At 36.3% G+C, this 57,671-nt stretch carries 50 protein-coding genes, 1 rRNA gene and 1 riboswitch (1 of these 52 running past the window's edge); of the genes, 2 read left to right on the top strand and 49 right to left on the bottom strand.

The window, feature by feature from the left end:
* Positions 1–695, top strand: partial view of an outer membrane protein assembly factor BamD gene (locus PGC35_RS14180; RefSeq protein WP_375219618.1) — the 3' portion only. The gene continues 160 nt to the left of window position 1, outside the view; only the last 695 of its 855 coding nucleotides appear in the window; the start codon falls outside the window, past its left edge; the stop codon is at positions 693–695.
* A gap of 141 nt (positions 696–836) precedes the next feature.
* Here the strand turns inward: PGC35_RS14180 and terL are convergent, their stop codons facing one another.
* A complete protein-coding gene (terL, locus tag PGC35_RS14175) occupies positions 837–2,447 on the bottom strand; it encodes a phage terminase large subunit (RefSeq protein WP_375219617.1) in 1,611 nt (536 codons plus the stop codon).
* A gap of 81 nt (positions 2,448–2,528) precedes the next feature.
* Here terL and PGC35_RS14170 point away from each other — a divergent pair, with 81 nt between their 5' ends.
* On the top strand, positions 2,529–3,161 hold the full coding sequence (locus tag PGC35_RS14170; RefSeq protein ID WP_375219616.1) for a hypothetical protein: 633 nt from the start codon (positions 2,529–2,531) through the stop codon (positions 3,159–3,161).
* Positions 3,162–3,262: 101 nt separating this feature from the next.
* On the opposite strand, the gene PGC35_RS14165 is transcribed toward PGC35_RS14170, so the two are convergent.
* From PGC35_RS14165 to rrf, 48 genes are all read right to left on the bottom strand, one after another.
* A complete protein-coding gene (locus PGC35_RS14165; protein WP_375219615.1) occupies positions 3,263–4,111 on the bottom strand; it encodes a tyrosine-type recombinase/integrase in 849 nt (282 codons plus the stop codon).
* Between the two features lie 191 nt (positions 4,112–4,302).
* A complete protein-coding gene (locus PGC35_RS14160) occupies positions 4,303–5,004 on the bottom strand; it encodes a transposase (protein ID WP_375219614.1) in 702 nt (233 codons plus the stop codon).
* A gap of 57 nt (positions 5,005–5,061) precedes the next feature.
* On the bottom strand, positions 5,062–5,565 hold the full coding sequence (locus tag PGC35_RS14155) for a hypothetical protein (RefSeq protein WP_375219613.1): 504 nt from the start codon (positions 5,563–5,565) through the stop codon (positions 5,062–5,064).
* Positions 5,566–5,584: 19 nt separating this feature from the next.
* Positions 5,585–6,010 carry a hypothetical protein gene (locus tag PGC35_RS14150; protein WP_375219612.1) on the bottom strand — a complete coding sequence of 142 codons (426 nt, stop codon included), beginning with the start codon at positions 6,008–6,010 and terminating at the stop codon, positions 5,585–5,587.
* Positions 6,011–6,124: 114 nt separating this feature from the next.
* Positions 6,125–6,286 (bottom strand): hypothetical protein, encoded by a 162-nt coding sequence (locus PGC35_RS14145; RefSeq protein WP_375219611.1) that lies wholly within the window; start codon positions 6,284–6,286, stop codon positions 6,125–6,127.
* Between the two features lie 179 nt (positions 6,287–6,465).
* Entirely contained in the window at positions 6,466–7,215 is a 750-nt protein-coding gene (locus PGC35_RS14140; RefSeq protein ID WP_375219610.1) for a hypothetical protein, read from the bottom strand.
* Positions 7,216–7,283: 68 nt separating this feature from the next.
* Complete coding sequence (locus PGC35_RS14135) at positions 7,284–8,540, bottom strand: DNA modification methylase (protein WP_375219609.1); 1,257 nt, start codon at positions 8,538–8,540, stop codon at positions 7,284–7,286.
* Between the two features lie 37 nt (positions 8,541–8,577).
* On the bottom strand, positions 8,578–8,772 hold the full coding sequence (locus PGC35_RS14130; protein WP_375219608.1) for a hypothetical protein: 195 nt from the start codon (positions 8,770–8,772) through the stop codon (positions 8,578–8,580).
* A gap of 252 nt (positions 8,773–9,024) precedes the next feature.
* Positions 9,025–10,767 carry a DUF3987 domain-containing protein gene (locus tag PGC35_RS14125; RefSeq protein WP_375219607.1) on the bottom strand — a complete coding sequence of 581 codons (1,743 nt, stop codon included), beginning with the start codon at positions 10,765–10,767 and terminating at the stop codon, positions 9,025–9,027.
* A 33-nt stretch (positions 10,768–10,800) separates the two neighbouring features.
* The gene (locus tag PGC35_RS14120) at positions 10,801–10,995 is read right to left on the bottom strand and encodes a hypothetical protein (protein ID WP_375219606.1); all 195 of its coding nucleotides are present in this window, start codon (positions 10,993–10,995) and stop codon (positions 10,801–10,803) included.
* 76 nt (positions 10,996–11,071) lie between these two features.
* Positions 11,072–14,302 carry a hypothetical protein gene (locus tag PGC35_RS14115; RefSeq protein ID WP_375219605.1) on the bottom strand — a complete coding sequence of 1,077 codons (3,231 nt, stop codon included), beginning with the start codon at positions 14,300–14,302 and terminating at the stop codon, positions 11,072–11,074.
* A gap of 114 nt (positions 14,303–14,416) precedes the next feature.
* Positions 14,417–14,635 (bottom strand): YdbC family protein, encoded by a 219-nt coding sequence (locus PGC35_RS14110; protein ID WP_036177518.1) that lies wholly within the window; start codon positions 14,633–14,635, stop codon positions 14,417–14,419.
* A gap of 32 nt (positions 14,636–14,667) precedes the next feature.
* On the bottom strand, positions 14,668–17,766 hold the full coding sequence (locus PGC35_RS14105; RefSeq protein WP_375219604.1) for an HsdR family type I site-specific deoxyribonuclease: 3,099 nt from the start codon (positions 17,764–17,766) through the stop codon (positions 14,668–14,670).
* A 2-nt stretch (positions 17,767–17,768) separates the two neighbouring features.
* The gene (locus PGC35_RS14100; protein WP_375219603.1) at positions 17,769–18,875 is read right to left on the bottom strand and encodes an anticodon nuclease; all 1,107 of its coding nucleotides are present in this window, start codon (positions 18,873–18,875) and stop codon (positions 17,769–17,771) included.
* Between the two features lies 1 nt (position 18,876).
* Complete coding sequence (locus tag PGC35_RS14095; RefSeq protein ID WP_375219602.1) at positions 18,877–20,010, bottom strand: restriction endonuclease subunit S; 1,134 nt, start codon at positions 20,008–20,010, stop codon at positions 18,877–18,879.
* Positions 20,007–21,554: a type I restriction-modification system subunit M gene (locus PGC35_RS14090; RefSeq protein WP_375219601.1), complete on the bottom strand. Its 1,548-nt coding sequence runs from the start codon at positions 21,552–21,554 to the stop codon at positions 20,007–20,009. The genes PGC35_RS14095 and PGC35_RS14090 overlap by 4 nt, the downstream gene beginning before the upstream one ends.
* A gap of 375 nt (positions 21,555–21,929) precedes the next feature.
* Positions 21,930–23,297: a 23S rRNA (uracil(1939)-C(5))-methyltransferase RlmD gene (rlmD, locus tag PGC35_RS14085; protein ID WP_375219600.1), complete on the bottom strand. Its 1,368-nt coding sequence runs from the start codon at positions 23,295–23,297 to the stop codon at positions 21,930–21,932.
* 215 nt (positions 23,298–23,512) lie between these two features.
* The gene (locus PGC35_RS14080; RefSeq protein ID WP_375219599.1) at positions 23,513–24,217 is read right to left on the bottom strand and encodes a YjjG family noncanonical pyrimidine nucleotidase; all 705 of its coding nucleotides are present in this window, start codon (positions 24,215–24,217) and stop codon (positions 23,513–23,515) included.
* Positions 24,218–24,367: 150 nt separating this feature from the next.
* Positions 24,368–24,475, bottom strand: coding sequence for a cytochrome bd oxidase small subunit CydS family protein (gene cydS, locus PGC35_RS14075; protein WP_371256596.1), 108 nt, complete (start codon positions 24,473–24,475; stop codon positions 24,368–24,370).
* A 12-nt stretch (positions 24,476–24,487) separates the two neighbouring features.
* Positions 24,488–25,513 (bottom strand): cytochrome d ubiquinol oxidase subunit II, encoded by a 1,026-nt coding sequence (locus PGC35_RS14070; RefSeq protein ID WP_375219598.1) that lies wholly within the window; start codon positions 25,511–25,513, stop codon positions 24,488–24,490.
* Positions 25,510–26,856 carry a cytochrome ubiquinol oxidase subunit I gene (locus tag PGC35_RS14065; protein WP_375219597.1) on the bottom strand — a complete coding sequence of 449 codons (1,347 nt, stop codon included), beginning with the start codon at positions 26,854–26,856 and terminating at the stop codon, positions 25,510–25,512. The genes PGC35_RS14070 and PGC35_RS14065 overlap by 4 nt, the downstream gene beginning before the upstream one ends.
* Positions 26,857–27,091: 235 nt before the next feature.
* Positions 27,092–28,003: a diacylglycerol kinase gene (locus tag PGC35_RS14060; protein ID WP_053591912.1), complete on the bottom strand. Its 912-nt coding sequence runs from the start codon at positions 28,001–28,003 to the stop codon at positions 27,092–27,094.
* 124 nt (positions 28,004–28,127) lie between these two features.
* Positions 28,128–28,691 (bottom strand): thioredoxin family protein, encoded by a 564-nt coding sequence (locus PGC35_RS14055; protein ID WP_375219596.1) that lies wholly within the window; start codon positions 28,689–28,691, stop codon positions 28,128–28,130.
* Between the two features lie 492 nt (positions 28,692–29,183).
* Positions 29,184–30,611, bottom strand: a complete 1,428-nt coding sequence (gene gatB / locus PGC35_RS14050) for an Asp-tRNA(Asn)/Glu-tRNA(Gln) amidotransferase subunit GatB (protein WP_275790041.1) — start codon at positions 30,609–30,611, stop codon at positions 29,184–29,186.
* A 1-nt stretch (position 30,612) separates the two neighbouring features.
* The gene (gene gatA / locus PGC35_RS14045) at positions 30,613–32,076 is read right to left on the bottom strand and encodes an Asp-tRNA(Asn)/Glu-tRNA(Gln) amidotransferase subunit GatA (RefSeq protein ID WP_375219595.1); all 1,464 of its coding nucleotides are present in this window, start codon (positions 32,074–32,076) and stop codon (positions 30,613–30,615) included.
* 21 nt (positions 32,077–32,097) lie between these two features.
* Positions 32,098–32,388 (bottom strand): Asp-tRNA(Asn)/Glu-tRNA(Gln) amidotransferase subunit GatC, encoded by a 291-nt coding sequence (gene gatC / locus PGC35_RS14040; protein ID WP_053591908.1) that lies wholly within the window; start codon positions 32,386–32,388, stop codon positions 32,098–32,100.
* 76 nt (positions 32,389–32,464) lie between these two features.
* Positions 32,465–33,601 (bottom strand): CamS family sex pheromone protein, encoded by a 1,137-nt coding sequence (locus PGC35_RS14035; protein WP_375219594.1) that lies wholly within the window; start codon positions 33,599–33,601, stop codon positions 32,465–32,467.
* 12 nt (positions 33,602–33,613) lie between these two features.
* Positions 33,614–35,617 (bottom strand): NAD-dependent DNA ligase LigA, encoded by a 2,004-nt coding sequence (gene ligA, locus PGC35_RS14030; protein WP_375219593.1) that lies wholly within the window; start codon positions 35,615–35,617, stop codon positions 33,614–33,616.
* A gap of 22 nt (positions 35,618–35,639) precedes the next feature.
* Positions 35,640–37,871, bottom strand: a complete 2,232-nt coding sequence (gene pcrA, locus PGC35_RS14025; protein WP_375219592.1) for a DNA helicase PcrA — start codon at positions 37,869–37,871, stop codon at positions 35,640–35,642.
* Between the two features lie 68 nt (positions 37,872–37,939).
* Entirely contained in the window at positions 37,940–38,620 is a 681-nt protein-coding gene (gene pcrB, locus PGC35_RS14020; RefSeq protein ID WP_275790056.1) for a heptaprenylglyceryl phosphate synthase, read from the bottom strand.
* Positions 38,621–38,864: 244 nt separating this feature from the next.
* Positions 38,865–39,197 (bottom strand): YerC/YecD family TrpR-related protein, encoded by a 333-nt coding sequence (locus PGC35_RS14015; RefSeq protein WP_053591903.1) that lies wholly within the window; start codon positions 39,195–39,197, stop codon positions 38,865–38,867.
* Between the two features lie 31 nt (positions 39,198–39,228).
* A complete protein-coding gene (locus PGC35_RS14010) occupies positions 39,229–40,278 on the bottom strand; it encodes a DUF3048 domain-containing protein (RefSeq protein ID WP_375219591.1) in 1,050 nt (349 codons plus the stop codon).
* Positions 40,279–40,288: 10 nt separating this feature from the next.
* Positions 40,289–42,019, bottom strand: coding sequence for an adenine deaminase C-terminal domain-containing protein (locus PGC35_RS14005; protein ID WP_375219773.1), 1,731 nt, complete (start codon positions 42,017–42,019; stop codon positions 40,289–40,291).
* A gap of 876 nt (positions 42,020–42,895) precedes the next feature.
* Positions 42,896–44,155 (bottom strand): phosphoribosylamine--glycine ligase, encoded by a 1,260-nt coding sequence (purD, locus tag PGC35_RS14000; protein ID WP_375219590.1) that lies wholly within the window; start codon positions 44,153–44,155, stop codon positions 42,896–42,898.
* A 16-nt stretch (positions 44,156–44,171) separates the two neighbouring features.
* Entirely contained in the window at positions 44,172–45,707 is a 1,536-nt protein-coding gene (purH, locus tag PGC35_RS13995) for a bifunctional phosphoribosylaminoimidazolecarboxamide formyltransferase/IMP cyclohydrolase (protein ID WP_375219589.1), read from the bottom strand.
* A 38-nt stretch (positions 45,708–45,745) separates the two neighbouring features.
* Entirely contained in the window at positions 45,746–46,318 is a 573-nt protein-coding gene (gene purN, locus PGC35_RS13990) for a phosphoribosylglycinamide formyltransferase (protein ID WP_375219588.1), read from the bottom strand.
* Positions 46,318–47,373, bottom strand: coding sequence for a phosphoribosylformylglycinamidine cyclo-ligase (purM, locus tag PGC35_RS13985; RefSeq protein WP_375219587.1), 1,056 nt, complete (start codon positions 47,371–47,373; stop codon positions 46,318–46,320). Before purM ends, purN begins: the two co-directional genes overlap by 1 nt.
* Positions 47,374–47,384: 11 nt before the next feature.
* Positions 47,385–48,806 carry an amidophosphoribosyltransferase gene (gene purF / locus PGC35_RS13980; protein WP_375219586.1) on the bottom strand — a complete coding sequence of 474 codons (1,422 nt, stop codon included), beginning with the start codon at positions 48,804–48,806 and terminating at the stop codon, positions 47,385–47,387.
* A complete protein-coding gene (gene purL / locus PGC35_RS13975; RefSeq protein ID WP_375219585.1) occupies positions 48,782–51,013 on the bottom strand; it encodes a phosphoribosylformylglycinamidine synthase subunit PurL in 2,232 nt (743 codons plus the stop codon). The genes purF and purL overlap by 25 nt, the downstream gene beginning before the upstream one ends.
* On the bottom strand, positions 50,997–51,683 hold the full coding sequence (gene purQ, locus PGC35_RS13970) for a phosphoribosylformylglycinamidine synthase subunit PurQ (protein ID WP_375219584.1): 687 nt from the start codon (positions 51,681–51,683) through the stop codon (positions 50,997–50,999). Before purQ ends, purL begins: the two co-directional genes overlap by 17 nt.
* On the bottom strand, positions 51,680–51,934 hold the full coding sequence (purS, locus tag PGC35_RS13965) for a phosphoribosylformylglycinamidine synthase subunit PurS (protein ID WP_053591894.1): 255 nt from the start codon (positions 51,932–51,934) through the stop codon (positions 51,680–51,682). Before purS ends, purQ begins: the two co-directional genes overlap by 4 nt.
* Positions 51,931–52,647, bottom strand: a complete 717-nt coding sequence (gene purC / locus PGC35_RS13960; RefSeq protein WP_375219583.1) for a phosphoribosylaminoimidazolesuccinocarboxamide synthase — start codon at positions 52,645–52,647, stop codon at positions 51,931–51,933. Before purC ends, purS begins: the two co-directional genes overlap by 4 nt.
* 88 nt (positions 52,648–52,735) lie before the next feature.
* On the bottom strand, positions 52,736–54,031 hold the full coding sequence (gene purB / locus PGC35_RS13955) for an adenylosuccinate lyase (RefSeq protein ID WP_056833383.1): 1,296 nt from the start codon (positions 54,029–54,031) through the stop codon (positions 52,736–52,738).
* A 16-nt stretch (positions 54,032–54,047) separates the two neighbouring features.
* Complete coding sequence (gene purK, locus PGC35_RS13950) at positions 54,048–55,169, bottom strand: 5-(carboxyamino)imidazole ribonucleotide synthase (RefSeq protein ID WP_053591891.1); 1,122 nt, start codon at positions 55,167–55,169, stop codon at positions 54,048–54,050.
* Entirely contained in the window at positions 55,166–55,654 is a 489-nt protein-coding gene (gene purE, locus PGC35_RS13945) for a 5-(carboxyamino)imidazole ribonucleotide mutase (protein WP_375219582.1), read from the bottom strand. The genes purK and purE overlap by 4 nt, the downstream gene beginning before the upstream one ends.
* Positions 55,655–55,860: 206 nt before the next feature.
* Positions 55,861–55,961, bottom strand: a riboswitch (purine riboswitch).
* Positions 55,962–56,048: 87 nt separating this feature from the next.
* Positions 56,049–56,240, bottom strand: a complete 192-nt coding sequence (locus PGC35_RS13940; protein ID WP_275790081.1) for an NETI motif-containing protein — start codon at positions 56,238–56,240, stop codon at positions 56,049–56,051.
* Positions 56,237–56,785 carry a DUF2179 domain-containing protein gene (locus PGC35_RS13935; protein WP_053591888.1) on the bottom strand — a complete coding sequence of 183 codons (549 nt, stop codon included), beginning with the start codon at positions 56,783–56,785 and terminating at the stop codon, positions 56,237–56,239. Before PGC35_RS13935 ends, PGC35_RS13940 begins: the two co-directional genes overlap by 4 nt.
* A gap of 543 nt (positions 56,786–57,328) precedes the next feature.
* Positions 57,329–57,444, bottom strand: a 5S ribosomal RNA gene (rrf, locus tag PGC35_RS13930).
* Between the last annotated feature and the right edge of the window lie 227 nt (positions 57,445–57,671).

The raw sequence follows: 57,671 nt of genomic DNA, 5'->3' as shown, positions 1-57,671 counted from the left end.
CTGAACCTTATGAAAAAGCAATTACAGCCATCAATAATAAAAATTGGGAATTAGTAAATACATATTTAGACTTGGTGTTAACAGATTTCCCCGATAGTGAATATATATTCCCTACTCAAGTATTAAAAGGTCTAATGCAACTTAGCGAATACCTTTCTGCTGTTGATTTATTGACTATTCTCAGTGAAGGAGCAGATCCAAGTAATTCATTATACGATGAACAAGATGCTGCTACAATAAAACAACATTTAGATTTGATTCAAGAAATTTTTGATAAATCATTAGTTGAGCAAGAAGTTGCATTTACCTATTTATCACAAAATTTTAAATCGGATAAAGACTATAATGATTATTTTAAAGATATTAAGTCATTATCACCTTATAATGAACATTATGATGATTTATCATTTTTTCAGAATGTAGGTTATCCTATTCCAACCGACAATGAGGTTAATTCTTTTTTAGATGCAAAATTTGAGATTAATATGCTAGAAGGAATAAATTTAATTACAAACAAAGACGACCAGCTCAACTATAATTATTTATTTCTATTCTATAACGCTGGTATAACACTAGCTGAGTCTAATCCTCAATTATCAAAAGAAATGTTTAATATTGTTTTGAATATTACATCGGAAGACACTTATAATGAATTCAGAATTTCAGTGGAAGAATACATGAGTTCCCAAAAGTAATAGAAATCTTATTATTAATTCTTTCAATTAAGCATCCTTTATTAATTATATAATGGATGCTTTCTCTTCATTTAAGCCAATTATGTCATCTATGTACATATAACTTGTACGTTTCATCTAATAATAACCCCATCTAAACTTCTAAAATAACAACTTCCTATCATAAAACTTCAAACTTTTCACTGATTGCACTAACTGAACTGCCCCATATAAACTATCTGGAGCATCATCGTGTTTACAGTGCTTGTTATAATCCTTTATTTGGTTATTATACCTAATATTTAACTGATTGAATAGGACATGTCCCTTCTTCACATCGGGCTCTAAACTTACAATTCGTTCATGTTTTTGACCTTTTGTATGTATGCTTTCTATTGGTAAATATATTTTCGCTTTCCATAACGCTTCCTCAAACTTCTGCTTCATGTAACTTTGTGCTTGGTTGGTTTCAAAGCCAATTTTCTCTACAGGGAATGTGGACAACTTGTTGATAACTTCTTGAAATAAATCATCTGGTAATAATTTATGTACAGTTCCATCTATCACATATCGTTGCTTTGTCTTCCGATGTTGTCCTAATATTGTGATGGCAGAATAATCATTGTTCTTTCCAGCTTTAATTGCAGGGTCAATATACATCACCACTTCCATTTCATCAAACTCAGGCAACACGCTCCAATACTCAATGTTTTGGAAAATGTAATCATCCGTTGAACGTGGATCATTTTGCATTTCCTTATAAAATGATTTGTCGCCCATTGCTTGTTTCTTACACATTAGATAATAATAATCCAAATATTCATCCCATAAAATTTCTGTTCCCTCAAGCATTTCCTCCCTATATACATTAAAAAAAGACAGGGCTGTATTAATCCTGTCTTGGTCTAATAAATTATTATATTGTTTCTCCCACTCTGACCATAAATCATCTCGTTCTGACCATTGATTAATCGATGCCTTCTTCATACTTCTAACTCCAGGTATTCGACCCTTTAATAAATCAGACATCAAGTCTTCTTCATGTAGAATAGTACCGACTACCAATATATTTGTATCCCTCGTACCAATTGGAATGACTACATCTCGAAAAGTTGATTTCACTTGTTCACGTTTTGATTCTGATTTTGCAGTATCATCCTTCAGCAAATCATCCAATAAAACTAAGGTTGGACGATGTTGTTTATAATGGACACCGCGCAAAGAACCGTCAATTCCCCTAATCATAATACAGCTATCTATACCACTTCTCGATTTAATCCATATTTCATTATTGTTCCAGCGATTGCCTTTCTGAATGCCAAAATCCTCAATGAGCAATTGATTATTCTCAAGCTCATCCTTAATCATATCTAGGAATGGCAAAGCAATTTGTTCAGTTGCTGAAATGATTAATGTGAATTGTGACTTGTCATAAAGAGTGGCATACAGAGGAAATAAAAAAGAATTAATCGTTGACTTTCCGTGTTCCCGTGGAAGTCCGAAAGCGTTGATTAATCCTTGATTAGAAAGCATATATCGTAATTCTGTGAAAAGTTCCTGATGAAATTGACCAAACTTGCGGTCAAAGTATTTTGGAAAATAACATAATGCGAAAAATTCAATGTCTAATTCACCGAGTAATTTACGAAGTTCAGAGAATGAAAATTCTCCGATGAGTCGTTTGATTTTGTCGTTGGTGAAATGTTTTTGAAGATAAATATATAGCAACTGATTATGAAAATCATTTTTGTTACTTTCATTTTTAACATCCAAATTTATTACCCCCTTTCTAGAATATTTTTACATTTAATAGTATGATTAAATCACACATAACTGTAAAAGGATTGATGTAACGTGATAGATATACATAAAATTATTACTTCCCTACAATTAAAAAGACCTATCTTCCATTCTGAGGCAGATTTCCAACTTGCTATCGCTTGGGAAATTCAAAAGCTATATCCTCATGTTGAGATAAGATTAGAGTATAATTATCCAAAAGTGTTTGAAAGTCTTTACCTTGACGTTTGGATAAAATTTGAAGGTAACTATATTCCAATCGAATTAAAATACAAAACAAAAAAATCCACATTTCTGGTAGATGGTGAGCAATTCAGTCTTAAAAACCATGGTGCACAGGATTGTGGAAGATACGATTTTTTAAAAGATATTTCAAGAATCGAAAAAGTAATTTATACAGAGGAATCAATAAGTACTGGATACGCTATAATGCTCACAAATGACAGTTTATATTGGAGAGAATCCAATAAAATTGATTCTGTCGATGCAGCTTTTAAAATCCATGAAGGTAGAAAATTATCAAGTCAGTTATCATGGGGAGAATTAGCGTCAGCAGGAACAAAAAGAGGTAGAGAGAATGATATTATTTTAGAGGGCTCCTATTCCCTAAATTGGACTACATTTGCAAATATTAATAACTATCCAGACTCCGAGTTTAAAATTCTAATTGTTAAAGTGGCGAAATAGTTCACTAAAAATTTCATCACAAAAATTTCCGCACCTGTTGGTAGCAGCCCTATTTCCCTAAATAGAAGTACCCCCTAGAACGACAAAAAGAGTGGCTAGTATCACCACTCAACACTCTCTAGGGCTTTTTCCATTTCTTTATCGGTTGTTACTGTATAGATATTTGTCGTCTGGATATTCGAATGTCCAAATATTTGTTGGATTGTTGTGATTTCTACCTGTTGCTTCACAAGTGTGTGACCTAGTGTATGGCGAATCATGTGCGGAGTTACCTTTATATTCAATCTATCACCGTAATGGCTAAGTATTAAATTGATGGCGTTACGTTTTAATGATCCACGTTGACCAATTAATAGGTGGTCTGTATCGGCTTCTGGTCGTTCAGGTAGATACCTTTCAATTGCTTTTCTGACATCCTTATTTAATGGCAGGGTGCGTTTTACATTTCCTTTTCCGATTATCGCCAACGTTCCTTTACGTTCGCTCAATTCTATATCTGAAAGCCTGATATTGACCAGTTCGCTTACCCTTATCCCTGTTTGAAGCAATAACTCTATCATACAAACGTGTATCAGATTCCCTTGTCGGTGAATCTCCTTCCTTAACTTCCACACATCTTGTTGCTCAAGTCCCTTATAAGTAATGACTTCCCTATTTTTTATCGGTTTAACGATGATTTCTTCCTTTATATGCCCTGCTTCTTTCATCCATTGTAAAAATACATTCAAACTGGCGAGCTTTCGATTAATTGTTATGATTGCTTGTTTACCTTTCTGTAGGTGCTTTTTGTACTCAACCGCATCCAATTCAATTATTTTATGGAGTCCATGCTCTGTTTTTGTTAAGTACCAACCAATGAATTGTTTCATGTCCCTCAAATAGCAGGAGATTGTGTTATCACTTTTGTCCTTGCTCCGTAAATAATGCTCAAAACCGTTCAGATATTGCATAATCTGCACCATCCTTCCCTTTGTTGTTACACATCATATAATTGATTCAAAGGGAAAGCAACTCAATACATAACTATCATTATGTTGTGTTTATGGCGTTTATTTTGCAATATTTCGGTTCAATTTGGGCATTTATCTATCAAATAACTCACGACATAACATTATGGTTCCGCAATATCATTAGTTACCCTCTATGTTTCATCAGCTTGGCTATCGGCACTTTCTTCTATTAATATGTATTCCGCATCAATCGTATCGTTATCTTCCTCAATCATCTCAAGGAACAAGCGTTTACGTTCCTCTTCACTTTGCTTTGTATCCAAAATGACTTCCCTGCGATCGTTCCATTCATCCTTCTTCCGATTCTTTAACCAGAAGATCATAGCTGTTGGGTTCGGGGGCTGATACCTTTTTACTTTCTCCACCCTCGTTTTCTTCTTGCCATTTTTATCTTCCTCGATGATCGTTTTTACTTCTTCAAATTCATAACCGAGTGCTGCCCTTAATAATGAATTTTCCACGCGGGAATCCATAACAGACTTGCCCCAGTTTACAACCTCTTTAAGGGTTGGATGTTCATTCTGATACTTATACCAAGTTGAAGGTACAATGCCTAATTTCTCACAAATCACATCATCCGTAAGTCCTTCACAACACCACTGTTGAATCTCCTTTAACCTAGGTTGCACATGGGTTTCCCATTTGCTTAAACGTTGCGTTGCTTTTGCAAAGTCTGGATGTTTCTTTTGGTAATCATAGAAAGTTGATGGATTGATATCCAACTCATTTGAAATTTGTTCATCCGTCCAACCATCCTCAATCCATTGTTTAACTTCATTTAATCGATGTACAACATTGGTGTCGTATTTAGTTGGCTTTATATTTTTACTCATTTTGACCTCACCTCCAAAAGAAAAAAGCCAATGTAATACATGGCTTCAAATTTACTTTTATTTAATTAAATTTTTATTGTCATTTAATACTTGTAAACCCTTTTTTAGCACTTCTGTATTACGAGTAGCAATTGCAATTCCAATACCGCCTAGTATTACAGCACCACCAAGTCCATATTTGCCTAATGTCTTTATCCATTCTCGTTGTTCATGTGCTTCTGCTTTAATTCTATCAAGTAATCTTTCAATCTGATCATATATTTTATCTTTTTCTTCTTCAGTTTTCGCTTTTTCATATTCCTTATTTAATTGGTCTATTACTTTGTTTATTGAATTTATATATTCTTTACTAACATGTTCTTTTGCAAAACTTTTCATACCATCAATTACTGATTGCACTGATGGATTAACCGTTTTAGAGTATTCTTTAAAAATATCTTTATTAAATTCGTCTTTACCTTCAGATAAAATTTCAAAGATCTTTATCATATCATCTACCTTAGGATTTTCAGGATTTTTTACACCTTTATCTTTTAAAAAATCTATTATATTACTCTCCATAATCGAAATCTCCTCATGATTATTTACTATATCTTAATGTACTCTCCACATTATTTAAGTCCTTCACCCAAAATATATAAATACATAACTTTTCAATAGCAAACGAGATTTCCGAAATAAGCTCTCTATGACCTTCATTATCAGGCAATGCGATACCGATTTTAACATTTTCTACTTCACTGTATTCAGTTGCAATCTTCATCACTGCTAATAATGCTTGTCCTACATGACTTTTAATTTGGCTTTTATTAAATAGTTTACCGTATCGACTTGATGTTTTTAAAGCACTAGTCGCTCCTTTCGCTTCAATAAACAAACTAAATTCATCTTTTTTTGCAATTATATCTATACCCTTTTCGGAAGTATGTAAAGCTTGTCTTATTTCAAAATTCATATTCTGAAGATATCTACATACAGCTGATATTACATCATTTTCTGTAAGCATATTTATCTAATCCCCCATATTTATCCTATTAATATAAATTTCTACATAAACAAACATTTCCCCTTTTTTCCCTTAACAAAAAAAAAGTTGATTTCTCAACTCCTTCTCTTCTTACTAATCTTCTAACTCACCTTCATAAAACATCTCAATATCGTCAATCACCTTTTGTAGCAACTCAACATGTTCCTTTGCATCCTCTTCCCCAAATACGCACACCTTTTCAATCTGCATATCCTTAAGGAAGCGAATGACCATTTCAATCTTTGCTTTACCCATGTATACCAACTCCTTATTAAGTTTGTCACATGTTCGCTCTGAATTTGGAATAAGTCAACCGCTTGAATAATACCCCCATAGTTGCCCTCGTTTCGGCAATACAACGTTCTATAAGCACACCTATACTTTCATTCCAACTTCCCAACGTTAGCCCACACAGACAAGGAAAAAGGGGGATGTTACTCCCCAGCAGTAGTTTCCTTTTCAGGTTTGCCATATCGAAAGGCTGAGTTGCCTGTTAGGTTTTGCAATAGTAGTTTTCTCGTTTCCTTGTACTCATCCCCGATCATTCCTAATCTGTTGAGCCATACTCGGAAAGTGAATTTTTCGTTGTCCGTATCCTTTACCTTAGCCGAAGCATATTTTAGCGTTTTCACATATTGATTTAGCAATCCTACAAGTTGTGTATAGGCTTTCACATTTTCTGTTGTTCCCTCTGTTCCAAAGCATCTGAAGGTAATCGTACTATGTTGAAAATTGATTTCTATCCCTTCACATTCTAACTTCGCAATTGTTGATTCAAACTCTTTTATTGATCCAGCTTTGATTTCATTTATTACCTTTACTATTTCCTCGCTCACAATATCCCGATCAAATTCTAACGCTTTCTTTAGAAGGTTCTGTTTGCTATATAGCGTATTGATTAGATTTCTTAGAGATATCGCTGTATGCCCATCCATTGGAACCGTTACTTCAATCCCTGTTATTCCTCCTGTTACTGGCTCCTGTATCTCCGTTTCCAACTCACCGTTTAACAATGCTTCAAATTCTACATTTCTACCTTCTGAAGTTGTAATCTTTCCTTCTCGATCAATGATGTAAGTTTCATGCGCTGTTTCAATTTGATAGTTAAAATTTGGAGCGCCTAAATATTTAGGCTTTACACCGAAATGTTCTCCTATCGCTTTTACTAATTCTTTTCTATCCATTTAACCTGCCTCCTGTGTTTGTTTTGTGTTAACATTAGTCACTCAAAACACAGATGAAAGCAAGTTAATTATTGCAAAGTAGTTAAATCCGAATATGCTATTTTTTCACCTTCACGAATTAAATAAACATCCCCGTTGTCACCCATATAATCTATGTATCTATTCACAATCACATCTGCATATTTTTCGTCTAATTCCATCGTTCTACAAACACGATCGGTTTCTTGGCAAGCTATGAGTGTGCTTCCACTACCACCGAATAGATCGAGTACAATATCGTTCATATTGCTGCTATTTTTAATGGCTTGTACGATAAGTTGAATTGGTTTCATTGTTGGATGAAGTTCAGATACTTTTGGTCTTGGAATATCCCATACATCCCCTTGCTTTCTATCCTTAAGTGGATGTAGTCGTGCTCGCCCTTCTTTCCATCCATACCAAATCGGCTCATACTTTGTGTGATAATCTTTTCTCGAAAGTACGATACTGTCTTTATTCCAAATGATTGTTGATGACCAATGATAGCCATTCTCTGTTAATGTAAGCATGAGATTTCCCCATTCTTGAGCAGACATCACAACATAGGTCATACAACCTTCTTTTGAAAACTGATTCATAACTTGAAAAGCCTGATTCATAAACTCTTTAAAATCTTCTGTTGGCATAAAGTCATTTTTTATTGTTCGTGGTTTATACCCTTGAGGATTTCCTTCTTTAATAGCACCGTAATTAACATTCCACGGCGGATCGGTAAATACCATGCTTGCTTTTTCTCCGTCCATCAATACTGTTACATCTTCTACTTTCGTACTGTCACCGCACACTAATCGATGTTTACCAAGTAACCATATATCACCTTTTTGTGAAATTGGATTTTCTGGAAGTTCAACCTCAAAGTCATCTGCTTCTGCATGATCATTTTCATCCTTCAAGCTATCCAACAATTCCTCTGCTTCAGAAAAATCAAAGCCTGTTAGTTCCAGATTATAATCAGCTAATTTTAACTCTTCTAATTCCTGTGCTAATAGTTCATAGTCCCACTCAGCAATTTCAGCTGTCTTATTGTCAGCGATTCGAAATGCTTTTATTTGTTCAGGTGTTAAATCATCTACTTTTATTGTAGGTACTTCCGTAATTCCTAGTTTCTTTGCCGCTAACAACCTTGTATGTCCTGCGATAATTTCATTGTGTTCGTCCACAATAATCGGATTCTTGAAACCAAATTCTTGAATACTTGAAGCAACCTTATCCACTGCCTTGTCATTATGTCGAGCGTTTTTGGCATAAGGAATTAATTCATCAACATGTTGCATTTCTATTTGCATCATTCTACCTCCTCAATAATACAAAAAGAGCCTCTCATTAAAGAGAAGCCCATTCCTCATTTGTCATATTTAATTGCTCTAAGTACCTTTGAATAAGTGGTTCCGAAAATTTAATTACTGCATCTGTATCAACTTGTTCAAAGAATGCTGCAATTTCATCCTTTCCACGCTCTCTATATCCCTGTGCTAATATTTCCTTTACTTCTTCCAACATTACTTTAAAATCTTCCATAATTCCTATTCTCCTTTATAGTTCAATAATTTTAGGCATAAAAAAGAACCACTGATGTAGTGGCTCTTAAACATTGAATAATTTTAATGTCACAATGACACAATGTCTTACTAGAATTAATTAAGAGTGGGAGATATGTAGGTAAATAATTATATTAATATATATATAAAATACCGATATATATACATTCCTCCATTCTGACATACTTTCATTTTCATCCAACCCTGTGACATTGTGACAACGTGACATTAATTATTTCACTATTTCATAGGTAACAGATTCTCCTCTTGGAGTATTTTTCTTGTCTATTACTTTTATTATTTTTTTCTGTAATAACTCGGGAATAATAGATTCATCAGCTTCTTCTGTTTTAATATGAATTCCACGACAAAGTTCACGTTTCGTAATTTTAGTTTCCTGTTGTTTTTTCAAGAAGTTTATTGCCTTTTCTAATTTACTTTCAGTTTTATTTGGTGAAGTATTACCTGATAATTGATTATACAAAATTTTCACTTGTGAACGAAAATATTCTGAAATTCGAATTGCATCTGCCATTGTCTCCTTAGATACTTCACAATCAATATTACGATGATCCGAATATAATCCAGAAATATGTAAGATAAGGGCAAATCGAAGCGAATATTCTTTGATTTTTGAATAAGAAGAACGTAACCTTTCATCATTTCCAGCTTTCTTAGAAACAAAATTCTCATATTGAAGATAGACATTTTTAGCCCCTGGACTCATAGTAATCGTTTTTTCATCAACCATTCTATGTAGACCAACTATAAATTGATTATATTTTTCTGAAACTGTTTGATCTATACCTTTCTCAGATGTTCTGACCATTTCAGTACCAAGTGGACAACTAAACAATAATCTATGTATAAAACCATTATCAAGATTGTCGTTTTCACCCAATTTATTAAGTGAAGATGGTGTTAAATTTCCAATGATATTTACGTATGGACTATCGACCCCTGAAGTTTTCCTAGATAATCGATTTGCTTTAATATAAGCATTTGACCAAATTGAAAGATATGTTTCAGTATCTCCTCCTCCATTTTTATAGCTATTTAAATTCTTATAGAAGTTCATAAACTCATCACAAGCGATAATTATACCCTTACTATTTTTCTGCAACATCTCCACCATTTTTTCAACTGTCACATTGGTAGTTATAAAATCTTCTGGTTCAACTGGCTCCTCTAAATCTTCTGCCGATTCTTTTTTCTTTTGATTAGCTAAAAATTCTGCTATCAATTTCTTGTATTCCTTTTCTCGTTTAGATTGTTCTTGTACTAATGGAGCAAGAACTAACTTTTGTGCAGGAGATTTTCCAGAAGATGATTGTGAAACTAAGCAACAATAGAGAATAGCTTTTTGATTTAAAGATTCATTAAACTTTAATGTCACATTATTTCCAATAGCTGTTGAGATGGCTACAAGGGTCGGAACTGCTGAAAATTCATAAGGAATGCTAAACATTCGACTGATTTCTTTTATATGATCACTAATTACAGGAGGAAATGTTTGAATTGGAAATGCACTTACTTTCGCTGCATCAAAATCATTATCTATTTCTACCATTTCATCTAGAATCGGAACAAATTCATCATTATCCTCTTCAGCATTATTTTCATACTCATCTAATTCGTCATGTTGAATTTCTGATTCGGAATATTCCATATAAATCTTCTTTTCATTTTCATACCAATATTCATACTGTTCCGCTAACCATTGTTGATAGTCTGGGTCACTTTGAAGTTGAATTTCTTCTTCAATCCATCTTTCTTCTGCCTCTTCCAATGCAGCTAAATCTGCTTTCCAATACTCATATAATTCATCATCAAGGATTGAGTTATGAATCATCCTATACCTTCCTTGATGCTCGAATTCTAATAAATATTCTTTATTCTGCCAGTCAACAGTATATTTTTTCCCATCCTTGCGTGAATATATAATTTGGGAACGATCATCCTTTGTTTCACTCATAGTGTACTGATCTCCTTTCATTATGAACTTCAATTAATTCAATACTATTAAATCTTTAAACTCGTTATATTTTGCCATTACTTCTCTCAAATCTGCAGAATCTTTGAAGATGTAAATTTTACGATTACCATCCTTCAAATCAACCTTTTCATCAATTTTATGGAACCGATTAAACATTAACCATCCTGCCATTCTTGATTGGGTAATAACGATTGTTTGATTGTTCACTTATACTGACCTCCTATAATAGTAATTTTGAAAAAGTATATACTCTTTCGCAAAAGTGGCTCTGGAAGAGCCACGACTATATAGTGATTTCAGTAATGGTTAAAGTTATACTTCTCCGAGTTGATGCTATCCTAGGCATTAATTCAACTTTTAACCTACTACAATTAAGCAAGTTGTACTCCTTTATTTGTAGTTTATCTGGAAATACTTCTAATAAATCCTGTTCATTTCTCATTAGCAGCACTTTGTCATCTTTTACTTTAATATCAAATACTAGTTCGTTATTTTCTATTAATTCCGTTTCGATCATTTCAATGACGCTTTCATCTAGCACTCTTGCACGAATATCTGCTTTCACAGAAATTAGGTTGTAATTTTTCTTATCTTCAAGATATTGTTTTTTAATCCGAATCGTATTGTCCGCAAAATCATGAGATACTTTCATATAGCGTTCACTTAAAAATTCGATGTCTCCATTTGGATCTTTTTTATAGACATAACGCTTACTTTGCAATTTTTCATTCAAGTAACCGAACACTGGATAAAAGAGGTTAATGATAAAATCTTCTGTACAATTTTTCAAATTCCCAATAGCATTCGCAAGTGTCGGCATTTCATATTTTTCTATCAGTTCATGCGATTGAACAAAATAATTTGCATCAATTTCTTTAAACTGCTTAAACTGTTCAGTTCTAATTTCTCTCAACCTAGCTTGATAATCCATTTCTAAATACTGATCCCATCCGAATTTCTCTTGTTCTTCCTTACTATTTTTATCTAATATTCTCCTTTTACTTTGAGCCTCATTTCTGACATCTTGTCTTTCTTTGGAGTACCCCAAATATAAACTTTCAACTTCTGCTAAACATTCGTTGTAATGTTCAAGATTGTAATCTCCATTTACCAACTTTTCTTGAATAAGACTAGATCGGTTATCGAATTTAGTTTGAATCGCATTAATTTCATCTAATAATTTAATCTTTACCCATTTGGATACTGAGTCCAACAACCCAAAAGTATATTCATATTGATGACTAACAACATTTTCTTTATTCTCTCGATACTGCAAAAACCAAGCCTTCCGATTATACTTTTCATTGATTATTTGCATATCGTCATCACTTGGAAAATAAAGCGTCTTAGGTGCATCAATACTAACCATTGCATTATAGAGGACTGTGTATATATCTTTTTCATTTTCATAGAATCGTTGCTTGATATACGCTCTATGCTGTTCACTTGCTTTATATGTTGTAAGCCATTCGCCACTATCTATCTTTTCTTGGATAAACGCTTTTCTTTCTTCCTTGTCTTCGATATCGATTTCATTAAAAAGGGTAAATTCCCCTTTTGCTACATCATAGTAATCTAGCGTTCTCTGACTATCTGAATTAATACTTGCAGCCTTCAAACTAATCTTTCCAATTAAGTTACCACTCGCACGATAGGTTGCTAAAAATCGATTTTCAGCATTATATTGCATCATCTCTTTATGCCCATCATCTTGATTGATAAAATACTTACCATCTTGCGGAACAACGACTGCATTCCGAATAATCTCATTATCAATCACTGTACACGCATCGCCATCCGTATCCGCTGATGACATAAGAGCCAGTATATCTGATTGTTGATTAAAATAAATGAGTTCACGGCAAGGACTCAGCCATTTATCCAGCTTCTCACTTCTAACAAATGTAACATTATGTACTTCCGAATATGCACACAATGGATTTCTACTAATTGTCCGAATGTCACCATTATTGCAATCCGCACTGTAGAATTGACCAGCTTGCAATCCTTCCTCACCTTGGTCACGTGTCATGGCAAAGTTCAAATAAGAGATTGGACATACTGCAATATATTGATATTTCGCTTTTACTGTAAATTTACCGCTTGCCAGTTCCCTTGATTTCTTTTCAATTAAACGTGCAAGATTGTTTTTCACATACTTTAGCTTCACAAAATCCTCTGAAATATGAAGTAACTCTTCACATTTCGTTACAACATTTTGACTCATATGTACTATTTCATCATGTAACGCTTCCGAATCTTCTAAATCACTTTTCACGAGATTTCTGAAGAATAATCGAATTGCATCAATATTAATCAACCATTTATCTTGTTCGTTCGATTTTTCAAATGGCTTTAAAATTTTCTGATAGGATTTCACATCATTTCTTAACAATTCCATATAATCCGCTTTACTGAGTGCCAGTGCATTAATTAATTGATAATTGGTTCTGCGATAATCCCCAATGTCTTCATCTCGTTTATTGACCTTTGTAACATATAACTTATTGATAATATCCTTATATTTGTCGTTCACCGTATTGAGTCTATTTTGATATGTACTCATATTCTCGTCTTGATCGGCATCATAGTACTTTGCCAATTTGACCATACTCTCGTTCAACAGCACCGTCTTATTAGTAACCGTCTGCCATTCGTTCCACATATCTTTAAATTGATATTGACCATTTAATTTTCTAAAATATTCTGTATCTTCCTTGTAAATGGAATCCAAGTACCCGATAATATCAAACTTTGTAATCATACCCTTGATGCCGATGCCATACCCACGAATGATCGCAAATTCCACTGGATAATCTAGTTTTAATGATTCCTGAATTTGCAAAAACACATCTGGAGTTGCAATAGCACCGCCATCAAACATATCAACATCCTCATCAAAATGAACATCGACCAATTTGTAATCAACTACTGTCTTTTCTTCTATCTGTTTTGTATACTTTTCAACCGTCTTATAATCTTTAACGATCCGAAATGTTGGCTGCGGCAATATAATAAAATCAGGCATATCCCCAGCCATGTATGCACTACTTGTAGCTAATGAAAGTCGACTTAATATATCTTTATTGATACACACTTCTTCATTGCTTACTTCTATTTCTTTAAACTTGCCAAGTGAAATGATTTCTTCTAATTCATCCGCAAATGATCGGCAATCCTCTCGAATAAAGAACGTTTCACATTTTCCATTACCCTCTTTTTTCATGCCTCCTGTCGTTGCAAACCATGCGTAATATTTGTCACCATTAAACGTCAATCCATTTTGCCATTCATTCCTTGCATCTTCTTCAGACAGTGGCAACATCACTTTGATTATTTCTGTGATTAAGTCACCATTCGTAAATTCTCTATTTAAATACTTCTCTAATGCGAAAAGTAAAAAATTATCTGATAACGTAATGATGGATGAATCCAAATTTTCAGAACTAATTTGACCATCTAAAATAGTGTCTCGTTTAAAGCTATACATTTTTATTTGTCGCAGTTGTTTCATCTATTTTGACCTCCATAAAGAGAGTAAGTTTAAGAGTAAAAAAATAACTGAAAGGTAAAAACCCTCCAGTTTAATAGTAGCATATTATATTTGTATAATTGCAAATATTTGTATTTAGTCAAGAGATTGTAATGCTTCAATCAACTTGTCTACCTCTTCATTACTCAACGTAACACCCTTGCCCATCTTTTCATGATTCGGAGCCCAGTCACGAATGTCGTATTTTGGTTCACGTCCGTTCCAGCTAATTAGATTGAGTTCTTTTGTCCATCCCTTTGGTGATTCTGATAGAACTGCGATTTGTTTTGTGATTTCGAATTTGATTTCTGCCATTTCTCCACATTGTCCTTTCCATTTTAGATTTATTAAATCCTTCCACCTACTCCCTTAAACTTATCTACAAATGCAGAGATTTTCTGAAAAACGCTCTGCTTTTTTGTTAAATACTGAGGATTAAGAGGGCTCATTTTAGGAAGGATTTCATTAAGCTCCGTTCCATTTTCACTGGCATATTCTCTTTTTAATGAATTTAAAATATATCTTTTTGCAGCCTCTTCATTAAGTTTTTCAGTATTAATCAATTCTTCTGCTTCACGTCTTTGCTCAGTTTGAGCAAATGAGAAGAAGGCATCAATAATACTTGCTTTATCTTGAATACTATCTAAATCAGCTTGGTTGATAAAATCGACGACTAAGCTTTCTTTCGCACGGTTTCCTACGCTAGAACGAATGATGCGACGAACTTCTTCAACCAAGGATGCTTTATCTTTTACTTTTTTGTTATGGTCAAAAATAAGTTCAAGAATGTAATCTAAATTAATCTCTTGGGATTTTAAAAGATCTACTTCAAATACAACATCATCCCAATCAATAGAGGAATTATCTTTTTCTTTTCCAGATTTTTCACGACGAAGCCAATCACGAATATCGTTATATGAAGATCGATAATCTTGAATAGCTCTTTCTTCTAACACTTGAATCTCTTGCATAACAGCTATATCTTCATCCGTTACATAGTGAGTAGACTTAAATTCTTCTAAAGCTTTGGGGTCAGTCATATCTACTGTTTGTAAAGCTTTTAAACCTGAAAATTCATCATAGTTCTGTAGGATGTTTTCAATACGCAAATATTCACCAAATAGTTTAGCAAATTCTTTCTTATCCTTTTCAGTAACAATCTCATCAACATTAGGGAAACGTTCCTTTAATTCTTTTACTACGTCTACATAACCACGACGTGCTTCACCCGTTGCAACATCAGTGAATCCTTCCATATACTCTTTGTAACTTTTTTCCAAAACCACATTTTTAGTGTTTTTATCACCAAAAAGAGTAATGGCGTCTATGGTTGCTTGTTCTAGGTCTCTAAAAGTAACAATATTCCCAAAGGTTTTGGTGGAATCATAAATACGATTTGTTCTCGAAAAAGCTTGCATTAAACCATGATACCTAAGATTTTTATCAACAAATAAAGTATTTAATGTAGGTGCATCAAAACCAGTTAAGAACATTCCCACAACAATCAACAAATCAATCTCTCTGTCTTTTACTCGTTTAGCAAGGTCACGATAATAATTTTGAAATTCTTTACTATCTACGCCATAATTGGTTTTAAACATAGCATTATAGTCTTTAATGGCTAAACTTAAAAACTCTTTTGCACTACTATCCATTGCTGAAGGTTCAAAAGTTTCATCAAGAATTTCACCTATAGCATTTTGCTCTTCATTAGCAGCAAAAGAGAAAATTGTCGCAATCTTAAGGGGTCTATTACTTCCCTTTTGTAAGTTATTTAATGATTCATAGTAGAGTTTGGCTGCATCAACACTACTCACAGCAAACATGGCGTTAAATCCTTTTCCATTCGCATTTAAACGATGGGTTTTTACCTTAAAATTATTAAGAATATATTGAGAAATTTCTTTAATCCTTTCAGGATGCAGTAATGCTTCTTTATTTTCTGCTGCCGATAGCTTTTTCTCGTCCTGTTCTGTTTCAATCGTTTTGAACTTAGGACGCACATCATTATAATCTACTTTGAACTTTAATACTTTTTCATCTCTAATGGCATCAGTAATTACATATGAATGTAATTCTCGACCAAAGACAGAAGCAGTCGTTTCAGAACCTAAGGCATTTTCAGGAAAAATAGGAGTGCCTGTAAATCCAAATTGATAGAACTTCTTAAACTTTTTATTGATATTTTTTTGAGCTTCACCAAATTGTGAACGGTGGGCTTCATCAAAAATAAATACCACTTGTTTATTATATATAGGTAACTCTGTTTCACTTTTGATTAGGTTATTTAGTTTTTGTATGGTCGTCACAATAATTTTATTATCATCTTTTTCAATGTTACGTTTTAATCCTGCTGTACTTTCTGAACCATTCACACTATCAGGAGAAAAACGCTGATACTCTTTCATCGTCTGATAATCTAGGTCTTTCCTATCTACCACAAAAAATACTTTATCTATAAAATCCAGTTCAGTAGCCAAACGAGCTGCTTTAAAACTCGTAAGTGTTTTCCCAGAACCAGTTGTATGCCAAATATATCCGCGGCTTTCAGTGGTTCTCCATTTTTTAGCTAGGTACGAACTTTCAATTTTCCATAAAATTCTTTCTGTAGCAGCAATTTGATAAGGACGCATGATCAGCAGGTTATCGCTGACATCAAAAACGGAATATTTCAGTAGAACATTTAATAAAGTATTTTTCTGAAAAAATGTAGCCGTGAAATCTTTTAAATCTTTTATCAGGGTATTATCCGATTTTGCCCAATTCATAGTAAAATCAAAACTGTTTTTATCACGTTTAGTCGTATTAGCAAAATAACGGCTATCTGTCCCATTAGAAATCACGAAAATCTGTAAATATTTAAACAGAGAGTTTTCTGAATTAAAGCTCTCTTTACTATATCGATGAATCTGATTAAAGGCTTCACGAATGGCAATTCCACGCTTTTTAAGCTCTACTTGTACTAAAGGTAAGCCATTGACTAAAATGGTAACATCATATCTATTGGCTTGCGTTCCTTTTTGTTCAAATTGGGAAATTACCTGCACTTTATTGTTGACAATATTCTTTTTGTCTACTAGATAAATGTTTTGAATATGCCCATCATCAAAAACAAAGTCATAAATATAATCGTTATGAATTTTATGGGTTTTATCAATGTGGTTATCACTGGGTTTATCTAAATATTGCTCACAAAATCTAATCCATTCAGCATCTGAAAATTGTACATTATTAAGGTTTTGTAGTTGCACTCGGACATTAGCAAGCATTTTTTCAGGAGTGGTTAAACTTGGTAGATGTTCATAACCTTGATTTACTAAATCTTGAATGAGCTCTCGTTCTAAATCAGCTTCTGTTTGATAGCCAACCCCTTGTTGATCTATCTTGGTATACTTATCCAAAACGATATAGTGATTTGATTCTGCAATGGATTTATAGTTGCACATCTTTATGCCTCCTTCCAAAAGCTATAGTTATTTATCAAATGATCGAATAATAGCCTTACTGTTTGTTTTTCCTGAGGAGACGGCTCTGCCGCACTTTCATTAGCTAATGTAGAATGGCTTGTAAATTGAATAATACGATTATAATAAGTTTGTTTGTTATCAGGTAATAAGTCTGACCAGTATGGAAATCCAAGAAAACTAGCTGTTTTTTCATATAGATTTCTTAAAAGAGTGAAATGATATTTTTGTACTTGATTGGTCTCAATGGCTTCCTCTATCGTCTTCTTCAAATGCAAATGATATGAAAAGCTCTTATTTGAGTCTCCTGGTTTTTCTTCTAATTTGAAAGTGCCATCTTCTTGACGGTCTAGCATGTAGCAGGTCTTTTTATTAATTTCATTATAGAGCACATTATAAAAAATAGGATTGTGAGTTGTAATAACAAACTTTAGTCCGGAATCACTTTTTTTGATCAAATGAGACAAGTCTACAGCCAGCTGAATCAGATGGTTATCATCTAATGAAGTTACAGGATCATCAATAAACACATATTCCAAATAATTAAGTTTATCTGTCTCTCGTTCACTTGGCTCAGCTATATTTAATACATCAATAACTTGTTTAAGTAAGCTATAAAAAACACTCCAAACAAAGCTACTTTCCTCACCTTTTGAAATCTTAATGTTTGAAGAAGGTTCTTCATTTCCCCGTTCATAAGAAAATGTAACTTCCGAGAAATCCGAATTGAACTTAGGTGTTAATGTACGATCGGTATAATTCTGAAAATGACTAATCACATTTTGATCTTGTCCCTGTTCTTTAAGTACCCATTCAGTAAAAGAATTGGGATGAATTTTGAGTTTTAAATCAACATCATTTTCTAAATCATTATCCCAATAGAACAAATCTTCCGTAAAAGCATTATAGTAAATGATTTTTTTGCTAGCTAACCCCGTTTCGTCTGTCTCTATATTGTCTTTAGGTGCAACTAACAATTTCAGTTCTCTTGAAAGTCTTGTTTTTCCATTTCCATTAAAGGCATAAATTAATTGAACTTTTTTATCATTATCTTTTAACTGTTGGGCAATTTGATTTAAACTTTTCCCCATACTAAGCTTCTACCTCACTTTTCTGAAACGCAAGTAGCATATTACGGTAGTGTTCATATTGCTTTTGACGCAACTCTATTTCACGAGGTAAACCTGATGTAATATCGTTAACTAGGGTATCAAAGCGATCTAGGATTGAAACGATTCGCTCTTGCTCAGCAAGTGGTGGGATGGGAATTTGGATGTTAAGAATATCATCTTTTTTCAAATTAGTTTGATCTACTCCATTATCATATTTAAGTAATTGCCTATTTCGATTCAATACATAAAATAAATATTTTGTGTTTACATTTTTTTTCTCTACGTTTTTAAAGGCTCCTATCCGTTGATTCAAAGTGTATCTGTCATCTTCGCAAACTAAATAACACTTAGCCAAAGCCCTTCCGTTTGGTAAATCACTCATAACCATAAGGATATCATTAGTGAATAAAGGTGAAATTTGATCATTAGAATATTTTTTAACTTTTCCGTTTGTTGATATAAATTTCGAATTAACCACAATATATTTCCCGTCATCAACAATAACTTTCTCATGACCTTTCCCATTTCTAAATTCAACAATGTTATTAAGAGTCTTCCACTCAACCTCGCCCTCTTCAAAAGTCAACAACTTATCACGGTAATAGGTATATTGCTTTTTACGAGCTGTAAGCTCTGCTGTAAGCTCTGCTGTAAGCTCTGTGAAGCTGTCCAATATACGGACTATTTCCTCTTGTACTTTTAGAGGTGGGATAGGTATTGGTATTTTGTTCAAAATAGCCTGAGTAAGGCTAGGTCTGCCAGAACCTGTATCTAATTTCATTAAATCAATAGTTTTCATGTAATAGTAGAAAAATTTAGGTGTAAGTTGATTGGTGTCAATTTCTGTGTAATAAATCGTATCAACATTCCAAATGGGATTTTCAACATAAAATATATTTGTAATCGAACCTTTTCTTGGAATTAGAACAGTAGGTTTATCATAAGCAAATTTATCTACATAAGCCATAACTCCACCTGACCCATAAACAGGTATATTACCAATACTTAGTTTTTTCCAATCCTTACCATTCCTTATTTTTACAACTTCCCCTAAAGGCTTCCACTCAACCTCAACCCCATCAAGCAATTTATCCATATAATTCGGCTTAATCATGATTCAATCACCTCAATAATGTCATCAATTTCAGCACGAAGTTGGTCTATCTTTGCTTCAGTCGTTTTTATCTCTGCATTCAACTCATTTATATCAATGACTTCCCTTGTGTCTTTGGCTTCCACATAGGAGCTCACAGATAGGTTATAATCTTTTTCAACGATTTCATCATAATCAACAGATTTTGCAACATGGTCAAAATCTACTTTACTGTCAAACAATTTTACAATTTGCTCAATATGTTCATCTGTAAGTATGTTATTATTGGTTTCTTTTTTATAGAAATCTACGCCACTCGCATCAATAAATTGAGTTTTATTATCGGTTTTATGCTTAGAAAGAATCAAGATATTAACCGCAATAGAAGTCCCATAAAAAAGGTTAGGTGCTAATGAAATAACGGTTTCAACAAAGTTATTATCAATCAGATACTTTCTAATTTTTTGCTCTGCACCGCCACGGTAAAAAATACCAGGGAAACAAACAATAGCTGCACGACCTTTACTTGAAAGGTAACTAAGCGTATGAAGTACAAAGGCAAAATCGGCTTTAGATTTTGGGGCTAATACGCCTGCTGGAGCAAATCTTTCATCATTAATAAGTGTTGGGTCATCACTACCAATCCAATTTACGGAATAAGGTGGATTAGATACAATAGCATCGAAAGGTTTTTCGTCACCAAAGTAAGGATCTCGAAGCGTATCTCCTAAAGCAATATTAAATTTATCGTAATTTATGTTGTGTAAAAACATATTCATACGAGCAAGGTTATAAGTAGTATGGTTAATCTCCTGTCCATAAAAACCATCTTCGATAATATGAGCATCAAACTGTTTCTTTGCTTGTAATAGCAATGAACCTGAACCGGCTGCAGGGTCATATATCTTATTAATGGTCGTTTGCTTGTGTATGGCTAATTGAGCAATAAGCTTAGACACACTCTGCGGTGTGAAGAATTCTCCTCCAGATTTACCAGCATTGGCAGCATAATTAGAGATTAAAAACTCATAGGCATCACCAAAAAGGTCAATTTGACTATCTTCAAAACCACCAAAATTAAGCCCTTCAACGCCTTTAATGACAGCAGCTAAACGACTGTTTTTATCTTTCACTGTATTTCCCAATCTATTGCTAGTCGTGTCAAAATCGGCAAATAATCCTTTAATATCTAGTTCAGATGGATAACCATTTGCTGAACTTTCTATTGCGGAAAATATGGCAGCTAAATCTGTATTCAAGCTTTCATTTGTGTTGGCGGTTTTCGCAATATTAGCAAATAGCTGACTCGGATATATGAAATATCCTTTTGTTTTAATGGCATCCTCTTTGATTTCTTTCGTTATAATATCATCAGGAAGGTCTGCATAATTGACGCTTTCGTCTCCCGCTTCAATATAACTAGAAAAGTTCTCGCTTATAAATCGATAAAAAAGCGTTCCTAAAACATATTGTTTAAAATCCCATCCATCTACTGAGCCACGGACATCGTTGGCTATTTTCCAGATTTGAGATTGTAATTCAGCACGTTGTGTTGTACTTGACATCTGTATTCCTCCAATTTCCCATCATATATATTGTTTATAGAAGTACTTCTAAATAGTTTTGAAGTTTACCTTCCACCTTTAGTTTCTTGCCATATTCACTACGCCACTTATTCTACCTAAGTATTGAAACCAATTACTATCTTTACACCGACATAAAACTTCATGCAAAATCACTCCGTAATACCAGCCTAATAGTCCAATTTGACTTATTTCACAATCCTACTGGAAATCCTTCATTGACAGATCGTTTACACTATTATACATTATCTTGAAGGTATATTGATGTCAGAAAACATATATTCGCATTAAAAAACACTGGAGGACATCACATCCAACCAGCGCTTATTATTGTTATCTCTTATTAAATTCCGCTTCTTAATCCTCTTTCAAATATAGCTTTACCACGCACTCAACATGCGTTGTCTGTGGGAACATGTCTACTGGCTGAATTTCTTTTGTTTTATAGCCACCATCTTCTAAAATACGCAGATCACGGGCAAGCGTCGCTGGGTTACAAGATACATAAACGACTCTCTTCGGTCTCTGTTCAATTATCGTGTTGAGCAGTGCTTCGTCACAGCCTTTTCTAGGTGGATCGACTACTAATACGTCTGCAGTTTTACCTTCTTTGTACCATTTTGGAATGATTACTTCTGCAGGTCCTGCCTCGAAATAGGTGTTAGTGAAGCCGTTCAACTCAGCATTTCTTTTAGCATCTTCAATTGCTTGTGGGACGATTTCTACCCCTAAAACTTGTTTAGCTTTTTGTGCTAGAAATAAAGAGATTGTTCCGATTCCACAATAAGCATCAATTACTGTTTCATCACCCGATAGCTGTGCATAGTCGAGCGCTTGTTTATAAAGAACTTCGGTTTGTTCAGGATTTACCTGATAAAAGGATCGTGCAGATATTTCAAAACGTACATTACCGATTAAATCTTCAATAACATGTTTACCCCAAAGAGTATTTGTTTCATCACCGAAAATCACATTTGTATTACGCGTGTTCACATTTTGCACGATGGATGCGACATTCGGTTCAACTTTTCGTATCAATTCAATGATTGCATCTTTTTTAGAGAGTTTTGGATGCCTCGTAACTAACACAACCATTACTTCCCCTGTTGCTCTACCTTTTCTAACAACAAGATGGCGTAACTGACCTTTCTTCGTATCTTCATTATATGGGATTAAATCCAATTGTAATGCGTTTTCTTTTACCTCACGCATTAATCGATCTGCTTCATCTGATTGAATTAAACAAGTATTCGTATCTGCAATACGGTGAGATTTCGATTGATAAAAACCGGAGAGTACTTGTCCATCTTCTAACGCAAAAGGTATTTGGGATTTATTGCGATATTCCCACGGCTTCTCCATACCTTTTACCGGAAGAACAGGAGCATCTATTTTCCCAATACGCTTCATGACATTTCGGACCATGTTTTCTTTCCATGCAAGCTGACCCTCATAGGATAAATGCTGTAATTGACAGCCACCACACTCGCCAAATACTGGACATGGTGCATCTACTCGAAAAGGAGATGTCTCTACGACATTGATTAATTTAGCGAAGCCGTAGTTTTTTAATGTTTTTAGCACATGAATTTCTGCCGTTTCGTTTGGCAAGCCACCTTGTATAAACAGTGGGTATCCATCGACTTTAGCAACTCCTGCTCCATCATGTGTTAAATCTTCTATATGAACTGTGAGACGATCATTTTTTGTTACTGGTGTATTCACTTTATTTCTCCGTTCTAGTTTTGATTGATTTATTATACCATCAGGAACAATGGTTTTCAGTACATAAGGTACTTTCCCAACTAAAGCTCCTGTTTTTCCAACTAATCAACGAATTTTTCCAACTAAATGCTTTGAATTTCCAACTAAAACCTCTATTTTTCCAACTAAGCCCTATCCAGCAAAAAAAGAACCTCTTATGTGGAGGCTCTTTTGCATTATTTTACTTCCATTACTTGCTTGTTTACTATATATGCAAGTTCTGACCAAGAATTGATTTCAAAGGTTGGCTTAATGTCTGTTGCATTCTGCTTTCTCTTTGGATTAAACCAGCAAGTATCAATTCCAAAATTATTCCCACCTTGAATATCGGAAGTCAGCGAATCCCCAATCATCAAAACACTTGAAGGATCAAAAATTTGGAGTTTGTCTAATGTATATTCAAAAATTTCTTTTTGAGGCTTTTGAAAACCCGTTTCTTCTGAAGTAATAACGGCTTCAAATAAATCTTTTAGCGATGAACCACTAACCCTTGCATGCTGTGCATCTTTAAAACCATTTGTGAGTAACGCAAATCTACAGTCGGTTAAGCTCGCAAACATTTCCTCGACTCCGTCAATCATGTGAATTTCTTTCCCTAAACTTTCTATATACTTCTGACCAAAATCTGCTGGATCTATATCAAGCGTATGCTCTATAAATAAACGTTTAAATCTCTCCACTTTAAGTTCTGCAAGAGTCGTACGACCATGCTCCAAGTCTTCCCATAATACTTTACTAATAGCTTTGTAACTTGAAAGATAATCATTTAACCCATTTGGGAATCCATATTCCTCAAACAAAAATTTAAATGCATTCTCTTCGGTCATCCCAAAGTCTAATAGCGTATCATCCAAGTCAAATAATAATACATCGTATTTCATTTTATTTCCGCCCTTCATTTTATTGCTATTCTTATTTTAACATATTGAAAATTTTCTGCTCTCAAGAAAAGAACCCATCAATATGGGTTCTTTGGTTTTATCAATGGATTATTGGAGCAAATGGAGGCGACTCGCCTACTTTTGGTTCTTCTACTTCTCGTCAGAGACTGCTCCATCTTTAGAAGCAGCCCAAAATGCTACAACAATTGCTCCAATCAGTACTATAAATGGTGCATAAAAAATAAGAAAGTCAGACATGTGAACTCCTCCTTATGCGTGATTGTCTTTTTTACCACGAACGTACTCTTTATTGAACAAGAAGAGACGTAATAATAAATACAGAGATGGGATTAGCAGTGCAAGCCCTAATATGAATGCAATAATTAACGATATTGCCATGGCTTCATTCGTAAAACTATCATAAATCGTTAAGTATGGATATAACAAATATGGACGATGTGCAAATCCATATGCAAAGAAGGCAATAAGAAATTGGCCTCCTAATAACCAAAATGCCATCCCGTAATTCTGTTTTTTGACTAATAACCAAACGGTTCCTATAAATAAAAGAAATGATAAACCGAATGCCCACCAAATTTCAAGCAAATTAGAATAGTGTTCTAGGTTATGTGTTCGTAGTTCTACCATAATTCCAAGTGCAGTTATTATGGTTGGAAATGCCCAAACTAGTGCATATTTACGCATTAATTTTGTTGCTTCCCGATCTCCTGCTTTGTTTGCATACCAAGTTAAGAAAACAGCTGATATATATAGAACTGCAGACAAACTAAGCACCACAATTGACCAAGTTAACGGACTCGTAAATAAAGCATAATAATCTAGCACTGGAGCATCGTTTACCATCGAGATAAATCCGCCTTCAGATATCGTCAGCACAATGGACAACGCTGCCGGAATAAATAACCCTGCCAACCCGTACATAAATGAGTATCCCTTATGCCCTCTAGAGCCATATGTCTCAAAAGCATAATACGATCCCCTAATTGCTAATAAAATGAGCGCAATACTTGCTGGTACTAGTAAAGTCGTTCCATAGTAAAATGCTGTTTTTGGAAAAAATCCAATGACCCCTACAAAGAAGAATACGAGAAACACATTTGTTACTTCCCAAACAGGTGATAAATAACGCTGAATAACATTCGTTAAAATATGCTGTCTTCCTGTTAATAAGCTATATGCATTAAAAAATCCAGCGCCAAAGTCAATAGAGGCTACAATCAAGTACCCAAATAAAAACGTCCATAATACCGTAATCCCGATGATTTCTAATGTCATGAAATATCACCGCCTCTTTCAGCATGTCGATCCTCTAGCTCTTGTTCCACTGGATTTTTTCTAAACATCCGAGTAAGAACTACAATACTTCCGATTCCAAGAACAATGTATAACCCCGCAAATAAAACTAACATCGTATCTACATGTGCACTTGTTGTAGCTGCATCTTCTACTCGCATGATTCCTCTTAGTATCCAAGGTTGTCTTCCTACTTCCGCTAACCACCAACCTGCTTCTATTGCAATTATCGATGCTGGTCCTCCTAAAACAATTAGCCAACGATAGAACCTCGAATCGACGAAAGTCAATTTTAGACGCTTTCCTAGCCAGTACAATCCTGATAGAGCGACCATTCCCATTCCTATCGTCACCATTAAGTCAAACAAATAATGAATATATAAAGGTGGTATTTCATCTTCTGGGAATTGGTCCAAACCGATTACTTCTGACGTCGGATTGCCATGTGCAAGAATACTTAAAGCAAAAGGGATTTTAATGGCATATTTCACTTCGCCGTCATCCATAACACCGTACAAGATTAAAGGAGCATTTTCTTCTGTTTCAAAATGCCATTCAGCAGCTGCTAATTTTTCTGGTTGGTATTCAGCTAAATACTTTCCAGAAAAGTCACCGATAATGGCAGTAGCTATTGCAAAAATAAGTCCTACTTTCATCGTTAAATACAATGCTTTTTTATGATAAATATGATAAGAACCTTTTAGTAAACGGAAAGCTGCTATTGCTGCCAAAACAAAGGCAGCAGTCATATAAGCAGTTACGACCACATGCGCAACTTTTGTAGGCATCGCAGGGTTGAACATCGCTAAAAGTGGGCTAATATTCACTAACTCGCCGTCCACTACATCAAAACCCTGTGGTGCATTCATAAATGCATTTACAATTGTAATAAATACAGCGGAAGCAGATGCACCGATTGCAACAGGAATTAGTAACAATAAATGCTTCTTTTGATTCTCGAATCGGTCCCATGTGTATAAATAAATTCCGAGGAAAATCGCTTCAAAAAAGAAAGTAAAAGTCTCCATAAATAATGGAAGTGCAATAATATGACCTGCAAGCTCCATAAAGTTGGGCCAAAGTAAAGAAAGCTGCATGCCAATGGCTGTTCCAGTAACTACTCCAACTGCAACAGTAATGACAAACCCTCTAGCCCAACGTCTTGCCAGTAATATGTAATGTTCATCATTTTTCTTAATACCCACCCACTGGGCAATCATAATCATTAAAGGTACGCCTACACCGATGGTTGCATAAATAATATGAAAAGATAAGGTCAATTCGGTTAATACGCGACTAAAAAATACTGCTTCTTCATTTCCCATCTATTAAACCTCCTCAACTTCCAAATATTCTACCCATAATGGACAGCATCATAATCCCAGCAACAACAAAAGCTAGCCACATTAAATATTTTTCTTGTTTTTTATACATGCCTTCCACTCCTTCGATACAATACCATTCCCTCTCATAGTTAATTTATAACCTATTCCCAGTGAAATATAACTAAAGTGAATGAATAAAACCCAGCATGCTCTAAAAAGAGTGCTGGGTTTATTTTTAAGGTCTATCTTGTTCACGTATTTCATCAATTGGCACAAAAACCTCTACATGTCTATATAAGTTTTTAAAGGTCGCTGGAATAGTGCCACCATATTCCCCATCCAAATTAAGAAGTACTTTATCTTCAGATGTAACCGTTATATGGGTAGCTTTCTCTGAAATAACGAGTGGATCATTTAAATGCTCCCCACGAATTGCTAAAGTAGCAAGGCGAATAAACTCGGCCATATTACATTTCTTTAAAATTAGCAAAGTAAATTTTCCATCATTTATACTTGAATTTGGTGCGAGTTTTTCAAAGCCACCGACAGAATTGGTTAAGCCAACCAAGAACATCATTGCCTCATCTTCAAAAACTTCCCCATCATATTCAATCTTTACTTTTGTAGCATTAATGGAAGGTAGCATTTCTATCCCTTTTAAATAGTATGCAAGCTGGCCTAGCATCGTTTTTAGCTTACTTGGAACTTCATAGGTAAGCTCTGTAATCCTTCCACCACCTGCAATATTGATAAAATAGCGACCATTTACTATTCCTACATCAACAGGAATCGTATCGCCTTTCACAATAATATCGACTGCTTTATGGATATCACGTGGAATATGTACTGCCCTCGCAAAATCGTTTGTAGTTCCCATCGGAATTAGTCCGATTTTAGGTCGATTTTCAAATTCACTCACTCCGGCAACTACTTCATTCAACGTTCCATCTCCACCAGCAGCAATAACTATATCAAAATCTCTTTGAACTGCATTCTTTGCTGCTTCTATAGCATCTCCTTCACCTGTCGTAGCATGACAAGACGTTTCGTACCCTGCAATTTCTAGAGCTTCCAGTACTTCAGGTAAGTGTTTTTTAAAGAGCTCACGACCAGAAGTTGGATTGTATATGATTCGTGCACGTTTCATACAGATTTCCTTTCCACTTTACAATTTCTTCATGTCATATAGACACTAATTCTTAACAAAAGGTTCCCTTTAATTAACATTAAAAGAGCCGACTAATGCCGACTCCAACTACTTTTAATTGTGTTTATTTTTGTAGTGCTTGTAACCAGTTGCTACGAATATCTTCGTAAACAGCTAAATGGAAGTCTTTGTTCTCTACAAATTCCTTTGTCATTTGCTCAAAGAAAGCTTTTTGAATCTCTTCAAAAGTTGGATCTTCTTTTGGTGGGAACTTTTCTCTGTTTTCTGTTACAAATTGCTGAACTTTTTCAGCACGAGGTCCCCATTTAGATATTACCTCTCCATTTTCATTTAGCAATAAATAAACGGGAATAGAACGACCACCGTTCGTTAAATATTGATCAATTAAATCTAGGTTTTCATCGCGATAGACAGCTCGTACCTCAATATCAGCAGCTTCCGCAATTCTACGCAAAATCGCATTATTCATCATAGCATCCCCACACCAGTCTTCTGTAATAACAAGTATATGTGGATTTTTTTCATTTAAAACGCTAATAAATTCATCATCCGCAGGGACTTCAAATTTTTCATAAATACTAAATGATTCCTCTTTTTTCGTCGTCATATCATCCATATATTGTGTAAGTGGTTTAGCTTCCTCGAAATATTGTTGTTCTGTAGGCATTTGAGAAACCCCCTTTTATTTTTAGTATACTTCGTTCAGTCGGCTAATTCAAATTAGTTGGTTCCTTGTGGTAATCGGTTGGTTCTATTCAATATTCGGATGGTTTTTCCTTATTATCGGATGGTTCCCTTAATAATCGGATGGCCCACGAATATTCGGATGGTTTCTCCTTATTATCGGTTGGCTCTCTTCAATAATCGGTCGGTTCTCTTCTATAATCGAATGGCTTATTCTATTAATCTATTGATTCCCCTTAATATTTGGATTCCCACGATTATTCGGATGGCTTCTCCTTATTATCGGTTGGTTCTCTTCTATAATCGGTCGGCTTATTCTATTAATCGGTTGGCTCTCTTCAATAATCGGTTGGTTCCTCTTAATAATCGGATGGTCTACCTCGTTTATCTATCTGTTGGTCTATTCTCTTTATAAGATGGCTTTCCTCAAAAAAAGACCGACTCAAAATGTTCATTTTGAGTCGGTCATTATCATTTAACGTTTCACAATTTCTTCTTGTAAGATTTTATTTACAAGTGGTGGGTTTGCTTGTCCTTTTGTTGCTTTCATGATTTGTCCAACAAGGAAGCCGATTGCACGGTCTTTACCGTTTTTAAAGTCTTCAATCGATTGTGGGTTGGCATCAAGTGTTGAAATAACAATTTCACGAAGTGCGCCTTCGTCTGAAATTTGTACTAAGCCTTTAGCTTTTACAACTTCTTCTGCTTCTCCGCCGTTATCCGCAAGCTCTTTAAATACTTTTTTCGCAATTTTAGAAGAAATGGTACCATCGGAAATTAACTTAATCATTCCTGCAAGATTTGCTGGAGTTAATTTAGTATCTTTCAATTCTATTTGGTCTGCATTTAAGTAAGCAGAAACTTCACCCATTAACCAGTTGGAAGCAAGCTTTGAGTCTGCTCCAAGGGCAATAGTTTCTTCAAAGAAGTCGGACATTTCTTTTGTTAATGTTAGAACCATTGCATCGTAAGCAGGCAATCCTAGCTCTTCGATATAACGTTTTTTACGAGCGTCCGGAAGTTCTGGGATTTCTGAACGTACACGTTCTAACCAAGCGTCATCAATTACGATGTCTACTAAATCTGGCTCAGGGAAATAACGATAATCGTCAGTACCTTCTTTAACACGCATAAGAATGGTTTTACCCGTTTTTTCATCATAACGACGAGTTTCTTGCTCAATTACTCCACCTGAAGTAAGTACTTGTGCTTGACGTAGTTCTTCATGCTCTAGCCCTTTACGTACGAAGTTGAAAGAGTTTAAGTTTTTCAATTCTGTTTTAGTACCAAATTTTTCTTGTCCATATGGACGTATAGAAATGTTAGCGTCACAACGTAAAGATCCTTCTTCCATTTTACAATCAGATACACCTGTATATTGGATAATAGACTTTACTTTTTCCAAGTAAGCATATGCTTCTTCAGGTGTACGAATGTCTGGCTCAGATACGATTTCTACAAGAGGAGTCCCTTGACGATTGAAGTCAACTAAAGAGTAGCCATCAGCATGTGATAATTTCCCAGCATCTTCTTCCATATGAAGACGAGTAATTCCAATACGTTTTGTCTCTCCATTTACTTCAATTTCAACCCATCCGTTTTTACCAATAGGCTTATCAAATTGTGAAATTTGGTACGCTTTCGGATTGTCGGGATAGAAATAGTTTTTTCGGTCAAACTTTGTGTTTTGTTCGATTTCCATGTTTAATGCAAGAGCTGCTCGCATTGCATAATCGACTACGTTTTTATTTAATACTGGTAGTACTCCTGGATACCCAAGATCGACCACTGTTGTATTTGTATTTGGTTCTGCACCAAAGTGATTAGGTGCCGCTGAGAAGATTTTTGAGTTAGTTTTCAACTCTACGTGTACTTCTAATCCAATAACTGTTTCAAAGTTCATGTTATTTTCCCTCCCAAATTTGAGGAGTTTGTTTATGGAAATCAGTCGCTTGCTCGTAAGCATGAGCCACGCGATAAATTGTCGACTCATCAAAGTAATTACCGATAATTTGTAAGCCCAGTGGTAGTCCATTTTCAAATCCACATGGAATAGAAATAGCAGGTACACCTGCAAGGTTAATCGGAATAGTTAAGATATCATTTGCATACATCGTTAATGGATCTTCAACCTTCTCACCAATTTTAAATGCTGCTGTTGGAGCAGTAGGTCCGATAATAACATCATAATCTGCTAATACTTTATCGTAATCTTCTTTGATTAATGTACGAACTTGTTGCGCTTTTTTGTAATACGCATCATAAGTTCCTGCGCTTAACGAATAAGTTCCAAGCATTATACGACGTTTTACTTCATCCCCAAATCCTTGAGCTCTAGTTTCTTTGTAAAGTTCCATTAAGTTTTGTACATTCTCTGCACGGAAACCATAACGAATACCATCGAAACGAGAAAGGTTAGATGATGCTTCTGATGAAGAAAGAATATAGTATGTTGCTAAAGCGTATTTAGAATGTGGCAATGATACCTCTTCCCAAGTTGCGCCAAGAGATTCGAGTACTTTCAACGCGTCTAGAACGGATTGACGAGCTGCTTCTCCAACGCCTTCTCCTAAATATTCTTTCGGAACAGCAATACGAAGACCTTTAATATCACCTGTTAATGCTGCAGCAAAATTTGGTACTTCAACGTCCGCAGAAGTAGAATCATTAGAATCAATCCCTGAAATCGCCTCTAGAAGAAGTGCGTTATCTTCCACATTACGAGTGATTGGTCCAATTTGGTCTAGAGAAGATGCGAATGCAACTAATCCAAATCGAGAAACACGACCATATGTTGGTTTCATCCCGACAACACCACAATAAGCGGCTGGTTGACGAATAGAACCGCCTGTGTCAGAACCTAATGAGAAAGGAACTTCTCCAGCTGCGACTGCTGCTGCAGATGCACCTGAAGAACCACCAGGAACACGGTCTAATGCCCATGGATTTTTCGTTGTTTTATATGCGGAGTTTTCATTCGAAGAACCCATTGCAAATTCATCCATATTTAACTTTCCGATTGTAACTATTCCTGCTGCTCGTAGTTTTTTCACAACAGTTGCATCGTAAATAGGATTAAATCCTTGTAGGATTTTACTTGCGCAAGTTGTTTCTAATCCTTCCGTTACGATGTTGTCTTTTACTCCGATAGGTAAACCAAATAATGGTCCACGTTCTTCGAAAGGAATTTGGTCTAATTCTGTAGCTTTTGCTAATGCTTTTTCTTCATCTAATGCTAGGAAAGCTTCTACACTTCCATCTAACTTTGCAACTCTTTCATAAGCTTCTTTAGTTAGATCATTGATCGTGATTTCTTTGTTATGTAATAGAGCTTGTAGTTCTTTCGATGAACGTTCAAATAACGTCATTAGTTTCCCTCCTCACACTTCTTAATCCATTATGGATGGTACTTTTACTTGACCTGCTTCTTGTTCTTTTACGTTTAACATCATTGTTTCTCTGTCTAATCCCTTATTAGCTTTGTCTTCACGCATAACATTAACTAGGGGTAAAACATGAGAAGTTGGTTTTACATTCGTTGTATCCAACTCTTTTAATTGTTCAGCAAAATCCGTAATTGCACCAAGTTGAAGAGCAAATTTTTCTGCTTCTTCTTCCGTTATTGCAAGTCGTGCCAAATGTGCTACATGCTTTACTTCTTCCTTTGAAATATTCGCCATTATTTACACCTCCGAATTCAATAACCATAAGCAATATCATATCATTTTTCACTCTAGTTGAACAGAGTGCTACTTTTTATTGTGTATATATATGCACAAACGGATCTTCCTCGCCCGGTTTCTTAACCAATAACGCTTCTGTTCTGTCTAAGGAATTGACTTGAACTTCTACATTCATCGAAGTATTAAAGTGAGTTTTCACCAATCCTGCAAGATGCTGTGTAAAACCAATTACTTCGGCAGTGCCATAAAACTGAATAGGAATGTTAATCGTTAATTTCTGCAGCTGATTTTCTTTAAAATATCCAGTCCCAATAATGCTTGTGTAATTGGGGAAATACAACTCCACATCTTGTTTAAAGTTTCTGAAAATCGTATCTAAATCACGATATTTTTCTTTTGAATCTGCTGAGGGAAATAAAATATACTCCTCATTGACTTGCTGCCAATCGGAAACGTTTTTTCCACCAGGAGCTACGCTATAGGTGAAGTAGGTCCCTGGAACAACAGCATTCTTACTACTTTGTTTGAATAGACCAACAACAATTGGAATATTTGCTAGAGCTTCATCTTTTCGCATACGGGAAACTACCTCTTCTGCAATTCGTTTTCCGTTTTCTTCAATAAGTGCCTGAGATAAAGGCTCCTCAAACCATGCTCCATAGTCCTCTTTTTGATAATAGTATATAGAATTTAAAGCAAGTCCGACTGATACGCCTGCAAGTTTTACCGTATTATCTTCTTTTTTTAAATAGTTTTGTTCGACAATATGTGTAATATAAACAGGAGCTTTTTTTGCTTTCTCTTCACCAGTCAAACCTGCACTACTTGGATTTAATCCGCCTTCCGCTTGATTAGTTCTAGCTAACCATTTTTCTAACGTCTTTGTGTCTAAGTATTGGCCTTCCTGAAATAAATACGTATCCGGAGAAAACTCATTTTGAGAAATTCGAAGAAGCCCATTTTCTACTTCTTTCATATCGTATTTAGTCGCAAGATTTGATACAACTAGCCCTCTACTCGCACTTTCCTCATAAGGCATTAAAGTTCGGTAGTAAGTTTCATCTAATTGTAAACTTGGAATAATTACAGTTTTTGTCGTTTCTTTCTCTGTGTCTTGAATTACTTCCGTTTCTTCATCCAACCTAGGAGTACACCCAGAAACTATAAGCAATAAAATTAGACTGGATATTCCTATTAATTTTTTTGCCATGTTCAAACTCCTTTACTTCGGTAAATTGTCTAGCAGTTTTTGTTCATCCCAGATTTCAATTCCTAAGCTTGTTGCTTTTTCAAGCTTTGACCCTGCATCTTCTCCTGCAATGACTAAGTCCGTTTTCTTACTAACACTACCTGCGACATTTCCACCTAAATCTTCAATTTTTTCTTTTGCTTCTTGCCTTGTTAATTGTGTAAGTTTTCCTGTTAGAACAACCGTTTTATTAGCAAATGGGCTATTTTCTATTGCAGCTGCATCCACAATTTTACCCGTATAATGTAGAGTGAGGCCTGCTTCTTTTAATCTTTCGATTAACAGTCTTACTTCCTCTTGTTCAAAATAAGTCACAAGTGAATCTGCCATTTTATCGCCAATTTCAAAAACTGCCGTTAACTCTTCTTTCGTTGCTCTCATCAATGCATCGAAGCTATGAAATGTTTCCGATAAAATTTTAGCTGCTTTTTCTCCTATATGACGAATACCAAGTCCAAATAACACACGTTCCATTGAATTTGATTTGGAAGTTTCAATTGCTTGCACTAAGTTAGTTGCAGATTTCAATCCCATGCGCTCCAAACCAACTAAATCCTCTACAGTAAGCTTGTATAAATCAGAAACGTCCACAATAAGCTGCTCTCTAAATAACTGCTCCACCACTTTTTCCCCAAGACCTTCAATATTCATGGCATTTCTAGATGCAAAATGATAGATCCCTTCTTGGATTTGAGCAGGACATTGAGGGTTCACGCAACGTAGTGCAACTTCCTCTTCAATTCTAATTAATTCACTATCGCATACTGGACAATTTTTCGGCATTTCATACGGAATTTCTGTTCCATCTCGTTCCTCTGTAATTACGGATACTACTTCGGGAATAATATCTCCCGCCTTACGAATAATCACACGATCACCAATTCGTATGTCTTTTGCACGAATTAAATCTTCGTTGTGTAATGTGGCACGTTGGACAGTTGAACCTGCTACTTGAGCTGGTTCTAAAATAGCCGTTGGTGTCACAACTCCAGTACGGCCAACCGTTAAATCGATATTTATAATAGTCGTTAAGACTTCTTCTGCTGGAAACTTAAAAGCAATAGCAAAACGAGGACTTTTCGCTGTAAATCCTAGTTCCTCTTGCTGTGCATAGTCATTAACTTTTATTACGATACCATCAATCTCATACGGAATATCGTTTCTTTTAGCTGTCCATTCTTCAATAAATTGGAGTACTTCTTCAATAGAAGAACATTTTCTTGTTTCTTTATTTGTAGGTAGGCCTTGCTCTCTCATAAATTCTAATGCATCGGAATGTCGATCTATATTCTGATCTTCTCCGTCACCACCAAGTCCATATGCGAAGAAAGAGAGTTTTCTACTCGCTGCCATTTTAGGGTCCAATTGACGAAGAGAACCGGCTGCAGCATTTCTTGGATTTGCTAATAATTCTTCTCCTTTAGCTGCCCTTTCTTCATTTAGTTTTCTAAATGAAGCTTTTGGCATGTAAGCTTCTCCTCTTGCTTCCATCGTAACTCGGTCTTTTAAGCGTAATGGAATAGCTCCGATTGTTTTTATATTGCTTGTAATGTCTTCTCCAGTAGTCCCATCTCCACGAGTTGCCCCCCGCGTTAGAAGACCGTCTTCATATAAAAGTGATATAGCTAGTCCATCAATTTTCAACTCGCATACATACGTAGGTGTTTCATCAATAATACCACGGATTCTGCTATCAAAATCTCGGATATCCTCCTCATTAAATGCATTTGATAAGCTAAGCATCGGATTTGCATGCGTTACTTTTTTGAACCCCTCGATAATCGTTCCTCCCACACGTTGTGTAGGCGATTCCGGTAAAATGAGATCAGGGTTTTGCTCCTCTAATGCTATCAATTCATTTAAATACTGATCATATACTGCATCTGGGACAATGGGGTCATCCAACACATAATAGGCGTAACCATAGTCATATAAAAGCTTATGCAGCTCTTTTACTCGTTGTTCTAATTTATCCATGGGCTTTCCTCCACTGAGTGAATTATCCTTTTTCTATAGGTGCAAATTTAGCTAACAATCGCTTAATACCAGTTGGGCTTGGAAAGGCAATATCAAGCTCTGTATTTTCACCTTCGCCACGAACACTAACAACCATACCTATGCCCCATTTTTTATGCACTGCTTTATCCCCAACTTGCCAGCCCAACTTTTCTCCACCTGTCGATTGATAAGCAGGTCTTGAAACAGCAGCCCGCTGTGTTGTTGGAGATATTGCTCCAGAATCTCTATGTTTATTCATTCTTATATCTTTCGTCCATCCAACCACTTCAACTATGTCATCTGAGATTTCTGCTATAAAACGTGAAGGACTGTTGTAGCTACCACGACCAAAAATAGTACGTGATTGAGCGCAAGTAATAAATAATCTTTCCTCTGCTCTTGTAATTCCAACATATGCTAAACGACGTTCCTCTTCCATTTCATCATCGTCACCAATAGAACGAGAGTGTGGGAAAATATTCTCTTCCATACCAATGATGAAAACTACCGGGAATTCTAGCCCTTTGGCAGCATGCATCGTCATTAGAATAATATTTCCTTTGGAAGTGTCTTCCTCTTCGTCCAACTTATCAATATCTGAAATAAGTGCTAAATCAGTTAGAAAAGCAACAAGCGATTTATCGTCACTTTTTTCTTCAAAGGCTTTCGTAACAGATAAAAACTCTTCAATATTTTCTAATCGACTCTCTGCTTCAATGGTTTTTTCATTTTTTAGCATTTGACGATATCCAGTTTTCTCAAGCACCTGCTCCACTATTTCGGTTACAGATAAGAATTCCTGCATTTGTGTAAAGTTTTGAATCAGTCCGTGGAATTGAACGACGGAATTTACAGCACGAGCAGGTAATCCCATGAAATCGACTTCATTCAGTGCATCTAAAATTGAACGATCTTGTTCTAGTGCATACATCGCTATACGTTCAAAAGAAGTTGCACCAATATTCCTCTTTGGTTCATTAATAATACGTGCAAGTGATAAATCATCGTCATTATTGGCAATTAGACGAAGATACGCAAGTAGGTCCTTAATTTCTTTTCGATCATAGAACTTAGTTCCACCTACAATCGTATAGGCCATATTAGATTTAACGAGTACTTCCTCCATTACACGTGATTGTGCATTAGTACGATACAGAATAGCAAAATCATTTAATGTCCGATTTTCTTGCTCCATTAAATCTTGTATCTTTTGGACAACAAATTGCGCTTCCTGCTGCTCGTTATTTGCTCGAAACATTTCAATCTTTTCACCTTCGAGATTGTCAGTTCGTAGCACTTTTGGATATCTACTTGTGTTATTACCAATGACGTCATTTGCCGCTTGGAGGATTCTACCTGTCGAACGATAATTTTGCTCTAGCATAATTACAGTCGCATTCGGATAATCTTTTTCAAATGATAAAATATTTTGGATGTCTGCTCCACGCCAACGATAAATAGATTGATCGGAGTCACCTACTACACAAATATTTTTAAATTTTTGTGCAAGCATTTGAACTAATTCGTATTGGGCCTTGTTTGTATCTTGGTACTCGTCCACATGAATATATTGAAATTTACTTTGATAATACTCCAGTACTTCTGGAACACGCTTAAAGAGCGTTAATGTCGTCATGATTAAATCATCAAAATCCAGAGACTGGTTTTTTCTTAAACGCTTTTCATACCCTTTAAACACTTCTGCTACCGTTTTTTCGAATGGGTTAAATTCGTTCATTTGTGCTTTATACGTATCTGCATCTATACAAATATTTTTGGCGCTACTTATCGCATTTAGCATCGAACGTGGATCATACTTTTTAGAATCAATATTTTGTTCCTTTAAAATATTTTTAATAACCGTTAACTGATCGGTTGTATCCAATATTGAAAAGCTTTTAGAATAGCCAATTCTATCAATATTTCTTCGTAAAATACGTACACACATAGAGTGGAACGTAGAGACCCACATACTTTCACCTGTACCTGCACCTAAAATACCATTTATACGCTCGCGCATTTCACGCGCTGCTTTATTCGTAAAGGTTATCGCAAGTATTTTCGATGGATAAACTTCCTTCTCCACGATTAAATAAGCAATACGATGTGTTAAAACCCGTGTTTTACCGGATCCCGCTCCTGCCATAATGAGGAGTGGACCTTCTGTTGTTTTAACCGCTTTTTCTTGTTCTTTATTCATACCATTCAACAAGTTTTTTGCTATCAGTTCCATAATACACACTTCCTTAAAAGAACGTTTGTTCTTATTATTATACCGTTGAATAAGAAATTACTCAAATATCACTTAATAGCTTTTACAGTTTTCAAAGCTTCTGTTAAGTTTTCATAAACATGATTTCCTACAATGATTGCATCTGCATGCGCGGCCATTTCACGTGCTTGCTGTTCGTTTTGGATTCCTCCACCATAAAAAAGCTTTGTATGATCAAGACGAGATTTAACCTTCTTAACAATTTCCACGTCTCCATACATCCCGCTATATTCCATATAAAAAATAGGGAATTTAAAAAGATGCTCTACCATTTGGGCGTATGCTATAACATCATCATCAGTAGAAGGATGCTCAGCATGCGTCAGCTTAGCTGCTTTACAGTCAGGATTTAGAATACAATAACCCTCTGGAATAATTTCTTCCCAATTCATCACTTCTCCAAATTCCTTTGTGGCAGCATGATGTAAATCTTTTACCCATTTTGTATCTGTGCTATTTAAAATACTTGGAATAAAATAATAGTCAAAACCAGGAATAATCGACTCAATTGTTGATACTTCTAGCGCTACAGGTACCGCATAGCGCCGAATACGCATCAATAAATCTATAACGTTATCTAGTGTTACTCCATCCGAGCCACCAATCATAATCGCATCGGTTCCAGATTCACAGATCTTTTCTAACGCATCCGCACCAATTTCTTTTGCCGGATCCAATTTAAATATATGTCGCCACTCTTTATAATCCATTTCGTCACCTACATAAAATTTATATGAAATGCGTCAGACGCCGTTTAGCTACGCAATGTCGGTTACTGAGTAGGCAGTTCCACAAAAACCGAAGGAAACTGCATTTGACCTCGAGTAGCTGATGTCTGAAGCTAGACAATACTGAATAGTAATAGTAAAATCCACTCTTTCTCAAATCATTATAACAAAAAAACTGAACAGAGGCTTCTGTTCAGTAAATATCAGACTTTCTAGAAAATAGGTATCAATTGTCTACTTTGTCTCTTGGATTTTGAAAGGGCTGCTCATCTGGATACAAACGTCCAAGCATTTCATCATATGCTTCGTTTCCATAATCAAAGCAACGTCTCACACGTGAAATAGTTGCGGTACTTGCACCTGTTTCTTTTTTAATTGTTTCGTATGTTTTTTTCAATCTCAATAAATGGGCAACTTCAAATCGTTGCGCCAAAGATTGGATTTCACTTATTGTACATAAATCATCAAAAAATCGATAGCATTCTTCCATATCTTTTAACTCTAAAACCGCTTTAAATAACTGGTCTGTTTGATGTCCTTTTATTTTATCAATCTGCATATACTTTCATTCCCTTCACTTCAGTCTACTCTTAGGGTAAAAAATTCACCATATTTTCTAATCCGGGATTTGTTGGAACAAAACTTATCCATGACATTCCTTTTACAAGTTTTGCAGGAACCCCATTTTCCATTGGAACTAAAATTCCATCAACATTTTCCCATTCAATTTCTTTCATTATTCCTGCTTGGAAAAGATAAGCTCTTCCTCCATCATTTAAAGCCAAAGCTTGTCTTCCAGCATTATCAATCGTTTTATGTCGGATTTCCATGAATATTACATTCGATATTTTCACAGGTTCTTTTGTTTCTTTATCTGTTGTCAAATCTCCTGCTGATGTTCTTTCATAAATACCTTCTTCTTGTAAATACGTATATTGATTTTCAAAGCTTGCTCCATTACCGTAACGAATACTTATACTAGATACTGGATTACCAAGCTTTGCGCCTTCCTCCGAATCATAGAAAGATAGTTTAGGAATTTTGTGAAGCTCCATAGAAGCACCTATTTTATCTGCACCCGCTACTATATTGTCTTTTGTTATGTAGGAGTTGTGTGGCGCTTTACGCTCCTTCGACCTTTTAAACAGTATACCATCATATTGCATTCCATTAATATTATCAACGACTCGTGCATTTAACATTTTTTGAGCGTCCGGACTATATCCGTGGGCTATGTAAAAGGCATCCAGCCCTTGAGCAATCGTTACAAAATAATCTCGTGCACTTCTTACAGGACCAATCATGTCAGGTATCTCACTTTGATAAAGTGCAAGAAATCTCGTGACATTCCCTTCAGCAAGCATTTCATAAACAATGTCTGCTTGAGCAATACCAGATTGAGGACGTGCAAGAGGATGATTATTCATAGTTACAAGCACTGCTCTTTGTTTTAATTCAACTTCGGATCCTACTCCAGTAAAAGGAGCAATATAAGGAAGCTCTTTCTCTTCTATTTCCTCTTCTGCTGCTACTGGTTCTTCCACTATTTCTATTATATCTTCTGTCATCTCTTCTTTATCTGAACAAGCAACTAATAAAAGAATACTTATTGCAAATATAAAACCCCTTTTTTTGAACACAGTAATCCCCCTACCTCATAACAGCTGGAAATAGTACTTGTTTTTTCATTACATCGAAAATGCCTCGTTGTGTAATTCGAACATAAGGCAAATGTGTGGATTGCAAAAATAGCAATGTATAAATGGCATCACCATGCTTAAATCCTCTTGCTGCCAACTCTTTCTTTAAAAGAATCTCTTCTTCTATCAATTCTTCCATTGGTTTGTCAGACAGCACTCCTCCAATTGGAAGTTTAAGAGAACAAATAACTTGATCGTCTTCTACAAGAACAATACCACCGTTCATTTTCTTCATTTCTTGAAAGGCCTTTAGCATACTTTTTTTATTTTTACCAATTAATATTATATCCCCGGTATTTGAATAAGAGGATGCAAATCCTTTTAAAGATGTTGCAAATCCTTTAATTAGCGTCGTAACTTTCCATTTACCGTTCCGGTCGATTAACATTAAAAAACTCTGATCATGTTTACTAGAGAGTTCGTTGTCTGTTGTATCAACTGATATAGAATACGGTTTTGTAATAACGTCGTTTACCATTTCAATTCCAAATGGCATGGAGAACTGAAAATCTGCATCTTTCAATTCAAAATTTAAATTTAAATCTGGCATATGAGACCAATCTACTGGCGATAATCCATGCACTTTTTCTCCATCTCTTTTTAACCATACACCTTTGGATAAAACACTGATTGGCACTGGATTATTTTCATCTTTTAAAAAGTTTAATGTGGCAAATCTGCCAGTAGCAATTACGCCATGTAAGTTTGATAGATTGTAATATTTTGCAACATTAAATGATGCCATTAAATAAGCATCTACCGGTTTTACTCCTGCATCTAAAGCTACTTGAATACATTTGTCCATTACACCATCTAGATGAAACGAAGGCGTAGCTCCGTCAGTCGTCATCATTAAATGATCAAAAATTTGAAGATCCTTCTCTAAAATTCCTTTAAGAAGAATTGGTAAGTCTGGACGAATAGAAGAATGTCTTAAAGTCACAGCATACCCGTGGAGAATCCGTCTCTCTACTTCTTCGATGGTCATAGCCTCATGATCCCCATCGGCTCCAAGTAATCGCATTCTAGCAAGCGTACGTTCTGATGCTCCTGGGAAATGCCCTTCAATTTTCATGCCATTTGTCTTTGCTTGCTGCATCCAATACAACATTTGATCATCACCAGATTGCAGTCTAGGCCATCCAGTCAACTCACCACCCATAATCACATCTGGACGGTCAATCCATTCACCGATTGATTTAGAAGTAAACAATTTTTCTTCACTCACTAATTCAGTTTGTGAATCAAATCGTGCCCACCAATAAAATGCAAAAGGTAATTTGTTTAACTCATCCATGATTGAAAACGCTTTCTTGTTTTCAAGTGACAAAAAGAAGACCAAGTTATCCGCAATAAAAGTTGTTGTTCCAAGCTGTGCAGCATAATCTGCAAAAGAATGAGGCTGATAAAGTTGAAATGGATGTACGTGAGGTTCTATATATCCCGGTACAATTTTTTGACCATTCGCATCATATACTTCCGTGGTTTCCGTAACTAGTGGCATTTCATTACCAGTGTAGACGATTCGATCCTTCACGATCCAAATGTTTCCGGTAACCCATTTTTTTAAGTGGCTATGTAAATACGTTGCATTTTTTATAAGAATGTCAGGTGGCTTTGTTCCATTAACCACTTCTATCTGATGCCTGATCTCTTCAATTTTCCAAATTGGATATTGCATCGCATCCATTCCCCCTCCTGTAGTTTCGCTCATAAAAATAAATATAGCACATCACTTTAGTAAAGCAAAGTACCGAATTGTATTTTTAGTAAATTCTGAGAAAAAATATTTATTCGTAGAGTAGATTAATAAAACAGTTAATTTTTCTAATAAACGATTACAGATCCACGGAAGTGCTCTTGCCGCATGACGTGGAATGCGCTGAAAAAGTCCTCAATGAGATTTCATCAACAATATATGAACGACAAGTTGTTCACATATTCGATTTTTATTTTGGCCCCTTAATTTCCGTTCCAGGCGGACGCGTTCCGCCAGCATGGCTTCAGCCGCTTCCCTCGCTACGCTTAGTCCAGGGTCTTCACCTCATGCACCTGACGCTTCGCTTTCGGTGCAGAAAACATTTGCTATTCCGGCTGGAGTCGCCGCCTTCCACTCCAATCAACTATTATCCGCTTTTCAATTAGAAAACCATCATGCCATTAAAAGAGCAAGTTTTTATCACTTAAACTTATTCAAATAGTATTTATATAAAATCGTTGATTAAGGCGATTCTCCAGCGGGAATAGCGTTGGCCGAAGACCCCGCAGCGAGGAGGCTAAGGCAACGCCCGCGGAAAGGGAGCCGTTTCAACGATTTTCTTATTTATCGGACGACATTATTTAGTAAAGTCGAATTCTATAGACTTTTTCAGTGCCCTCCATGAAGTCCCCGGCTCATGCGGACGTGAAGCCAGCGCGAATGCATATAGCTGGTGATTATCTGATTAAGTCTATGACTAGCGTCTTGCGTCGTGAAAAGCACACATTCTAACAATGAAGCTTAACAAGGTCAAAATAAAAACAGGATAACTCCAAAATACGGAGTTATCCCATCAAATTAAAGAAAAGTTCGCCAACCTATATCTTTTCTGAAAAATAGACCATCCCATTGTAAAGTAGATAGTCCCTCGTATACTTTTTCTTGTGCTTCTTTTAAAGTAGTTTCACTTGCAGCAACTAAAATAACTCGACCACCATTGGCAATAAATCCATCATCACTAGCTTTAGTACCTGCATGGAAAACATGTAGCCCTAACTCTTGTAAGGATTGAAGATTAGGAAGCTCAGCGCCTTTTTTCACGTCTCCTGGGTAACCTTCTGAAGCAATGACTACGCCCAACATGGATTCCTTCGACCACTTTAGTTCATACGGTTTCTCATCCATCAATGCAGTCATGAATTCACCAAAGTCACTTACCATTCGAGGAAGGACTACCTGTGTTTCTGGATCACCAAAACGTGCATTAAACTCGATAACCTTTGGACCGTCACTCGTTAAAATAAGTCCTGCATATAAAATACCAGTAAAAGAAATTCCCTCTTTAGTCATTGCCTGTACGGTCGGAACAACGATTGCTTCGTATGCTGCGTCGACAATTGTGGAAGAAATCTGTGGAACAGGTGAATATGCACCCATACCACCTGTGTTTGGACCCTTATCTCCGTCATAAGCTCGTTTATGGTCTTGTGCAATTACCATTGGATAGATTTGCCCATTATGCACGAATGACATGAAAGAAAACTCTTCCCCGTCCAAGAATTCTTCAATTACTACGCGAGAAGATGATTCTCCAAATAATTGATTGCCAATCATATCTTCCACCGCATTGTTTGCTTCTTCCACCGTCATGGCAACTACTACCCCTTTACCTGCAGCAAGTCCGTCTGCTTTTACGACGATTGGAGCTCCTAGCTTTTCAATATACGCTTTCGCTTTATCTACTTCTGTAAATGTTTCATACTCAGCTGTTGGGATATTATATTTTTGCATAATCTCTTTTGCAAATGCTTTACTGCCTTCTAGTTGTGCAGCAGCCTTTGTTGGTCCAAAAATACGTAAGCCCTCTGCTTGAAAAAAGTCCACGATACCACCTGCAAGTGGTTGCTCTGGTCCAACAAATGTTAAATCGATTTTATTTTCTTTCGCGAAGGTTGCAAGCTCTTCAAAAGCCATAACATCAATTGGTACAATTGTTGCGTCTTTTAACATACCAGCGTTACCTGGAGCCACAAAAACTTTGTCTACAGAAGGAGAATCATTGAACTGCTTTGCAATAGCATGCTCACGGCCACCACTACCAATTACGAGTATATTCATATGAGAAGTGCCTCCCTTAATGTTTGAAATGACGAACGCCAGTGAATACCATTGCGATTCCGTATTCATTTGCTTTATCAATTGAATCTTGGTCTTTTACAGAACCACCTGTTTGAATAATTGCAGTAATACCGGCCTTTGCAGCTACTTCTACTGTATCGTTCATCGGAAAAAATGCATCAGATGCAAGTCCTGCTCCTTTTGCTCGTTCACCTGCTTGCTCCAGTGCAATTTTTGCTGAACCGACACGGTTCATCTGACCTGCACCGACTCCGATTGTCATATCTTCAGTAGAAACAACAATTGCATTAGATTTAACGTGTTTCACTACGCTCCATCCAAGTTCTAATGCTTTCCATTCTTCTGCTGTTGGTTCGCGGTCTGTAACAACTTTCACATCCGCGTCTTTTAATCCATATGTATCGGGAGATTGAACTAATAATCCACCTTCGACAGATACGGTATTCCATGCATCTTTTTTCGTTTGCTCATAAGAAATAGTTAACAGGCGAATGTTTTTCTTTGCGGTTAACATAGCGATAGCTTCTTCTGAAAATGAAGGAGCAATAATGATTTCCAAGAAAATTCCTGCCAAAACCTTTGCAGTTGCTGCATCTACTTCACGGTTTAATGCAACAATTCCACCGAAAATAGAAGTTGAATCTGCTTCGTATGCTTTATTAAAAGCGTCTGATATCGTATTCCCCGTTCCAACACCACAAGGATTCATATGTTTTACTGCAACTGCTGCGGGAATTTCGAATTCTTTTACGATTTGAATAGCAGCGTTTGCATCTTGAATATTGTTGTAGGATAGCTCTTTCCCATGTAATTGAGTTGCAGAAGCAATAGAGAAATCAGATCCAAGTGGACGTTTATAAAATGCTGCTTTTTGATGAGGATTTTCACCGTAGCGTAAAGCTTGCTTACGTTCATATGTTAATGTTAGTAATTCAGGAAATTCTTCGCCAGTTAAATCCGTCATATAACTAGCAATTAAAGCGTCGTATGCTGCTGTATGGCGGAAAACTTTTGCAGCTAATCGGCGACGTGTTTCTAAAGTAGTTTCTCCAGTTTCTTTTAATTGACCTAATACTTCCTCATAGTCAGATGTATCTGTAACTACTGTTACGTATTGATGGTTTTTGGCAGCAGAACGTAGCATCGATGGGCCACCAATATCAATATTTTCAATAGCATCTTCAAATGCTACATCTGGTTTAGAAATTGTTTCGCGAAAAGGATATAAGTTCACACAAACTACTTGAATAGGTGTTATTTTATGTTCTTCAAGTTGTGCCTGGTGAGAAGGGTCATCATGTTTTGCTAACAATCCACCGTGAATCATAGGATTCAATGTTTTTACTCGACCATCCAAAATCTCTGGAAAATTTGTTACTTGGTCTACTGATGTAATCGCAACACCATTTTGTTCTAAAAATGATTTTGTTCCACCAGTTGATAAAATTTCATATCCAAGCTGTTCCAACTCTTTTGCAAATTCGAGAATCCCTGATTTATCTGAAACACTAATTAACGCACGTTTTGCCACAATGCTTCCTCCTCTTGTAGTTAGAAAAGCCGGTATAATCACCGGCTCCAAAGTTTTTGTAAAGTCTTCGTATACAATTCATGCTCCACAGCATGGATTCGTTCTTCTGTTTTCTCTCTATCTCCATCCACTACTTCGACAGCTTGCTGAGCTAATATAGGTCCTGTATCCATTCCAGCATCCACATAGTGAACTGTTACACCTGTTACCTTGACCCCGTGATCAATTGCTTGACCGATTGCATCTTTTCCTGGAAAAGCAGGAAGTAACGAAGGATGAATATTAATGATTCGATTAGGGTACGCTTCCAGCAACACATTCCCAATCAAGCGCATATACCCAGCAAGTACGATCCACTCCACTTCAAGTTCCTGAAGCTTCTTTAGAATTTCTTGTTCGTATGCTTCCTTAGAGGAAAAGCTTGTTTGCTTAATAGCAAGTGTTTCGACACCTGCTTTTTTCGCCCGTTCTTCTACAAATGCACCCGGTTTATCTGTGACAACCAATACTGCATTAGCAGCTAATCTTCCAGCTTTTACTGCATCGTAAATAGCTTGGAAATTACTTCCACTACCAGATGCAAATATTGCAAACTTCGGTTTTCCCACCATTACACTAAACTCCCGTCATGCGCTCCAGTGAATATAACACCTTCACCTTTTACAACACGACCGATTGTATATGCCTTTTCTCCATGGGCTTCTGCAATAGCGATTGCCTTATCCGCTTCCTCAGCTGAAAGGGATAGTACAAAACCAATTCCCATATTAAAAACGTTATATAAATCGCGATCAACAAGCGATCCTTTTTCTTTTAAAAATTGAAACACAGGGAGCACTTCCCATGAACCCAAATCAATTTCAACAGCCAATCCATCTGGCATCATACGAGGTAGGTTTTCATAAAAGCCACCCCCCGTTACATGTGCCATCCCGTGAATAGAAAGTTCCTGATGCATTTCCATAACTGGCTTTGCGTAAATTTTAGTTGGCGTTAGAAGAGCTTTACCGATTTCGCCAAGTTCTTCATAGCCTTCCACAATCTTTTTTGGAGTATAGCCTTGCTCTTCAAATACAATTTTACGAACTAGGGAATATCCATTAGAATGGACGCCGCTTGAAGCAATACCTACTAAAACATCCCCTTCTGCAATATTCTCACCGGTAACAATTTTTGATTTTTCACAGGCACCAACAGCAAATCCAGCTAAGTCATACTCATCTTCTTCGTATAAACCTGGCATTTCCGCTGTCTCTCCACCAATCAATGCTGCTCCTGACTGAACACAGCCATCCGCAACACCTTTTACGATTTGCTCAATACGAGCAGGTACAGCTTTGCCAACTGCAACGTAGTCAAGGAAAAATAACGGTTCTGCGCCTTGTGCTACAATATCATTCACACACATCGCTACACAGTCTACACCGATTGTATCGTGGGAATCCGTCATAAATGCAAGCTTCAGCTTCGTTCCAACACCATCTGTACCTGAAATTAATACAGGCTCTTTATAATTTAATGAAGACAAATCAAACATTCCGCCGAAACCACCGAAAGTACCCATAATTCCTTTTCTTGCTGTACGTTCGACATGTGACTTCATTCGTTGAACTGCTTCATAGCCAGCTTCAATATTCACGCCTGCTTTTTCATATGCTTTTGACACGTCATGTCCTCCTATCGAACAAGCTCTTTTTCATGTGGTAGTTTCGTATCTGCGAAAATATCTGTTGGATATTCACCTGTAAAACAAGCTAAACAGTGACCACAATTTTTCTCGCCTTCTGGTCTACCTATTGCTTCAACCATTCCCTCTACAGACAAGAATGTTAAAGAATCAGCACCAATCAACTTACATATATCATCTACGCTATTATTAGAAGCGATAAGCTCCGAATCTGTACTAATATCAATTCCATAAAAACATGGATTTTTTAGTGGAGGAGAACTAATAACTACATGTACTTCCAGTGCACCTGCATCTTTTAACATATTTACAATACGTCTTGATGTAGTTCCTCTTACGATTGAATCGTCTACCATAATTACACGTTTACCTTTTACAACTTGGCGCACTGGGGAAAGCTTCATCTTCACTCCACGTTCCCGTAAATCTTGTGAAGGTTGGATAAAAGTTCTTCCAACATATCTGTTTTTAATAAGACCAAGTTCGTATGGTATGCCAGTTGCTTCTGAAAAACCGATTGCTGCAGAAATACTAGAGTCTGGTACCCCAGTCACTACGTCCGCTTCAATTTGAATTTCCTTTGCTAGTTGTTTTCCAAGGCGCTTTCTTGCCATATGAATATTAATCCCATCGATATCCGAATCAGGACGAGAAAAATATACATATTCCATCGTGCAAATTGCTCGATCTTTTTTCTCTACATAACGCTCAGAACGACAACCATCATTATTGATAATTAATAACTCACCTGGATTAATAGAACGAACTAATTCTGCTCCAATTAAATCAAAGGCACTTGTTTCAGATGCAACTACCCATGCACCATCCAATTGACCTAAAGAAAGTGGTCGCATTCCTTGTGGATCTTGCGCAACTATCATACCGTCCTCAGTTAAAATGATAAAAGCAAACGCACCTTCAAGTAATCTTAAAGCTTGCTTAGCTTTTTCTTCAAACGTTGGAAGATTACTCTTTTTCAATAAGTGTGCAAGTACTTCTGTATCAGATGTTGTTTGAAAAATACTACCTTGACGTTCTAAGCTTCGTTTTAAACGGGTGGCATTCACAATATTACCGTTATGAGCGATTGCTAGACTTCCAGTCGTAGAATTGAAGAGTAATGGTTGGACATTTTCGATTCCAGAGCCACCTGCAGTTGCATAACGTACATGCGCAATTGCAGCGTGACCTTCTAGCTTTTCTAATTTTCCATTATTAAATACATCATTAACCAAGCCTTCACCCTTCACAGCACGTAAATGTTTTCCGTCTGTGACAACAATTCCAGCACCTTCTTGTCCTCTGTGTTGCAGTGCATGTAATCCATAATAGCTCAAGGCAGCTGGGTTAGGATGTCCCCAAATCCCGAATACACCACATTCTTCATTTAAGCCTCTGAGTTCAGCAAGCATGGTATTGCTCCTTTCCAAGCGGAACGGAATTCGTCAACAGAACCGCTAATCCATTCAGTTCCGTCTTCGTTAGTTATGATGATTTTATTAGAATCTGTGACAGTACCAATTTGAACTGCATCTTGTAAGATTTCTTCAAACTTTGCAGCATTTTCAGGTTTTACAGTTACTAAGAAACGTGATTGAGACTCACTGAATAACGCTGTCGTTGCAGAACCAGTTAGTGTTACTTCTACTCCAAGGGATTTCGCACCAAATGCTTTTTCTGCTAAAGCTACAGCAAGTCCACCTTCTGAAATATCATGCGCAGACTGCACGATTCCAGCTTTGATAGCGGAAAGAAGTGCCTTTTGACGTGCTGCTTCTACTTCTAAGTCAATTGTTGGCGCTTGCCCAAAAATACGCTTTTCTACTAATTTTTGAAGCTCTGATCCACCAAATTCTGTTTTCGTCTCCCCAATCACATAGACAATATCTCCAGCAGCTTTCACTGATTGAGTTGTCACATGTGCTAAGTCTTCTACTAGTCCAACAAGACCAATAGTTGGCGTTGGGTAAACAGCTGTTCCACTACGCTCGTTATACATGGAAACATTTCCGCCGATAACAGGTGAATCTAAAGCAATACAAGCCTCTGAAATACCATCTGCAGATTTTTCTAATTGCCAGAAGATTTCAGGGTTTTCTGGATTACCAAAGTTTAAGCAGTCTGTAATTGCAAGTGGTTTGGCTCCTGAACATACAACATTACGCGCAGCTTCTGCTACAGCAATTTTTCCACCTACAACTGGATCTAAATAGATATATCTAGAGTTACAGTCTGTTGTCATTGCTAAGCCCTTATTTGTACCACGGACACGAACAACTGCTGCATCTGAACCAGGTGTAACTACTGTACTTGTACGAACTTGGTAATCATATTGATCGTAAACCCATTCTTTTGAAGCAATAGTAGGTTGTTGAAGTAAGTTTAGTAAAGTTTCTTTATAATTCGAAACAACCGGTTCAACATTAACCATTGCTTGGAATTCAGTAAAATAAGCAGGAACTGCTGAAGGTTTGTGATATACTGGTGCTTCTTCTGCAAGTGCATCCGCAGGAACATTAGCTACTACTTCTCCGTTATGAATCAAACGAAGCATTTTGTCGTTAGTAACTTTACCTACCGCAACACAGTCTAAATCATATTTTTCGAAAATCTTAACGATCTCATCTTCGCGACCTTTTTTTACAACTATTAACATACGTTCTTGAGATTCTGAAAGCATCATTTCATAAGCAGTCATCCCAGTTTCACGTTGTGGTACGAAGTCTAAGTTCATCTCTACACCAAAACCAGCTTTTGAAGCCATTTCTGCAGAGGATGAAGTTAAGCCCGCAGCACCCATATCTTGTATACCGATTAAAGCATCAGATTTAATTACTTCTAAACAAGCTTCTAACAAAAGCTTCTCCATGAATGGATCTCCAACTTGGACAGCTGGACGCTTTTCTTCTGAAGCTTCTGTTAATTCTTCTGATGCGAATGTCGCACCATGGATTCCGTCACGACCAGTTTTGGCACCAGCATACATTACTGTGTTACCTTCACCTGCAGCAATCCCTTTTTGAATGTCTTCATGGTTTATTAAACCTACGCACATTGCGTTAACAAGAGGGTTTCCTTCATAACAGTCATCAAACTGAATTTCTCCACCAACTGTTGGAATACCGATACAGTTACCATAACCCGCAATACCAGCTACAACTTCTTCAAACAAATATTTTACTCTTGGAGTTTTCAATTCTCCAAAACGAAGAGAATTTAACATTGCAATTGGACGAGCACCCATAGAGAATACATCACGGATTATCCCACCAACACCAGTCGCTGCACCTTGATAAGGCTCAATTGCAGATGGATGATTATGAGACTCCATTTTGAATACTACTGCTTGGCCGTCACCGATATCAACAATACCAGCACCTTCACCTGGTCCTTGTAATACTTGAGGACCTTTCGTAGGAAACTTACGTAATACTGGTTTAGAATTTTTATACGAGCAATGCTCCGACCACATAACAGAAAATAAACCAGTCTCTGTATAGTTTGGTAGACGTCCTAAAATCTTTTCTACCATTTCAAATTCTTCGCCCGACATCCCCATTTGAGCATATAGTTTTTGTTCTTTAATTTGCGTTGGATTTGGTTCAAGCATGACTGACATGAGTTTCCCTCCACTGTTTCACAATTGATTTGAATAAAGCTAGACCGTCTGAACCGCCCATAATCTCATTTGCAGCACGTTCTGGATGAGGCATCATTCCAAGGACATTTCCTCTTTCATTCACAATACCTGCGATATCTTCCAAACTACCATTTGGGTTTTCAGAAGCATATGTGAAAACGATTTGATTGTTTTCTTTTAATGTAGCAAGCGTCTCTTCGTCACAATAATAGTTTCCTTCACCGTGAGCGATTGGAATTTGAATTATTTCGTCTTTTTTATATGCAGAAGTAAATTGTGTTTCATTATTTACCACTTTTAAATCTACTGTACGACACATGAATTTAAGATTTTTATTACGTAGTAGTGCTCCTGGTAGAAGACCAGCTTCCGTTAATACTTGGAATCCGTTACAGATACCTAGAACAGGCTTACCAGCTTCCGCTGCTTTCACAACTTCTGACATTACATTAGAAAAGCGAGAAATGGCACCACAACGTAAGTAGTCACCGTACGAAAAGCCCCCAGGTAATAAAATACCGTCGAATCCGCTTAAATCTTTCTCATCATGCCAAACGTATTCTACTTCTTCCCCAAGTTCGTCTTTAATCGCGTGATACATATCTAAATCACAGTTGGATCCTGGAAAAACGATTACTGCGAACTTCATTTGCTTACAGCCTCCTCAACATCGTAACGATAGTCTTCGATTACTGTATTTGTAAGAAGTTTTTCACACATTTCTCTTACGATAGCATCTAAATCACGATCACTCTCTTCGATTTGAAGCTCCAAATATTTCCCAATGCGTACATCTTTCACTTCATTGTAATCCATAGAATGAAGAGCACCCATTACAGCAGAACCTTGTGGATCTAAAACACTTTCACGTAATGTTACATACACTTTAACTTTTTTCATTTTGATAATCCTCCTAGGCGGGAAAGTATTATTTCATAAACTTCTGTTAAGCTTCCTAAATTACGTCTAAAAACATCTTTGTCTAGTTTATTGTTCGTTTCGGCATCCCAGAGTCTACAAGTATCGGGAGAGATCTCATCTGCAAGTAAAATTTCACCTTGTGCAGTTTTACCGAATTCCAGTTTAAAATCTATTAAAGTAACGCCGATCTCTTTAAAGATTGGTTGAAGTACTTGATTGATTTCCAGTGCTCTTGCTTTGATCGTTTCTACTTCTTCAGGTGTTGCTAGTGCAAGCAGTTCAATATGTGCATCTGTCAACAAAGGATCTCCTAAAGCGTCATCTTTGTAGTAAAACTCTACAATAGTATGCTTTAGAGGAATGCCTTCCTCCATACCTAAGCGTTTAGCGAGACTCCCCGCTGCTACATTTCGTACAACTACTTCGAGTGGAATGATTTCTACTTTTCTTACAAGTTGCTCATTCTCTGAAATTTGCTCAACAAAGTGAGATTCAATTCCTCGATTTTTCAACTCTTCAAATAGAATAGTAGTGATTTTATTATTTAAAATCCCTTTGCCTTCTATTTCTTCTTTTTTCTCACCGTTAAAAGCTGTAGCACTATTCTTATAAGAAACAAACAGGATGTTTTCATCTTCTGTTGCAAATAATTGTTTTGCTTTTCCCTCGTATAATAGACGACCTTTTTCCACTGTAAATCCCTCCGATGAAGTGAAACTTCAATCAGCAGGGGTTTTCCCCCTACCGATTGCAAGTTGTACCAAATTGTCAGCTTTTGTATTAATTAAGACCTAAACGATTAAAAATTAAATCTACATGTTGGATATGGTAGTTGTAATCAAAGCAGTCATCTAAATCTTCTTTTGTTAATAAAGAAGTAATTTTTTCATCCGCATCAACAAATGTACGGAAGGCAGTTTGAGATTCCCATGCTTTCATTGCTAATGGTTGAACAGTATCATATGCTGTTTCACGTGCTAAACCTTTATCAATAAGTGCAAGAAGCACTCGTTGAGAATAAATTAATCCTAAAGTGGAATCCATATTACGTTTCATATTTTCAGGGAACACTGTTAAGTTTTTCACGATATTGCCGAATCGATTTAACATATAGTTAAGTGCAATTGTTGCATCTGGCAATATAACACGTTCCGCAGATGAATGAGAGATATCTCTTTCATGCCATAAAGCAACATTTTCATAGGCAGTCATCATATATCCACGAATTAATCTCGCCATACCTACCATATTTTCAGAGCCAATCGGATTACGTTTATGTGGCATAGCAGAAGAACCTTTTTGACCTTTCGAGAAAAATTCTTCTACTTCACGAGTTTCCGATTTTTGAAGACCACGAATCTCTGTAGCAAATTTTTCTATAGAAGTTGCAATTAGAGCTAACGTACTCATGTATTGTGCGTGGCGATCACGTTGCAATGTTTGTGTTGAGATCGGTGAAGCTGCAAGACCTAGTTTGTCACATACATACTTTTCAACAAAAGGATCAATATTAGCATAAGTCCCTACAGCACCTGACATTTTTCCAGTTTCAATTACTGTTGCAGCTGCTTCAAAACGTTCTAAATTACGTCTCATCTCTTCTAGCCAAAGAGCTAACTTAAGTCCAAAAGTTGTTGGTTCTGCATGTACTCCATGCGTACGTCCCATCATTACGGTATATTTATGTTCTTTTGCTTTGTTTTCAAGGATTTCAATAAAATTTTGAATATCTTTACGAAGAATAACATTCGCTTGTTTAATCAAATAAGAAAGAGCTGTATCTACTACATCCGTAGAAGTTAGTCCGTAATGTACCCATTTACGCTCTTCCCCTAAAGTTTCAGAAACTGCACGGGTAAACGCTACTACGTCATGTCTTGTTTCTTGCTCAATTTCTAAAATACGATTTACATCGAAAGATGCGTTTTTGCGTAGTGCGACAACATCTTCTTTCGGAATATCACCTATTTCAGCCCATGCTTCACACGCAAGAATTTCAACCTCTAACCATGCATTGTATTTGTTTTCTTCTGTCCAAATTGCTCCCATTTCCGGGCGAGTATAACGTTCTATCATTTAATTTCCTCCTGTTTTATGACCAAATATTCGATTGTTCAATTTCCTCTAAAGTCTGTTCAATGTTAGTTGAAAGGATTGTTACATGACCCATCTTACGGTTTGTTTTAGCTTCACTTTTTCCGTACAAATGAACGGACCAGTTTGGGTACTTACTAATAGAATTCGTTAAAGGAATAACATGCTGTCCTAATATGTTAACCATTACCGTATCCGTCCATAACTTTGGTTCACGAAGTGGCCATCCACAAACAGCTCTAACATGCTGATGGAACTGAGAGATATTACATGCCTCAATCGAATAGTGACCAGAATTATGTGGTCTTGGTGCTAATTCATTTATTAGTATCTCATTATTTTCTAAAACAAACATTTCAACTGCAAGTGTTCCAACTAAATTTAAGTGATTCGCGATTGTTTGAGCAGCTTCAACTGCTTTATTTGCAAGTGAATTGTCAATGCGTGCAGGAACAATTGTTTCATGCAAAATATGATGGACATGAATATTCTCACCAATTGGTAGGCAATACGTTTCACCAGCACCATTTCTTTGAACAATAACTGAAATTTCTTTTGTAAATGAAACAAATGCTTCTGCTATACATGCAGAATGTTCAAATAGTGACTTAGCATTATGCAGCTCTTCCTTTGATTGAACGATTTGCTGCCCCTTCCCATCATAACCACCTCGAGCAGTTTTAACGACACATGGAAAGCCTACTTCGTCAATTCGCTGTTCTAGCTGTTCAAAAGTGTTTGCTTCGACAAATTTCGCAATAGGCACGCCTGAAGCCTGAATTTCCGTTTTTTCAAGGATTCTATCTTGTGTGATCTTTACTAATTCTGCTCCTTGTGGCACATATGCTATTTGAGTTAATCTCTTTAAACCTGCATAATCAATATTTTCAAATTCATACGTAATCACGTCACTAACTTCTGCTAGCTCTTCTAATGCAGCTTCGTCATTATATGGTGCAACTATACGAATATCTGCAACTTGGCCACAAGGTGAATCTATTGTAGGTTCTAGCACTGCTATTTTAAATCCAGCTTCCTTCGCTGCTAATGCCATCATTCGTCCAAGTTGGCCACCACCGATAATACCGATTGTTTGCCCTGGAAAAATTACTTTAGTCATTGAAGCTCACCATTACTTTCTAATACTTTATTTTTCGTATCTTCTCGTCTTTTTTCGAGTTTATGCTCTACTTCCGAATCGGTAATAGAAAGTATTTGTGCTGCAAGTAACCCTGCGTTTGTAGCACCAGCTTTTCCGATTGCTACTGTAGCAACAGGAACGCCACCTGGCATTTGGACAATTGATAATAGAGAATCTAGACCATTTAGTGCTCTAGATTGGACCGGAACACCAATTACCGGAAGTGTAGTCTTAGCAGCAACCATACCCGGCAAATGAGCTGCACCACCAGCTCCCGCAATAATCACCTGAATTCCGCGTATTCTAGCTTGCTCAGCATATTCAAACATTAAGTCAGGTGTACGATGTGCAGATACTACTTGTTTTTCATAAGGTATATGAAGTTCTTCTAATATTTCACAACTATATTTCATTGTTTCCCAATCACTAGAACTACCCATAATTACACCAATTTTTGCGTTCATTATTCTCGTCCCTCCATCAAAGTGCTTTTGACGTATCTGCGTCCAAATGTTGCTTATAAAACTTCAATTAATAATTGAATGAAGTTAAAAATAAAAAATTCCCCAAATAAACTACTTTCTTTAGAAGAAAAGCAGTTTACTTGAGGAATATGGTTGCAGGATGTGTGTCTCTATGAACATATGAAAACACATCCTTTAAGCAATATCCAAAAGTCGCTTTCCCTCATAGTCCTGTCATTTACGGTGACTTGGTAGAGACGCTAAAGCCAATTCTTTAGCATATATGGGGAGATAATCGTCCATTTCTATTCATAGTTTAACAATTATAGCGACTCACGTCAACGCTTAAATACGAACAATTAATTTTCAGAAAACTATAATGTTCGTCTTTTGGTTATTTTTTAGCTTCTTTTATCCCTTTCAATTGAATGATTTGTCTAACTGGCACCGGTTGTCCATTAACTTCTTGAAATAGCGGTTCTTCTCTTCTTCCAACTACTTGAAAGCCTTGAGCAGTCATTTTACTCATACATTCCGAAATACTTTCGTTTTCTTGTACTTCAAACCACTTTGTCTCTTGTTTCATGAAAACAATTTTCCTCTCCTTACTCGTTTTACCCAGAACCCACCATGAATAGTTTTTGGCTCATATGCAATAATAAATATTTTTGGATCAATCTCTTTTAAGCGATTATACAGTTTCGCTTCGTCTTTTCTTGGAGTTAATATTTGTAATGCTTGTCTAGCACCCTCTAGTCCATTTGCAGTCCAGCTAGTTACACCATATCCTTCTTCTCTCAAAAGTGTTGATAGATTTATCTCGCTTTCACTTTCAGTAGAAATGGCATTTACCATAATATAACCTAATGACATTTTCTCCTCAAGTTTTGATCCAACGACTATTCCTGTACCAAATCCAAGTGCATACGCAATTAGATTATGAATCTCATTTAGATTATCCAAAACGAGACCAAGGCCTACTATATATACCACCACTTCTATTATACTAATTAGCGCCGCAACATATCGATAGCCCTTTAGCGTAAGTATCATACGTGTAGTAGATAAAGTGACATAAACAATATTAATGGCAAAAATAATCAACACCATGGAAATTGCAGTTGAAGTCATTCCACCAGCTCCTCTCGTAATTTGTAGTTGTAGTTATTACTTGTTTATATACCCATAATTAAGTACAACTAAAATACAATGAGTGATAAATAGGAAGTTAGTATAATATCGTTTCATTTATTGATACCTATTTCCACTGTTGAAATTGAAAGGTTATCCATTAAATAGCAGAACGAGACTAATCTTACTTAAAGAGCGACTAGTTCGCTTGCAACCGAGACCAAATTTACTAATTCGAGACCATTTTAGCTGTAACCGAGACTACTCTTGTTAAATATGGATAAGGGAAACTAATTTCTCTAGGAGAGCAACCATTCCGAACCTATAAGCAACCAAATGAGTCGTATAAGCGACTAAGAATATACGAAAGCGACCATTTCTCACAATAAAGAGTTCACTTCCTCTGAGATGACACATTTTTTCTTCTGCCCTACGTTATGAGACTCTCTTCCTTGCAAATATATCTACAATTCTTTGTCTTTGGCCTTTTCTTTCCGCACAAAAAAAAGCCGCCACCGATTACTCGGTGACGACTTTTCAATTGCCCAGCGACGTCCTACTCTCACAGGGGGAGACCCCCAACTACCATTGGCGCTGAAGAGCTTAACTTCCGTGTTCGGTATGGGAACGGGTGTGACCTCTTCGCCATCATCACTAGACTCTTCGGCTTTCCATACACATCGTACTTCTTCGTCAACTTCTTTCGTTCGGTCAGTCACGTACTTGAGTACGCTCTTTTCCTCTCTCAATCGTTTCCTCGAATTACTCGTGTCTAGAAACCCTCTTATTAGAGTGCTTGTTCACTCAAAACTGGATAAAAGACATTGGTGCTCGCAAATTCATATTTGGTTAAGTCCTCGATCGATTAGTATTCGTCAGCTGCACG

Origin of the sequence: Psychrobacillus sp. PGGUH221, assembly GCF_042055255.1 — a bacterium.
In the GTDB taxonomy this organism is placed as follows: domain Bacteria; phylum Bacillota; class Bacilli; order Bacillales_A; family Planococcaceae; genus Psychrobacillus.
Note: the sequence above shows the minus strand (reverse complement) of the source record. Positions and strands in the feature narration are given on the sequence as shown.

Bases quoted from the DNA above. Each gene is read 5' to 3' on its own strand.
- PGC35_RS14165 (WP_375219615.1), bottom strand. From the start codon at position 4,111: ATGCAATATCTGAACGGTTTTGAGCATTATTTACGGAGCAAGGACAAA.
- PGC35_RS14160 (WP_375219614.1), bottom strand. From the start codon at position 5,004: ATGAGTAAAAATATAAAGCCAACTAAATACGACACCAATGTTGTACAT.
- PGC35_RS14155 (WP_375219613.1), bottom strand. From the start codon at position 5,565: ATGGAGAGTAATATAATAGATTTTTTAAAAGATAAAGGTGTAAAAAAT.
- PGC35_RS14150 (WP_375219612.1), bottom strand. From the start codon at position 6,010: ATGCTTACAGAAAATGATGTAATATCAGCTGTATGTAGATATCTTCAG.
- PGC35_RS14145 (WP_375219611.1), bottom strand. From the start codon at position 6,286: ATGGGTAAAGCAAAGATTGAAATGGTCATTCGCTTCCTTAAGGATATG.
- PGC35_RS14140 (WP_375219610.1), bottom strand. From the start codon at position 7,215: ATGGATAGAAAAGAATTAGTAAAAGCGATAGGAGAACATTTCGGTGTA.
- PGC35_RS14135 (WP_375219609.1), bottom strand. From the start codon at position 8,540: ATGCAAATAGAAATGCAACATGTTGATGAATTAATTCCTTATGCCAAA.
- PGC35_RS14130 (WP_375219608.1), bottom strand. From the start codon at position 8,772: ATGGAAGATTTTAAAGTAATGTTGGAAGAAGTAAAGGAAATATTAGCA.
- PGC35_RS14125 (WP_375219607.1), bottom strand. From the start codon at position 10,767: ATGAGTGAAACAAAGGATGATCGTTCCCAAATTATATATTCACGCAAG.
- PGC35_RS14115 (WP_375219605.1), bottom strand. From the start codon at position 14,302: ATGAAACAACTGCGACAAATAAAAATGTATAGCTTTAAACGAGACACT.
- PGC35_RS14110 (WP_036177518.1), bottom strand. From the start codon at position 14,635: ATGGCAGAAATCAAATTCGAAATCACAAAACAAATCGCAGTTCTATCA.
- PGC35_RS14105 (WP_375219604.1), bottom strand. From the start codon at position 17,766: ATGTGCAACTATAAATCCATTGCAGAATCAAATCACTATATCGTTTTG.
- PGC35_RS14100 (WP_375219603.1), bottom strand. From the start codon at position 18,875: ATGGGGAAAAGTTTAAATCAAATTGCCCAACAGTTAAAAGATAATGAT.
- PGC35_RS14095 (WP_375219602.1), bottom strand. From the start codon at position 20,010: ATGATTAAGCCGAATTATATGGATAAATTGCTTGATGGGGTTGAGGTT.
- PGC35_RS14090 (WP_375219601.1), bottom strand. From the start codon at position 21,554: ATGTCAAGTACAACACAACGTGCTGAATTACAATCTCAAATCTGGAAA.
- PGC35_RS14080 (WP_375219599.1), bottom strand. From the start codon at position 24,217: ATGAAATACGATGTATTATTATTTGACTTGGATGATACGCTATTAGAC.
- cydS (WP_371256596.1), bottom strand. From the start codon at position 24,475: ATGTCTGACTTTCTTATTTTTTATGCACCATTTATAGTACTGATTGGA.
- PGC35_RS14070 (WP_375219598.1), bottom strand. From the start codon at position 25,513: ATGACATTAGAAATCATCGGGATTACGGTATTATGGACGTTTTTATTT.
- PGC35_RS14065 (WP_375219597.1), bottom strand. From the start codon at position 26,856: ATGGGAAATGAAGAAGCAGTATTTTTTAGTCGCGTATTAACCGAATTG.
- PGC35_RS14060 (WP_053591912.1), bottom strand. From the start codon at position 28,003: ATGAAACGTGCACGAATCATATACAATCCAACTTCTGGTCGTGAGCTC.
- PGC35_RS14055 (WP_375219596.1), bottom strand. From the start codon at position 28,691: ATGCCTACAGAACAACAATATTTCGAGGAAGCTAAACCACTTACACAA.
- gatB (WP_275790041.1), bottom strand. From the start codon at position 30,611: ATGAACTTTGAAACAGTTATTGGATTAGAAGTACACGTAGAGTTGAAA.
- gatA (WP_375219595.1), bottom strand. From the start codon at position 32,076: ATGACGTTATTTGAACGTTCATCGAAAGAACTACAAGCTCTATTACAT.
- gatC (WP_053591908.1), bottom strand. From the start codon at position 32,388: ATGGCGAATATTTCAAAGGAAGAAGTAAAGCATGTAGCACATTTGGCA.
- PGC35_RS14035 (WP_375219594.1), bottom strand. From the start codon at position 33,601: ATGGCAAAAAAATTAATAGGAATATCCAGTCTAATTTTATTGCTTATA.
- ligA (WP_375219593.1), bottom strand. From the start codon at position 35,617: ATGGATAAATTAGAACAACGAGTAAAAGAGCTGCATAAGCTTTTATAT.
- pcrA (WP_375219592.1), bottom strand. From the start codon at position 37,871: ATGGAACTGATAGCAAAAAACTTGTTGAATGGTATGAATAAAGAACAA.
- pcrB (WP_275790056.1), bottom strand. From the start codon at position 38,620: ATGGATTATAAAGAGTGGCGACATATATTTAAATTGGATCCGGCAAAA.
- PGC35_RS14015 (WP_053591903.1), bottom strand. From the start codon at position 39,197: ATGCAGATTGATAAAATAAAAGGACATCAAACAGACCAGTTATTTAAA.
- PGC35_RS14005 (WP_375219773.1), bottom strand. From the start codon at position 42,019: ATGCAATATCCAATTTGGAAAATTGAAGAGATCAGGCATCAGATAGAA.
- purD (WP_375219590.1), bottom strand. From the start codon at position 44,155: ATGAATATACTCGTAATTGGTAGTGGTGGCCGTGAGCATGCTATTGCA.
- purN (WP_375219588.1), bottom strand. From the start codon at position 46,318: ATGGTGGGAAAACCGAAGTTTGCAATATTTGCATCTGGTAGTGGAAGT.
- purF (WP_375219586.1), bottom strand. From the start codon at position 48,806: ATGCTTGCTGAACTCAGAGGCTTAAATGAAGAATGTGGTGTATTCGGG.
- purL (WP_375219585.1), bottom strand. From the start codon at position 51,013: ATGTCAGTCATGCTTGAACCAAATCCAACGCAAATTAAAGAACAAAAA.
- purQ (WP_375219584.1), bottom strand. From the start codon at position 51,683: ATGAAGTTCGCAGTAATCGTTTTTCCAGGATCCAACTGTGATTTAGAT.
- purS (WP_053591894.1), bottom strand. From the start codon at position 51,934: ATGAAAAAAGTTAAAGTGTATGTAACATTACGTGAAAGTGTTTTAGAT.
- purB (WP_056833383.1), bottom strand. From the start codon at position 54,031: ATGATAGAACGTTATACTCGCCCGGAAATGGGAGCAATTTGGACAGAA.
- purK (WP_053591891.1), bottom strand. From the start codon at position 55,169: ATGACTAAAGTAATTTTTCCAGGGCAAACAATCGGTATTATCGGTGGT.
- purE (WP_375219582.1), bottom strand. From the start codon at position 55,654: ATGAACGCAAAAATTGGTGTAATTATGGGTAGTTCTAGTGATTGGGAA.
- PGC35_RS13940 (WP_275790081.1), bottom strand. From the start codon at position 56,240: ATGAAACAAGAGACAAAGTGGTTTGAAGTACAAGAAAACGAAAGTATT.
- PGC35_RS13935 (WP_053591888.1), bottom strand. From the start codon at position 56,785: ATGACTTCAACTGCAATTTCCATGGTGTTGATTATTTTTGCCATTAAT.